39 protein-coding genes are annotated in these 41,935 nt (G+C 64.5%); 25 read left to right on the plus strand and 14 right to left on the minus strand.

Annotated features, from left to right (window positions below):
• The first annotated feature begins 97 nt into the window (after nt 1-97).
• Complete coding sequence (locus tag HWY45_RS28265; protein WP_059564184.1) at nt 98-430, plus strand: cupin domain-containing protein; 333 nt, start codon at nt 98-100, stop codon at nt 428-430.
• Between the two features lie 154 nt (nt 431-584).
• On the plus strand, nt 585-971 hold the full coding sequence (locus tag HWY45_RS28270; protein ID WP_059883517.1) for a GIY-YIG nuclease family protein: 387 nt from the start codon (nt 585-587) through the stop codon (nt 969-971).
• 33 nt (nt 972-1,004) lie between these two features.
• Here the strand turns inward: HWY45_RS28270 and HWY45_RS28275 are convergent, their stop codons facing one another.
• Nucleotides 1,005-2,060, minus strand: a complete 1,056-nt coding sequence (locus tag HWY45_RS28275) for an AraC family transcriptional regulator (protein ID WP_059883515.1) — start codon at nt 2,058-2,060, stop codon at nt 1,005-1,007.
• Between the two features lie 93 nt (nt 2,061-2,153).
• On the opposite strand from HWY45_RS28275, the gene HWY45_RS28280 reads away from it, so the two are divergent.
• The 11 genes from HWY45_RS28280 to HWY45_RS28330 all read left to right on the plus strand — a co-directional run bounded on the left by HWY45_RS28280 (nt 2,154) and on the right by HWY45_RS28330 (nt 12,917).
• Nucleotides 2,154-3,077: a sterol desaturase family protein gene (locus HWY45_RS28280; RefSeq protein WP_059807547.1), complete on the plus strand. Its 924-nt coding sequence runs from the start codon at nt 2,154-2,156 to the stop codon at nt 3,075-3,077.
• A 3-nt stretch (nt 3,078-3,080) separates the two neighbouring features.
• Nucleotides 3,081-3,221 (plus strand): hypothetical protein, encoded by a 141-nt coding sequence (locus tag HWY45_RS28285; RefSeq protein WP_155629812.1) that lies wholly within the window; start codon nt 3,081-3,083, stop codon nt 3,219-3,221.
• 367 nt (nt 3,222-3,588) lie between these two features.
• A complete protein-coding gene (locus HWY45_RS28290) occupies nt 3,589-4,572 on the plus strand; it encodes a pyridoxal-phosphate dependent enzyme (protein ID WP_059883639.1) in 984 nt (327 codons plus the stop codon).
• An 85-nt stretch (nt 4,573-4,657) separates the two neighbouring features.
• Nucleotides 4,658-5,674 (plus strand): iron-containing redox enzyme family protein, encoded by a 1,017-nt coding sequence (locus HWY45_RS28295; protein WP_059883513.1) that lies wholly within the window; start codon nt 4,658-4,660, stop codon nt 5,672-5,674.
• Between the two features lie 83 nt (nt 5,675-5,757).
• The gene (locus HWY45_RS28300) at nt 5,758-5,976 is read left to right on the plus strand and encodes a tautomerase family protein (RefSeq protein ID WP_059564179.1); all 219 of its coding nucleotides are present in this window, start codon (nt 5,758-5,760) and stop codon (nt 5,974-5,976) included.
• Nucleotides 5,966-7,042 (plus strand): fatty acid desaturase family protein, encoded by a 1,077-nt coding sequence (locus tag HWY45_RS28305; RefSeq protein ID WP_059883511.1) that lies wholly within the window; start codon nt 5,966-5,968, stop codon nt 7,040-7,042. The genes HWY45_RS28300 and HWY45_RS28305 overlap by 11 nt, the downstream gene beginning before the upstream one ends.
• Nucleotides 7,039-8,157 (plus strand): NAD(P)/FAD-dependent oxidoreductase, encoded by a 1,119-nt coding sequence (locus HWY45_RS28310; RefSeq protein ID WP_059883509.1) that lies wholly within the window; start codon nt 7,039-7,041, stop codon nt 8,155-8,157. Before HWY45_RS28305 ends, HWY45_RS28310 begins: the two co-directional genes overlap by 4 nt.
• A gap of 60 nt (nt 8,158-8,217) precedes the next feature.
• On the plus strand, nt 8,218-9,117 hold the full coding sequence (locus HWY45_RS28315) for an MBL fold metallo-hydrolase (RefSeq protein WP_059883507.1): 900 nt from the start codon (nt 8,218-8,220) through the stop codon (nt 9,115-9,117).
• 7 nt (nt 9,118-9,124) lie between these two features.
• A complete protein-coding gene (locus tag HWY45_RS28320) occupies nt 9,125-10,123 on the plus strand; it encodes a DUF3291 domain-containing protein (RefSeq protein WP_063895338.1) in 999 nt (332 codons plus the stop codon).
• Nucleotides 10,116-11,657, plus strand: coding sequence for a pyridoxal phosphate-dependent decarboxylase family protein (locus HWY45_RS28325; protein ID WP_196483064.1), 1,542 nt, complete (start codon nt 10,116-10,118; stop codon nt 11,655-11,657). Before HWY45_RS28320 ends, HWY45_RS28325 begins: the two co-directional genes overlap by 8 nt.
• A gap of 510 nt (nt 11,658-12,167) precedes the next feature.
• Nucleotides 12,168-12,917 carry a helix-turn-helix transcriptional regulator gene (locus tag HWY45_RS28330; RefSeq protein ID WP_150998789.1) on the plus strand — a complete coding sequence of 250 codons (750 nt, stop codon included), beginning with the start codon at nt 12,168-12,170 and terminating at the stop codon, nt 12,915-12,917.
• A 249-nt stretch (nt 12,918-13,166) separates the two neighbouring features.
• Here the strand turns inward: HWY45_RS28330 and glmS are convergent, their stop codons facing one another.
• Nucleotides 13,167-14,996 (minus strand): glutamine--fructose-6-phosphate transaminase (isomerizing), encoded by a 1,830-nt coding sequence (gene glmS / locus HWY45_RS28335; protein WP_059883500.1) that lies wholly within the window; start codon nt 14,994-14,996, stop codon nt 13,167-13,169.
• Between the two features lie 156 nt (nt 14,997-15,152).
• On the opposite strand from glmS, the gene HWY45_RS28340 reads away from it, so the two are divergent.
• Nucleotides 15,153-15,644, plus strand: a complete 492-nt coding sequence (locus tag HWY45_RS28340; RefSeq protein WP_059564173.1) for an Lrp/AsnC family transcriptional regulator — start codon at nt 15,153-15,155, stop codon at nt 15,642-15,644.
• Nucleotides 15,645-15,650: 6 nt separating this feature from the next.
• Here the strand turns inward: HWY45_RS28340 and panB are convergent, their stop codons facing one another.
• Nucleotides 15,651-16,517: a 3-methyl-2-oxobutanoate hydroxymethyltransferase gene (gene panB / locus HWY45_RS28345; protein WP_059883499.1), complete on the minus strand. Its 867-nt coding sequence runs from the start codon at nt 16,515-16,517 to the stop codon at nt 15,651-15,653.
• Nucleotides 16,518-16,594: 77 nt separating this feature from the next.
• On the opposite strand from panB, the gene HWY45_RS28350 reads away from it, so the two are divergent.
• On the plus strand, nt 16,595-17,422 hold the full coding sequence (locus HWY45_RS28350; RefSeq protein ID WP_059564171.1) for an AraC family transcriptional regulator: 828 nt from the start codon (nt 16,595-16,597) through the stop codon (nt 17,420-17,422).
• 16 nt (nt 17,423-17,438) lie between these two features.
• Here the strand turns inward: HWY45_RS28350 and HWY45_RS28355 are convergent, their stop codons facing one another.
• Nucleotides 17,439-17,963 (minus strand): methylated-DNA--[protein]-cysteine S-methyltransferase, encoded by a 525-nt coding sequence (locus tag HWY45_RS28355; RefSeq protein WP_059883497.1) that lies wholly within the window; start codon nt 17,961-17,963, stop codon nt 17,439-17,441.
• Between the two features lie 193 nt (nt 17,964-18,156).
• Nucleotides 18,157-18,321, minus strand: coding sequence for a hypothetical protein (locus tag HWY45_RS28360; RefSeq protein WP_155628620.1), 165 nt, complete (start codon nt 18,319-18,321; stop codon nt 18,157-18,159).
• Here HWY45_RS28360 and HWY45_RS28365 point away from each other — a divergent pair.
• Nucleotides 18,320-19,609 carry an MFS transporter gene (locus HWY45_RS28365; RefSeq protein ID WP_059564169.1) on the plus strand — a complete coding sequence of 430 codons (1,290 nt, stop codon included), beginning with the start codon at nt 18,320-18,322 and terminating at the stop codon, nt 19,607-19,609. The two genes, HWY45_RS28360 and HWY45_RS28365, sit on opposite strands and share 2 nt — an antisense overlap.
• A gap of 52 nt (nt 19,610-19,661) precedes the next feature.
• Here HWY45_RS28365 and HWY45_RS28370 read toward each other — a convergent pair whose 3' ends face one another.
• Nucleotides 19,662-20,654: a LacI family DNA-binding transcriptional regulator gene (locus HWY45_RS28370; protein WP_230942051.1), complete on the minus strand. Its 993-nt coding sequence runs from the start codon at nt 20,652-20,654 to the stop codon at nt 19,662-19,664.
• A 182-nt stretch (nt 20,655-20,836) separates the two neighbouring features.
• Between HWY45_RS28370 and HWY45_RS28375 the strand changes: the two genes are divergently transcribed.
• Nucleotides 20,837-21,670, plus strand: coding sequence for an NAD-dependent epimerase/dehydratase family protein (locus HWY45_RS28375; RefSeq protein ID WP_059883492.1), 834 nt, complete (start codon nt 20,837-20,839; stop codon nt 21,668-21,670).
• Between the two features lie 109 nt (nt 21,671-21,779).
• Here the strand turns inward: HWY45_RS28375 and HWY45_RS28380 are convergent, their stop codons facing one another.
• Nucleotides 21,780-22,691, minus strand: coding sequence for a LysR family transcriptional regulator (locus tag HWY45_RS28380; RefSeq protein ID WP_059883490.1), 912 nt, complete (start codon nt 22,689-22,691; stop codon nt 21,780-21,782).
• Nucleotides 22,692-22,794: 103 nt separating this feature from the next.
• Between HWY45_RS28380 and HWY45_RS28385 the strand changes: the two genes are divergently transcribed.
• Nucleotides 22,795-23,529, plus strand: a complete 735-nt coding sequence (locus HWY45_RS28385; RefSeq protein WP_059883488.1) for an SDR family oxidoreductase — start codon at nt 22,795-22,797, stop codon at nt 23,527-23,529.
• Nucleotides 23,530-23,560: 31 nt separating this feature from the next.
• Here the strand turns inward: HWY45_RS28385 and HWY45_RS28390 are convergent, their stop codons facing one another.
• A complete protein-coding gene (locus HWY45_RS28390; protein WP_059883485.1) occupies nt 23,561-24,235 on the minus strand; it encodes a pyridoxamine 5'-phosphate oxidase family protein in 675 nt (224 codons plus the stop codon).
• 730 nt (nt 24,236-24,965) lie between these two features.
• On the opposite strand from HWY45_RS28390, the gene HWY45_RS28395 reads away from it, so the two are divergent.
• Nucleotides 24,966-25,784, plus strand: a complete 819-nt coding sequence (locus HWY45_RS28395) for an endo alpha-1,4 polygalactosaminidase (RefSeq protein ID WP_060375216.1) — start codon at nt 24,966-24,968, stop codon at nt 25,782-25,784.
• A 39-nt stretch (nt 25,785-25,823) separates the two neighbouring features.
• Here HWY45_RS28395 and HWY45_RS28400 read toward each other — a convergent pair whose 3' ends face one another.
• A complete protein-coding gene (locus HWY45_RS28400) occupies nt 25,824-27,452 on the minus strand; it encodes an NADP-dependent glyceraldehyde-3-phosphate dehydrogenase (protein ID WP_059564162.1) in 1,629 nt (542 codons plus the stop codon).
• Between the two features lie 563 nt (nt 27,453-28,015).
• Nucleotides 28,016-28,969, minus strand: coding sequence for a LysR family transcriptional regulator (locus tag HWY45_RS28405; protein WP_059883481.1), 954 nt, complete (start codon nt 28,967-28,969; stop codon nt 28,016-28,018).
• Nucleotides 28,970-29,194: 225 nt separating this feature from the next.
• Between HWY45_RS28405 and HWY45_RS28410 the strand changes: the two genes are divergently transcribed.
• Together HWY45_RS28410 and HWY45_RS28415 are read left to right on the plus strand one after the other, a co-directional pair.
• Nucleotides 29,195-30,223, plus strand: coding sequence for a DUF1338 domain-containing protein (locus HWY45_RS28410; RefSeq protein WP_059564160.1), 1,029 nt, complete (start codon nt 29,195-29,197; stop codon nt 30,221-30,223).
• 2 nt (nt 30,224-30,225) lie between these two features.
• Nucleotides 30,226-33,144, plus strand: coding sequence for an FAD-binding and (Fe-S)-binding domain-containing protein (locus HWY45_RS28415; RefSeq protein ID WP_081069826.1), 2,919 nt, complete (start codon nt 30,226-30,228; stop codon nt 33,142-33,144).
• A 41-nt stretch (nt 33,145-33,185) separates the two neighbouring features.
• Here HWY45_RS28415 and HWY45_RS28420 read toward each other — a convergent pair whose 3' ends face one another.
• On the minus strand, nt 33,186-34,313 hold the full coding sequence (locus HWY45_RS28420; RefSeq protein ID WP_059807590.1) for a J domain-containing protein: 1,128 nt from the start codon (nt 34,311-34,313) through the stop codon (nt 33,186-33,188).
• A gap of 253 nt (nt 34,314-34,566) precedes the next feature.
• Between HWY45_RS28420 and HWY45_RS28425 the strand changes: the two genes are divergently transcribed.
• Both HWY45_RS28425 and HWY45_RS28430 read left to right on the plus strand, forming a co-directional pair.
• Nucleotides 34,567-35,718 carry a branched-chain amino acid ABC transporter substrate-binding protein gene (locus HWY45_RS28425; RefSeq protein ID WP_059883479.1) on the plus strand — a complete coding sequence of 384 codons (1,152 nt, stop codon included), beginning with the start codon at nt 34,567-34,569 and terminating at the stop codon, nt 35,716-35,718.
• 198 nt (nt 35,719-35,916) lie between these two features.
• Entirely contained in the window at nt 35,917-37,089 is a 1,173-nt protein-coding gene (locus HWY45_RS28430) for an NAD(P)/FAD-dependent oxidoreductase (protein ID WP_059883478.1), read from the plus strand.
• A 327-nt stretch (nt 37,090-37,416) separates the two neighbouring features.
• Here HWY45_RS28430 and HWY45_RS28435 read toward each other — a convergent pair whose 3' ends face one another.
• The 3 genes from HWY45_RS28435 to HWY45_RS28440 are packed head-to-tail and all read right to left on the minus strand — an operon-like array spanning nt 37,417 to nt 40,044.
• Nucleotides 37,417-38,418, minus strand: a complete 1,002-nt coding sequence (locus HWY45_RS28435; protein WP_059883476.1) for a CBASS cGAMP-activated phospholipase — start codon at nt 38,416-38,418, stop codon at nt 37,417-37,419.
• Nucleotides 38,415-38,855 carry a type II CBASS E2 protein gene (locus HWY45_RS37560; protein ID WP_481967614.1) on the minus strand — a complete coding sequence of 147 codons (441 nt, stop codon included), beginning with the start codon at nt 38,853-38,855 and terminating at the stop codon, nt 38,415-38,417. The genes HWY45_RS28435 and HWY45_RS37560 overlap by 4 nt, the downstream gene beginning before the upstream one ends.
• Nucleotides 38,845-40,044 carry a nucleotidyltransferase domain-containing protein gene (locus tag HWY45_RS28440; protein ID WP_059883474.1) on the minus strand — a complete coding sequence of 400 codons (1,200 nt, stop codon included), beginning with the start codon at nt 40,042-40,044 and terminating at the stop codon, nt 38,845-38,847. The genes HWY45_RS37560 and HWY45_RS28440 overlap by 11 nt, the downstream gene beginning before the upstream one ends.
• Nucleotides 40,045-40,164: 120 nt before the next feature.
• On the opposite strand from HWY45_RS28440, the gene HWY45_RS28445 reads away from it, so the two are divergent.
• Nucleotides 40,165-40,515: a helix-turn-helix domain-containing protein gene (locus HWY45_RS28445; protein ID WP_059655076.1), complete on the plus strand. Its 351-nt coding sequence runs from the start codon at nt 40,165-40,167 to the stop codon at nt 40,513-40,515.
• A complete protein-coding gene (locus tag HWY45_RS28450) occupies nt 40,515-41,384 on the plus strand; it encodes an ImmA/IrrE family metallo-endopeptidase (protein ID WP_059883472.1) in 870 nt (289 codons plus the stop codon). The genes HWY45_RS28445 and HWY45_RS28450 overlap by 1 nt, the downstream gene beginning before the upstream one ends.
• Nucleotides 41,385-41,935 lie beyond the last annotated feature (551 nt).

The following is a 41,935-nucleotide window of genomic DNA, read 5'->3' on the forward strand; positions in this document are numbered from 1 at the left end:
GTTTTGGCCTTGAAAATAAGTCCGCTGCGATCGCAGCGCCCGGACTACAGTGGATATTTTCCCGTCGTTCACACGAAGGTTGACGCGAGGTCGAGCCATGGAACTTCAAACCGGTAACGTGTTCAGCGTCGAAGCGAAGCGCGGCGGCGACGAGCGGATCGACATGCTCGTCACGGGGCAGCGCCTGAACGTGGAGCGGATCGTGTCGATGGGGCACGCGAGTCCGGAGGGGTTCTGGTACGACGACTCGCGCGCCGAATGGGTCGTGCTGTTGTCGGGGGCTGCCGTGCTGGAGTTCGAGGAGGATGCGACGCTGCACGACATGCGCCCCGGCGACTACGTGCTGATCGAGCCGCATTGCCGGCATCGCGTGGCGTGGACGCATGCGGAGGAGCCGACTGTCTGGCTGGCGATCTATTACGAGCGGTGAGTCGGGCGGCGATTCATATGCGGGACTTTCCGGTCATATGTGTTCGACCATTTCCAGTCGACGGGAAAACGCGAGTCGGGCATTCTTATGCGTGTTCATCCGGATGAACCGCTGATACATCCAATAGAAGCCTCACAACACGCGGAGGTCAACCATGGCATTGCAGCTTATCGCGCCTCAAGACAAATATATGCTGAAGGCGGGCGTCATTAGCCACGACGCCGTCATCGGGCATTTACATCAGGTGCTGAAGTCATTTGCCGCAAAACAGGAATACAGCAAGTTCTATATCGGCATCACCAGCAATTTGAACACCCGGCTGGCCTCTCACCGGGCCAACAAGCCCGATTTCAAATGGATGTGCCCGATTTACGAGGAGGCCGGCAACCTCGTCGAGAACGCCTTCGACCGTCTGGAGCGCAAGGCCATCATGAAATTCAATGCCGGCATCAAGGACCAATCCGGTCAACTGCTACTGCAATGCAGCAACGGTCCAGGCGGTGCGTTGCCGAAGAACCTGCTCTATATCCTGGTCGGCTGATTCGCGATCGCAGCCTGGAAGTTCGGCGCGATCTCAAGCCGACCGTCGTGACCGCCAGGCCTTCGGGCCCTGGCCCGTCCAGCGCCGGAACGAGCGCGTGAACGCGCTCTGCTCCGAGAAGCCGAGCAGGCCGGCGATTTCCGTCAGGGTCAGCTGGCGATCGCGTAGATACTCCTGCGCCAGATGCTGGCGCGTGCTTTCCCACAACGCCCGGAAGTTCGTGTCCGCCTCCTGCAGGCGCCGGTGCAGCGTGCGTTCGGACAGGTGCATGTCCTGTGCGATGTCCGCCAGCGTCACGCGCCCCTGACGCAGCCGCTGCGCCATCAGGCGACGGACCTGCTGCACGAAGTCATCTTCGTCCGGCAGTTGCTTCAGCAGTTCGTCGACCTGTTTCTCGAGGATGGCCAACAACTGCGGGTCGCGATGCTGCAACGGCAGTTGCAGCCAGTCCAGCGGGAAGCGGACGCAGGTCTGCGCCTGGTCGAAACGCACCGGACACTGAAAGAACCGCCGGTAGGGCTCGGGATCGGCCGGCGCCGGGTTGACGAAATCGATGCCGGCGGGCGCGTCCGTCCGGCCGGTGATTTCGCGGGTGATCTGCATCAGCGTGGCGACCGCGCACTCATCCACCAGCGGGCCGGGCCGGCCGCGCTCCACGCCCCAGGACAGCGCCACCTCGACGCCGTCGGCCCCCGACGCCTGTCGCCACTGCAGCCGGTTGATGTCGTTGACGAGGCGTTCGTAGTGCTGCAGTCGCTCCAGGGCCGCGCCGAGCGTCACGCAGGATTGCAGAAAATAGCCGAGCAGGCCGAGATGGGTCAGGCGCGCGGATCGCCCGAGCCGCAGGCCCAGATCCGGTTGTGACAGCTGCCGCGAGAAGTGGGTCAGCAGGGCCCGCCAGTCCTGCGCGGGTACGACGATGGCGCCGTCGTCCCGGCGGCGCAGTAGCGCGGCACCGAGCGGGACATCCGCCACGCGCAGGTCGTGCGGCCGCAGGTAATCCTCCAGCACGGCCAGATAGGCGGCGCTGATGCTGCCCTGGATGGCGCCATCCGGTGTCGTGGCCGGCATTTCCGTCGTCTTGGTCATGGCGACAAGTGTCAAAAAATTGGCCGCGGCCGTCAAGCCATTGGGTCGGACGGGCGCTAAGCTGGCCACCATCGACGCAACGAAGGATGGGCCATGCAAGACATCGTGATGCACCTGAATCGGCTGTTGGCATGGCTGGAGCAGTGGACCGGATTCCCGGTCGATTCCAAGCAGGTCATCCTGGTCGCGCTGACGCCGATTTTCCTCGGTACGTTCTTCATCGAGTGGCGGGTCATGGTGCGGCGCGGGCAGGACAAGTACTTCAAGGGCCAGCTCATGCCCATCCTGACCAATCTCAACCTGGGGGCAACCTATCAGGCCTTCGAGCTGGTCGTGCACGCGTTGATTTTCATGTACGCGATGCACTGGGTGTATGACCACCGTTTCCTGAATGTGCCGGTGAATGGGTGGACCATCGTGCCGCTCTTCATTCTGCTCGAGCTCTGCTACTACGTATTCCATCGCACCAGCCACCGCGTGCGCTGGTTCTGGTGCGCGCACGTGTTGCATCACAGCGGCGAGCACATGACGCTGAGCACGGCCATGCGCCAGAGCATGCTGTATTCGCTCACCGGCTACTGGCTGTTCTTCACGCCGCTGATGCTGATCGGCGTCAGCCCCGAGGTCACGCTGGCCATGTACGCCGTCAACCTGGCCTACCAGTTCTTCGTGCACACCGAGGCCGTGCGCAAGCTGCCGGCCTGGTATGAGTACATCTTCGTGACGCCGTCGCACCACCGCGTGCATCACGGCCGGAATCCGCAGTACATCGACAAGAATTACGGCGGGGTACTGATCGTTTTCGATCGCCTGTTCGGAACGTTCGCGCAGGAGGTCGAGCCGGTGGATTACGGGATCGTCCGCCAGGTCCACAGCAACAACATCATCACGCTGAACCTCCACGAGTTCGTGGACATGGTGAAGGACGTGATGAAGCCCGGGCCGCTGTCGCAGCGCGTCAAGCATCTGTGGGCGCCGCCGGAGTGGGAGCGGCCGGCGGCGGAGCAGAGGAGGTGAGGAATGGCGAGGCGGCCGGAAAGCGGTGGTGAGGACGGGGATGAGCCCGATCAAATTGATGTCGAATTGGTGCGTGCCGATCAATTACGCTACAAGGATTTGTGGTATGGCGAAGTGCCGGGATATGGCGCGGTTTTTAGGTGACGCGGCAAGGCGGTTTCGCGGTCTGCTGTAATAAAAAATACAGAGTAAAAATACAGCTGATTATTTCGGTTTGTCATTCATTGGCAGGCCACTCCCTCTGAAAGTACGACGTCCCCCGTCATCGTTTCATGTCGGATTGATGCATTGCGCAAATCAATAGCGCTACATGAGTTTGTAGTGTGAAGAAATGCAAGGATATGGCACAGTGCGACAGCCCAGTCAGGCGGTTTCACGGTCAGCGTACAATTAAAAAACACGGCGGAATTTTTCGGCTTGTCATTCATTGGCAGGCCGGCGGCTTCACGTCAATTGCGCGCTGCGTGTGCCGCTTTGGAGTGAAAATCATTGATAAATGGGGACTATGTCGATGCCATTCGATTCGATACTGCAATGCATCGGCAATACGCCGTTGGTTCGTCTGAACCGCATTACCGACGGAATTGCCGCGAATATTTATGCAAAGTGCGAATTCCTCAATCCCGGCGGCTCGGTCAAGGACCGCATCGGTCTGCACATGGTCGAGGCCGCCGAGCGGGAAGGGCGGATCAAGCCGGGCGACGTATTGATCGAGGCGAGCAGCGGAAATGCCGGGATCGGTATCGCGCTGGCGGGAGCGGTCAAGGGGTATCGCGTGATCATCACCATGCCGGTCAAGATGAGCGCGGAAAAGGAATCGATCCTGGCCGCGCTCGGCGCCGAAATCGTGCGCACCCCGTCGGTGGCATGGGACGACCCGGAAAGCCATATCGAGGTCGCCCGCAAGCTGCAACGCGAGATTCCCAATGCGCACATCCTCGATCAATACCGGAATCGATTCAATCCCGACGCCCACTATCGGTTCACGGCCCAGGAGATGCTCGACGAGCTCGGCGGCCAAATAGACATGGTGGTGATGGGCGTCGGCACGGGCGGCACGATCACGGGCGTCGCGCGGCGCATCAAGGAGTCCTGTCCGAACGTGCAGATCGTCGGTGCGGATCCCGTCGGATCCATTCTGGCCGGCGGCACGCATATCGCCCCCTATCTCGTCGAAGGCATCGGCTACGACTTCATTCCCGACGTCCTGGATCGAGGGCTGGTCGACCGCTGGATCAAGACTAACGATCAGGACGCGTTCGACATGACGCGGCGCCTGATTCGCGAAGAGGGGCTGATGTGCGGTGGTTCTTCGGGGTCCGCCGTCTGTGCCGCGCTGGAGGCCGCACGCACCCTCGGCGCCGGGAAAAATTGCGTCGTCGTGCTGCCCGATGGGCTGCGCAACTATATGAGCAAGTTTCTTTCCGACAAATGGCTTGCGGATCATGAGATGCAGCCGGCCGTGCCATCCGCCGGGCAGCACGTCGCCGCGTGATTTCCAGTTCCTCCTTTCTCATCCGGCAGGCGTCGCGAGGGCGTTCGGGCCAGCGCGCCTGCCATATCTTCCAAACGGATCAAGCATGCACAAGTTAGTTCGCGATTTCATTTATGCACCGGGCGTGAGCAATGTGTCGGTCGAGCAAGGCAATCTGATCGACGGCATGGACCGGCTGCTCGAGCAGGCCTTCGGCAACGGCGACCCGGCGGCGCGCCTCGAGGTGCAGCGCACCCTCTACGCGATCAATCTGGCGCATCTGGCCACGCCCTGGCAGGGTTCGCCGGTCAACGTGCACCATCCCCTCATCGCGACGCTCAAGTACCGGATCGAGCAGCGCTGGGAGGCGGCGGAACGCGCGACGTACCAGTCGACGCTTGCCGATCTTCCGTCGGTCGACGATTTTCCGGAGTGGGTCAGCCGCCTCGTCGCGTCGCATCACTCCAACGAACTGCATCCGATCTTCCAGTATCTGCGCGACGACGCTTCCCTCGCAGAGATGACGGAATTCTTCAGGCAGGAAACGCCGCTCGAAATGCTGTTCGGCGACATCCTCGCCTTCATGCTGCCCGGCGTGTACGGCTCGATCAAGATGGAGTGCGTGCAGAACTACTGGGACGAAGTGGGCCACGCGGAGGACGCGCGCGTGCATCGCAACATGCGCGCCGATCTCATGAAGGCCCTGGGCATGCGCGCGGACAACTATGTGGTCGACAGCGACCCCCTGGTGCTCGAGGAGCTCGAACTGGTCAACATGTACCTGAGCCTGGCGATGAACCGGCCGGCGCTCACGCAGCTGATCGGCATCATGCTGGCGACGGAGCTCATGATTCCGGGCCGCTTCGAGTATCAGATCGCGGGATGGAAGCGGCTCGGCATGTCCGACACGCAACTCGCCTATCACCTCGAACACGTCACGGTGGACGCCGAGCACGCATATGCATGGCTCCATCACGTCGTGATGCCGATCCTGCGCGAGGATGCGTCGGTGATGGCGGACATGGTGCTCGGCGTGAATCGTCGCCTCGACGCGGCCGCACGCGTGAGCGACCGTCTCTACGCGCACATCCGGACCGTGGCCGCCGACGCCCAGCCCGCCTGATCTTCCCAGCCGGCCGGATCGGCGCTCCACGCGCATCGCGAGCGCCGGGCCCGGCCGCGATCCACCAGAGGGGGTTTGCAACCATGCCTTATATCAACGTGAGATTGGCCGACGAAAACATGTCCGCCGAAAAGAAGGCCGAGGTGATTCGTCGGATTACCGACGTGATGGTGGATGTGCTCGGCAAGGATCCGCACAGCACGTTCGTCCTGATCGACGAAGTCCACCCGGACAACTGGGGCTTCGTGGGCGAAACCGTTACGGCTCGACGCAAGCGTCGCGAGGCCGCTCATGGCGAATGAAGTGGCGGGCGATGCCGTGCCGCTCCGGGAAAGCACACTGACGCCGCAGACGGTGCGCGCATTTCTGTCGGACGCGAACTGGAACCGGGTCACGCGTCTCGGGCAACCCCGGCCTTGGCGCAGCGTGGGCATGTATCTGCAGGTCTATGCCGCGATTCTGGGTGCGATGCTGCTCGAACACTGGGTCGATCATGTCGCGTTCACCGTGCTGGCGATCGTTTTCATTGCCGGGCGCCAGCACTCGCTCTACATCCTCAATCACGACGCGAGCCATTACGGGTTGTTCCGGTCGCCGAGGACGAACAAGGCCGTCGCGACGCTGCTCTCGAATCTCGTGATGTTTCATCATCCCGAGGCCTGGTCGTTCGTGCAGTGGCGGCGCGTGCATGTGTTTCACCATATCCATCTCTTTACCGACGACGATCCGAACTATGTGGGCCGTCGCATGCGCGGCGATCTGGAGCGCAGGTATACGCGCTGGATGTTGTGTCGTGCGTGCGTGAAAAGCGGCCTCACCTCCATCGTTCAACTGTTCGTGGGCAAGCAGGACTACGTGCCGTCAAAAGGGCGAGAGACCCGCAAGGGCCATCTCAATCATCTCCGTGCCCTGTTCTGCCGTTTTCACGGCGATGCCGAAACCGAGACCGAGCGACGCATCAAGCTGGTGTTCTTCGCGGTGGCGCTGGCATCGATTGCCTACTTCAATGCCTGGCGGCCCTTTCTCCTGTTGTGGCTGCTGCCGATGTACACGGTCTATCCGATGATCCTGACGCTGATGGATCTGACCGAGCATCGGTGGACCGAGAAGACCGATGACCTCAACGCCAATACGCGTTCGGTGATGCCGAGTGTCGCGCTCAGGCTGTGGATCAGTATGCTGCCGCGCGGGATGCACCGCGAACACCACCTCTACCCGCGCGTGGTGGCGGCGGATCTGCCCGAACTCGGCAGGATCCTGGGCAGCGCCCGTTTCTACCAACCGCCGACCAGTTTTCTCGGCATGCTCGGCGAGCTGGACGAGCAAGGCAAAGGGACGAAGCTCGCGGCCGGAGCGCGGCAGGCATGATGCGCTTCGAATACGGCGTGGTGGGGGCCGGCGTGGTCGGCTCGGCGATTGCCTACCATCTGGCCCGGCGCGGGCGCCGCGTGATGCTGGCCGAGCGTGGCCTGGCGGGCAGTCTCGGCGCGACTTCGTACCGCGGCGGCATCCTCCGGGGTTTCGATACGGACTTGTTCACCGCGCAATTGTGCACCGACGGGCTCGACCACTTCCTGAACTGGGAGGCCCTCGGCTATCCGGGGAGCCGGCCGAGCGATCACGTCGGATTGCTCTACTTGCTCGATCCAGCCAAGCAGTCTTCGGCGCAGCATGTGATCGAGAACCTCGGCGTGGCGTCGGGCATCCGGTTCCTGTCGAAGCGCGAGCTGCGCCGGTACGCGCCGTTCGTACCCGATGCGCATGCGGGCCTCGCGGTGCTCGATACGAAGGGCGGCCTGGCGGACCCGACCGGAACGACGCTGGCACTATGCGAGGGCCTGCGCCGGTTCGGCGCTACCGTGCTCGAGCGCGCTGCGCTCTCTGCCATATCGGCGGCCCCGGGGGGCGGATGGCGTCTAGGGTTCGGCGCAGGAAGCGTTCTGGTCGAGCGCCTGGTGCTCGCGACCGGCGCGTCCACCAGGACGTGGCTGCCGTCGCTGCCGATCGTGTCGCGGGCCGTGTCGCTCGTGTGCGTCGAATCGCCGGACCCGATTGCCTTGCCGATGTACGACGAGATATCGGGTGCGTATCTGCGTCCGGCCGGCCCCGGGATGATCCATTGCGGACGCGCCGCGCTCGAGCAGGTGATCGACGGCACATCGGCCGATGTGCCGAGTTCCGTCTATGAGCAGATTCATGCCCGTGCGCGCGTCACGATCGGCGACGGGGGCGCGTCGCGCATCGTCCACGGCATGACCGGATGCGACGCCTACACGCCGACGGGCTTGCCCTATCTCGATTTCGTTGACACCGATCGCACCTTCTACGTGGCAACGGGTTTCTCCGGGCGCGGCTTCAAGTACGCTCTGTGGGCGGGCGATGCCGTGGCGGTCGACCTGTGCGGCGAGCGCACGGGCGTGTCGGGCCGCTCGATCGATCTGTCCGCGTATCGGCTGCCGGATGATGTCCTGCTCGACCGGTAATCATGTCAACCTCCTGTCCCGAACGTCTCGCGGGATTTCGCTTAATGAGAGAGCCTTCAAATGACCGGTTTCAAGGAGCCTGAAATCAATGTGGTGACCTGCACCTCCGGTGCACGCACCTTTCTCACCAACGCGTTCCTCGTCGAACTGCCGAACGGTGTCGTGGCCATCGACGCCATGATGACCGTATCGGATGCGCGCCAGGTGCGTGACCGGCTCGATGCGCTGCGCAAACCCTTGCTCGCGGTGCTGATCACGCACGGGCATCCCGATCACTACAACGGTGTCGGCGAGCTGATCCGTGGTCTCGACGACGTGCCGATCATCGCCACGCAGGGCGTCGACGAGGCGATGCGCCGTACCGACGATGCCAAGGCCGTCAAGTGGCAGCCGGTGTTCGGCGACGATTGGCCGGCACGACGCACGTTCCCGAATCGCCTCGTGCACGACGGCGACGTGCTGCATTTCGATGGCGTGCCGTTCGAGGCCAGGGAGTTCGGCCCGGGCGAATCGAACTGGGATCTCGTCTGGATCGTGGGACGCCACCCGCGTGTCGCCTTCGTCGGCGACATGGTTTTCAACGACGTCCATTCCTTCATGAACGACGGCCATACGGCGGACTGGCTGCGCAGCCTCGACGCGCTCGAACGCCTGTCCGGCGACATCGCACTGTTCTACACGGGGCACGGGCAGGCGGGCAGGCCGCTCGACATGATTGCCGCGCAGCGTGCCTATATCGAGTGCTATCGCGCGGCGGTGGCCCGGCTCGCCAACGGCAATCGCAGCCTGGACGATGCAGGGAAGGCCGAGCTGGAGGCCATCATGAAGCGCTTCCTGCCCACGTCCGACCTCGACGTCTTCATCAAGGCCGGGGCTGATGCCGTCGCAGCCGAACTGGCGTTGCAGGTATCGGGCCAGGCCATTTCCGCCGGCCAGCAGGCTCACTTCGAAGCGAGATGAGGCAACCATGACAGATAACGCTTACCATTTGGCTCAACTGAGTATTTCGCACGCGCGCGCGCCGCTGGACACGCCGCTGATGCAGGGCTTCGTCACGCAATTGAAGGACATCAACGCACTGGCCGAGCGCTCGCCGGGCTTCGTCTGGCGGTTGCAGACATCCGAGGGCGATGCCACCGGAATTCGCGGGTTCGACGATCCGTTGATGCTGTTGAATATGTCGTTGTGGGAATCGGTCGACAGCCTGCGGCGTTTCGTTTACCAAAGCGGTCACGGCGTGCCGTTCAGGAACGCCGCCGAATGGTTTCATCGTCTTGACGGGCCCACGACGGCATTGTGGTGGGTTCCCAAGGGCTACATTCCGACGCTCGCGGACGGGCTGGCCCGCCTGCGGCATATTCAGCGTCATGGGCCGACGCCGGTGGCGTTCGGCTTCAGGGATCGTTTCGTTCCAGAGATCCTGCCGCTCGATGCCGACTACGATGCCGCCGTGCCGGATCAGTCCTCCGGGGCGGAGCGTTCGCCCCTGGTCGCGCGATGCGAGGGCGAGGTGGTCGGCTTCCATCGCGACCTCGAGCGCTGGCTGCGCGGGGACGTCGACGATGCCGCCGCGGCGGTGGCGCGGTTTCGATCGTCATTCGCCGCCGACAGCGTGCTCATTGCCCCGAGCGGCCGGGTCGAGACCGCAGCGAGCCTGAGCGAACGCTTGTCGCGGGCGCGCGGCGCGTTTCCCGACATTCGCGTCTGGACTGACCAATTCGCGACCGTGTGGGAAACCGAGGATGTGGCTCTGGTCAAGTATCGCGAGTGGCGCAGCTTTCTCGGCGAGACCACCGGGCGGATGTCGAGCGTGTTGTTTCGCAACGAACCCGCCGCGCCTGGCGGCGTCACATGGGATCACATGCACGAGACCTGGCTGGAGGGGCATGGGCCGTCCGAGCAGCCCATCGGTCCCAGTCGCGTGACGGCGGAGCTGTCGCGCTTGCAGGAGAAAGACCTTGCCTGATGCGCGCGAGGTGCAGCCCGTTGACGGAGTGCAATCTCCTGGTCTGCGTCGCGCTGCTGCGCGTATCGAGCCCGACGCATTCCGCGAACTGGGCCACACCCTCGTCGATCGTCTGGCCGACTTCATGGCGGGCTTGCCCGACCGGTCCGTCAAGCCGAAGCAGACGGCGCACGATATCCGGCAGTGGCTTTCCGGCGCAGCGTTTCCGGAGCAGGCCAGTCCGGCGGCGCAGGTGCTTTCGCAGGCGTGCGACATGTTGAGCGAGCATGCCGTATCGACGTCCCATCCGCGCTTCTGGGCCTATGTCATGGGTGCCGCGAGCCCGATGGGCGCGCTGGCCGATTTCTTGGCGTCGGCCGTCAGCGCACCGATGACGAGCTTCGGCACCTCGGGGCTCACCGTTGCGATGGAGGCGCAGACTATCGAGTGGATGGCGCGTCTGATCGGGTATCCGGCCGATTGCGGCGGGCTGTTCGTCAGCGGCGGATCAGTCGGTAACCTGGTTGCCCTGCGTCTGGCATTGCAGTCGGCGTTGGGGCCGAAGGCGCGTGCGGACGGGCTGAGCGGCGAGCATTCGGCATCGATTTGCCTCTACGCCACGGCGGATGCACACAGCAGCATCGACGCGGCCGCGCAGATGTGCGGGCTCGGCACGTCGCATATTCGTCGAATCGATGTCGACGAGCATGGCCGCATGAAGCCCGATCATCTGCAGCAAAGCATCGGCGCCGACCGGGCCGCCGGCAAGCGGCCCGTCATGGTTGTGGCCACGGCGGGAACGACGTCGCTCGGGGCGGTCGATCCGCTGATCGATATCGCGCGCATCTGTCGCGACGAAAACGTGTGGTTCCACGTCGATGGCGCTTATGGCGGATTGGCCGCCGTCTCGCCCGAGGCCCCCGACGATATTCATGGTTTGCGCGAGGCCGACTCGGTCACGATCGATCCGCACAAGTGGATGTACATGCCGGCCGATGTCGGTTGCGTGCTGACGCGCGATCCCGGATTGCTATACGACACTTTTCGCGAGGGCGCGCCGTATTACGCCGAAAACGACGAGCAGCGCTTGCTGGGCGGCCCGGAACGGCTGCAGTTCCGGGATCTCGGCCCGCAGACGACGCGTGCGTTTCGAGCGCTGAAGGTCCGTCTCGGCCTGCAACTGGTCGGGCGCAGCGGCTATCGGCAGATGATTACCGACGACATCCTGCTTGCTCGCGCCCTTTACGAGCGGGTCGACGGGCACGCGGAGCTCGACGCGCTGACGCTGCATCTGAGCATCGCGACCTTCCGTTTTCGGCCAGCCGGGATGGCGTCCGGTACGAAGGACGCTGAAGCGCGACTCGAGAAACTGAATCGGCATATCCTGCACGAGCTGCATGCGGACGGCATCGCCTATCCGTCTCATACGACGATCGCCGGAAAGTTCGCGTTGCGCGTTTGTATCGTCAACTTCAACACGACGCTGGCCGATATCGAGGAACTCGTCCGTCATGTCGTTCGAATCGGACGGGCCGCGGTGTTGTCGGGAGCATGACGCAGATACCGACCTTGCCCCTTTTTCACGAATCCCATAACCGAGGTAATCGGGCCGCTTGCCCCTGCCGAGCGGCGCCGCCGGTTCCGTGCGCCATGAGCATTTCCGCGCTTTTTCTGAAATAATGCGCATTAATAATTTTAAAAACGATTTTTGTATTTTCGAAATTACAATATATTAGTAATTTTTATTGCTATAACGTCGTGATGATCGTATAGTTGGCGTCCATAAGGACGTCGAGAGATCGGGAAGCGGCCCATGCCGGAGAAGCGCCGGCAACTGAGAGATGGGCTTATCCGCCATGTGGGCAAATGGCAGATATCGCTGAACGAAATAGAAGGGCCGGATAGCGAACTGGATGTCAGGTCGTGTGTGCTCGCGCACCCCCACGAAGCGCGAAGGCACGCCCGCCGGGCCTGTGTCAGTACACTGGAACTAGATTCCGGCTATCAACCGACGTTGGTATTTGGTAAAAATCGATAACAATTGTTGGAGTGGTGCGAGGTGATCATGCAACCGGACGGCCTTCGTGCAGATTATGATCTTCATCACGGCAATAAAATAATGAAAGCGGTGCTGGAGATGAGCTGCTGCAAGCGTGTCGAGGATCTTCACCGAATACTCGCTGATATTTGCGACCTCGCGGGATTCGCGTTTTTCTGTTACCAGGATTGCCGGATTGTCGACGGAAAACCGGTAGTCGGGTGCACGCTGTTGAATTACCCCGAATCCTGGCAGCACCGTTATCGAGAGCGCCAATATCTGGCAATCGATCCGGTCGTGCAGCATGCGATGTCGTCGCTTGCACCGTTGACCTGGGGCGATCAAATCTTCGTCACCGAGGCGGAACGCGAATTTCGCGAGGATCTCCGTGCGCATGGCATGGGGCTGGGCGTGTCTTTTCCCGCTCACTTCCGGCATACCGACGTGGCATGCGTGAGCTTCGTGCGCTCGGCAGCGGAGGCCGACGAGGACGTCGAACCGGTGCATGTGCCGTCGTGGGGCGCACTCGTGGCGAACCTGACGCTCGACACCTCGCGCAGATTGAACGTCGTGCCGTCGGGGGCGCCCTCTCTCAGTGCGCGTGAGCTCGAAATTCTGAAATGGGTTGCCGAAGGGAAATCCAGTTGGGACATCTCGCGCATCGTGTCCCTGACCGAGCACGGTGTCGTGCATCACATCCGCAATATCATGAAGAAATTCAATGTCACCTCACGGCGACGAGCGGTAGTGATGGCGTCGAAATTAGGAATGCTTTGAAAGCCGTCCGCTGACCTGCCGCGCGACGGCGCGGAGGAGTCGAGGCCTCTTCTTTAAGGAATCGAAAATGTCCTTGTTCTCCATTCAGGTCGGCGTCGTCTGAGAGGATCTGCTGGTGACTGCGGTCGTGAGGGAAAGCCATGGACGCCTTTCGCCTTTAAAACCCATTGCTGATGATGGCGGCCTCGACGTGCTGCTCTTCGCCAGGGAAGCGGGCAGCTCTGTCGCTAAGGCCCGTTGTAGCCCCCCTCACTCCACCGTCACCGACTTAGCCAGATTCCTCGGCTTATCAATATCCGTCCCCCTGGCCAACGCCGCGTGATATGCGAGCAACTGCATCGGCACCGTATGCAAAATCGGCGACAACGGTCCGTAGTACTCATTGAGCCGAATCACCTCGATCCCTTCGCTCGGCGACAACCCGCAATCCACATCGGCAAACACATACAGCCTGCCATTGCGCGCACTGACCTCATGCATGTTCGACCGCAGCTTCTCCAGCAGCACATCATTCGGCGCCACCGCAATCACCGGCATCTCGTTACTGACGAGCGCCAGCGGCCCATGCTTCAACTCCCCCGCCGGATACGCCTCCGCATGAATGTATGAAATCTCCTTCATCTTCAACGCGCCTTCCAGCGCGATCGGATAATGCATCCCGCGCCCGAGAAACAGCATGTTGTCCCGGCGCGTGAGCAGTTCCGCCCAGCCGATGATTTGCGGCTCGAGCGCGAGCACCTTCGACATCGCATCCGGCAGGTGACGCAGCGCGCGAAGATGCTGCTTCTCGTCGTCATCGCTCAACCGCCCGCGCACCTGCGCCAGCGACAGCGCCAGCAAAAACAGCGCGACGAGCTGCGTGGTGAACGCCTTGGTCGACGCGACGCCGATCTCGATGCCCGCGCGCGTCACGAACTGCAACGTGCATTCGCGCATCAGCGCGCTGGTGGCCACGTTGCAGATCGCGAGTGTGTGCAGCATGCCCATCTGCTTGGCCGCATGCACGGCGCCGAGCACGTCGGCCGTCTCGCCGCTTTGCGATACCGCGACGACGAGCGTGCGCGGGTTCGGCACGCTGTCGCGATAGCGGAACTCGCTGGCGATCTCGACGTTCGCCGGCACCTTCGCAAGACTCTCGATCCAGTACTTCGCAGTCAGCGCCGCGTGATAGCTGCCGCCGCACGCGAGCAGCAGCACCGAATCGACGTCGTTGAACACACGCCACGCGCCGTCGCCGAACAGCTCGGGCATGATCGACGTGACGTCGAGCAGCGTATCGGCCACCGCCTGCGGCTGCTCGAAGATTTCCTTCTGCATGTAGTAGCGGTAGGCCCCGAGATCCGCCGCGCCGCTATGCGCGGCGACGCGCTGCACGGGCCGCTCCACGCGCTGCCCGGCCGCATCGACGACCCAGTACCGATGCAGCTGCACGTCGGCGACGTCGCCATTTTCCAGGTACGCGATCCGGTCGGTGATGCCCGACAGCGCGATCGCGTCGGACGCGAGGAAGTTCTCGCCTTCGCCGGCGCCGACCACGAGCGGCATGCCGTTGCGCGCGCCGACGATGCGGTGCGGCTCGTCGCGGCACATCACGGCGATCGCGTAGCTGCCGCGCAGCCGCGTGACCGCGTGCCGCACCGCGTCGAACAGGTCGCCGTCGTACAGATGGTCGATCAGGTGGGCGATCGCCTCGCTGTCGGTCTGGCTCGCGAACACGTAGCCGTGCGCCTCGAGCTCCGCGCGCAGCGCGTCGCAGTTCTCGATGATGCCGTTGTGCGACAGCGCGATGCGCGCGCGGTCGTCGCCCGGCGAGAAGTGCGGATGCGCGTTCAACGTGACGGGCGCGCCGTGCGTCGCCCAGCGCGTATGCGCGATGCCGGTGTAGCCGGACAGCGCCTGCGCGGCGATCTCGCGCTGCAGGTTCGCGACGCGGTCGACGCTGCGCGCCCGCGCCAGCGCCCGGTCGCGGTACACGACCACACCGCACGAATCGTAGCCTCGGTATTCGAGCCGCTTCAGGCCATCGACGAGGTTCGGCAGGATGTCCCGCTGGGCAACCGCCCCGACAATTCCACACATATCGCGCTCCGCAGAAGGTGCTGTTTCGGTCAGTGAGAGCGATGGTAGGGGTGGTGAGATGGAATTAAATTTCAAAAATTACATGATGATGAAACACTCAGGTCATCGCGTATCATGTTGAAATTAAATTTCACCGAAACCCGGCAGGAGGCTGCATTGGCCAGCGTGACCCTCGACGATCTCGATCTCCGCATCCTCGCGATCCTGCAGGCCGATGCGTCGGTGTCGAACCTGGAACTGGCCGAGCGCGCGCTGTCGTCGCCGCCGACCTGCCTGCGCCGGGTGCGCCGGCTGCGGGAAGCCGGTGTCATCCAGCGGCAGATCGCGATCCTCGACCAGCAGATGATCGGCTCGGCCGTCACCGCGATCATCGAGATCAGCCTCGACCGGCAGACCGCGGAAGACTACGACGCGTTCGAGCGATACGTGTGCGCGGAACCGGCGGTCACGCAGTGCTATCGCGTGTCGCCGGGGCCGGATTTCGTCGTGATCGCCGATCTCGCGGACGTCGCCGACTACGACGCGTTCGCGCGGCGGCTCTTCACGGGCGCGTCGAACGTCCGCAACGTGCGGACGTTCTTCTCGACGCATCGCGCGAAGTTCGAGGCGAACGCGCCGGTCGCGCATGCGTTGCGGCGGCCGGCGTGATCGGGATCACGCCGCGCGCGCATCCTGCATCGCCGCCGACGACACCTGCAGCGGCTTGCCGGCCGCGAAGCAATGCTGCATGTCGGGGAACGCGTTGCTGCGGACGTCGTGCGCATAGCGCGCGATCGCTTCGCGCATCACCGCGTTGACGTCCGCGTAGCGCTTCACGAAGCGGGGCGTATAGGCGTCGAAGCCGCCGATCATGTCCTCGGTCACGAGCACCTGGCCGTCGCACGCGGGCGACGCGCCGATGCCGATCGTCGGAATCGCGAGCGTGGCCGTGATGTGGCGCGCGAGCGCTTCGGCGGTGCCCTCGACGACGACGCTGAATGCGCCGGCCTGCTCGACCGCGCACGCCGCGTCGAAGATGCGGTCGGCGGTGCGCGGGTCCATCCCCTGCGCCTTGAAGCCGCCGGTCGCGTTCGCCTGCTGCGGCATCAGCCCGATATGCGCCATCACCGGCACGCCGCGTTCGGACAGGAAGCGGATCGTGTCGGCCATTTCGGCGCCGCCTTCGAGCTTCACGCCCTGCGCGCCGGTTTCGGCGAGCAGGCGCGCGGCGGAGCGGAACGCCTGCGCGGGCGATTCCTGATACGTCGCGAACGGCAGGTCGACGACCACACACGCCTGCCGCGCGCCGCGCACGACGGCGGCGCCGTGCGCGATCATCATGTCCAGCGTGACGCCGAGCGTGCTGGGCATCCCGTACAGCACCATGCCGACGGAATCGCCGACGATGATCACGTCCGCGACGTCGTCGACGAGCCGGGCCATCGGCGTCGAATACGCGGTCAGCGACACGAGGCTGCCGGCGCCCTTGGTGGCGCGGATCGAGGTGACGGTCTTGCGATTGGTGGTAGTGTGCGCGCTCATACACATGCCCTGTGCGGATGAAGGAGCGTCAAGGTAGCACCGCGCCCGCCCGCGCAATGGCATCAGGAGGACGTCTTATGCTGCTCGCAGGACAATCGGCCCAACCCTATGCCGTCCCGGCGGTGCCGGCGATGGCGCGGCTGCCGAGGCCGCTGTTCGTCCGCGCGTTCGAGATTCCGGGCCACGTCAGCGTCGACGCGCACAGCCATCCGTGGGCGCAGCTGATGTATGCGACGGACGGCGTGTTCGAGGTCGACACGCCTCACGGGCGGCATCTGCTGCCGCCGCACTATGCGATGTGGATTCCGCCGCATGTGCCGCACGCGGTCGCGACCCGCGACTGCGTCGCGTTCCACAGCCTGTACCTGGACGATGCGAGCGTCGGCGACGGTTTCGGCGATGCGTGCCGGATTCTTCGCATGACGCCGCTGCTGCGGGAGCTGGTGGTCGCGACGGCGGAGCTGCCGGTGAACTACGACGAAGCCGGCCCGGACGGCGCGCTCGCGTGCCTGATCGTGGACCGCATCAAGCGCCTGCAGCCGGCGCCGCTGACCGTGCCGCTGCCGCGCGATGCGCGCCTGCTGAAAATCGCCCGCGCGCTGCACGCCGATCCCGGCGATACGCGCAGCCTCGAAGACTGGGGCGATCAGGTCGGCGCGACGCGTCGCACGCTGTCGCGCCTGTTCCGGCACGACACGGGGCTGTCGTTCACCGAATGGCGGCAGGCCGTTCGCCTGCTGGCGGCATTGCCGCTGCTGGAGGCCGGTGAGGCGGTCGGCACGGTGGCGGCGCGGCTCGGCTACGACTCGACGTCGTCGTTCATCGGGCTGTTCCAGGAGAAGTTCCGGCTGACGCCCGGCGCGTTCGCGAAACAGGCGTCGCGGCGGATCGCGATCGCCAGCTGACTGCGCGCGCCGCGCGTTACAGCGCGAGCGCGAACTGGGCCGGGTGCGCCTGCCCGGAAAGGCGGGCCGCGCCTTCGAGCGCGAGCAGCGCACGCTTGCGGTCGATCCCGCCCGCATACCCCGTGAGGCTCCCCGACGCGCCGACGATGCGATGGCACGGCACGATGATCGACACCGGATTGCGGCCGACCGCGCCGCCCACCGCGCGCGCGGAACCGGCGGGCAGCCCGACGCGCTGCGTCAGCTCGCCGTAGGACACCAGCACGCCGAACGGAATCGACAGCAGTTCCTTCCACACGCGCTGCTGGAACGCGGTGCCGTGCAGCTGCATCGGCACCGAGAACGTCGTGCGCGCGCCGGCGAAATACTCGGCGATTTCGTCCCTGACTTGTTGCGCGACCGGCGGCATCGGCTCGCCCGTCGCGATCGCCAGCGGCGGGAAATACTTCTGCCCGACGAAGAACAGGCCCGTCAGGCAGCCGCCTTCCACGCGCACGGCGATGTCGCCCAACGGGCTCGGAATCAGGTGGCCGGGTGTCATTGCGCAGAGGTTCTCCATGAAGGCACCGCCGCGGCGGCGCGGCAGGCGTCGTGTGACGAATTAAACCAGATCGCGCCCGGCTTCCGGCCGGAATCGGGCAGGGGCCGGATAAAAAACGATTAACCCATCGTCCCGCCCAGTCGTCTCTTTTGCTCGCCGCGTTTAGAGATGACTCATAGAAATCCCGCACTGGTCAGACGTCGGAATTCTCCCTATTCTTTGAAAAACGTTTTCCAAACCGATTGGCGCGGTCTGGTGCGGCGGGCGAGAACCCGCGGCGCGGCCCGCCCCGGCGCTCGTCGCCGGCAACGAACAGTGCGCGGCGCGACGAGCGATGCCGCGCATCGGAGACTTTCATGCAATCTGCTGTCGTCGGCGTTGCGCGCGCCGCCAGCCGCTACCGCTGGGCGGTCTGCGGGCTCCTGTTCTTCGCGACCGTGATCAACTACATGGACCGGCAGATCCTCGGCCTGCTGGCGCCGATGCTCCAGCACGACATCGGCTGGAACCAGATCCAGTACGGCCGCATCGTGATGGCGTTTTCCGCGTTCTATGCGATCGGCCTGCTGTGCTTCGGCCGCGTGGTGGACTGGCTCGGCACGCGCGTGTCGTATGCGATCGCGATGCTGTTCTGGAGCATCGCCGCGATGCTGCATGCAGTGGTCGGCTCGGTGACGGGCTTCGCGGTCGTGCGCGCGCTGCTCGGCATCGGCGAGGGCGGCAACTTCCCGGCGGCCATCAAGACGACGGCCGAGTGGTTCCCGCGCCGCGAGCGCGCGCTCGCCACCGGCATCTTCAACTCGGGCTCGAACATCGGCGCGGTGTTCGCGCCGGCGATCATTCCGGCGATCGCGGTCGCGTACGGCTGGCGCGCGGCATTCGTGATCATCGGCGCGATCGGCTTCGTCTGGCTCGCCGTGTGGCTCGTGTTCTACCGGAATGCCGACCCGCGCGCGCTGAGCCAGGAATTCGACGAGCCGCGCGACGAGGTCGAGGCGCTCGACGCCGCCCATGCGAACGCGGGCTCGCCCGGCTGGGGCGTGCTGATCCGCAAGCGCGAGACCTGGGCGTTCCTGATCGGCAAGTTCCTGACCGACCCCGTCTGGTGGTTCTACCTGTTCTGGCTGCCGAAATGGCTCAACGAATCGCGCGGGATGGACATGCAGCACATCGGCCTGCCGCTCGTCTGCATCTATGCGCTGACGACGGTCGGCAGCATCGGCGGCGGCTGGCTGTCGTCGACGATGCTGCGCTCCGGCTGGAGCGTGAACGCCGCGCGCAAGACCGCGATGCTGATCTGCGCGTGCTGCGTGCTGCCGATCGCGTTCGTGTCGCAGGTGCAGAGCCTGTGGGTCGCGGTGCTGATCGTCGGCCTTGCCGCCGCCGCGCACCAGGGCTGGTCGGCCAACCTGTTCACGACCGCGTCGGACATGTTCCCGCGCCGCGCGGTGGCGTCGGTGGTCGGCATCGGCGGCATGGCCGGCTCGATCGGCGGCGTGCTGTTCTCCGAGGTGATCGGCCAGGTGCTGCAGCGCACGGGCCACTACTGGGTGCTGTTCGCGATCGGCGCGCTCGCCTATCTGCTGGCGCTCGCGGTCATGCACGTGCTCACGCCGCGCATGGCGCCCGCGAAGCTCGATGCGTAATGCCGTGAACCCTGTTGCGACCCGTGCCGCCGGGGGCGGCGCACGGTGCTGCTCAGCGGGCCTCGGCCGTCGATGCGCGCACGATCAGCCGCGGCTCGAACATCGAGTAGCCGGCCTCCGCGTGGCCCGCGAGCGCGTCGATCAGCTTCTGCATCGCGAGCTCGCCCATCTTCTCGCTCTGGATGTCGACGGTGGTCAGCGCGGGCGCCGCGTATTCGCCGTACGGCACGTTGTCGATGCCCGCGACGGACACGTCCTGCGGCAGCTTGAAGCCGAGCGACGCGGCTTCCTTCATGAAGCCGAGCGCGATCAGGTCGTTGTAGCAGATCACGGCCTGCGGGCGCTGCGGCCCGAGCATCACGCGCGAGCACGCGCGTTCGCCGGCTTCGGCGGTGGGCGCATGCGCGTCGTGCACGTCGAGCGTGAGGCCTGCTTCCGCGAGGCAGTCGCGTGCGCCCTGGATGCGCTCGTCGTTGATGCGCGCCTGCCCGAAGCCGAGATAGGCGATGCGCCGATGGCCGAGGTTCAGCAGGTGGCGCGCGAGCATGTAGGTCGACAGCCGGCTGTCGATGCCGACGCCCGGGATCGGCAGGTCCGGGCTGCGCCGCAGCAGCACGAGCGGCTTGTGCAGATCGAGCATCCACTGCAGCTGCGCATCGGGCAGGCGGGAGCTGACGATCAGCCCGTCGACGCGCGGCGCGAGCGCCTCGATCAGCGCGCGCTCGCGCGCCTGGTTCTCCTCGGTGTCGACGAGCAGCAGCGTGTAGTCGTGCTGCAGCGCGACCCGGTTCGCGCCTTTCACGATGTTCGTGAAGTGCGGATTGCTGATGTCGAGGATCACGAGGCCGATGGTGCGCGTGCGCCCCGTGATCATCGAGCGCGCGAGCGGGTTCGAGCGATAGCCGAGCCTGTCGATCGCGGCCTTGAGCCGCGCCTCGACCGCCGGCGAGAAGCGCTGCGCGCCGTTCACGTACTTCGACACCGTCGCGACCGACACGCCCGCTTCGGCGGCCACGTCGCGAATCGTCGGGGAAACTTTTTTCATGCGGAGGGTAACGTTTTCTTCGCTGAGCACGGAATTGTGGCAGAAAAAGCCGGCACGCGGCCTGGTTCGAGCCGCCGTCGCCAACCACAAGCAGGGCGACGGCCTGGATCATTGACGTCGTGCCCGCATCAAACCTATAGTTGGAAAACGTTTTCCAAATCAGCCAGATTCAAGGAGACTCGATGAACGCCTCAACCACCGAAGCCGGCAAACCGTTCCGCCGCCTGCTGCTGACGGGCGCGGCCGGCAACCTCGGCTGCCAGCTGCGCGGCGCGCTCGCCGGCTGGGCCGACATCGTGCGCGTCAGCGACGTCGCGCCGCTGGGCGACGCGGCCGCGCACGAGGAAGTGCGCGGCGTCGACCTCGCGGACCGGCAAGCGGTGATGGCGCTCGTCGACGGCGTCGACGCCATCGTGCATTTCGGCGGCATTTCGGTCGACGCGCCGTTCGACGACCTGCTCGAAGCGAACATCCGCGGCACCTACAACCTGTACGAAGCGGCGCGCAGGCATGGCGTGAAGCGGATCGTGTTCGCGAGCTCGAACCACGCGATCGGGTTTCATCCGGTGACGGAGGTGCTCGACGCCGATTCGCCGCAGCGTCCGGACAGCCTGTACGGCGTGACGAAATGCTTCGGCGAGGCGCTGTCGCGCTACTACTTCGACCGCTTCGGCATCGAGACGGTGTGCGTGCGGATCGGCTCGTCGTTCGAGGCGCCGAAGAACCCGCGCATGCTCGTCACCTATCTCAGCTATCGCGACCTGATCGAGCTCGTGCGCTGCTCGCTGCTGACGAACCGTGTCGGGCACGTGGTCGTCTACGGCATGTCGGACAACCCGGTGAAGTGGTGGGACAACACCAAGGCGGGCTTCCTCGGCTTCCGCCCGCGCGACAGCTCCGAGCCGTTCGCCGGGCGCTTCCCGCTCACCGCGCCCACCGCGGACTACGACGATCCGGCGCAGCGCTACCAGGGCGGGGGCTTCGTGCTCGGCGAGCCGATGGAGCGGCGCGAATAAGTGCTTCGGAGAACGGAACGGCTTGGCGGTCCCACTCGCCGATCGCGGTTTCGATGATCGACATGCATCGTTTCACAGCCGCGGGCGGTCGACGGGGCGGCCGCTTGCTTCAAACCCCCGACGCATGAAACCCCGGCAGCTTCGGAATGCGCTCGGCCATGAACTGCAGGAACACGCGCGCCCTCAGCGGCGGGTAGCGGCGCGACGGCGTGATCAGGTGAACCGAATGCGGCGGGATCGTCCACTTGGGAAGCACCCTGATCAGCCGCCCCGCATCGATCAGGTCCTGCACGACCCACGCCGGCGCACTGCCCAGGCCGATGCCCGCGAGATAGCATTCGCGCAGCGCGACCGAGTTGTTGACGCGGTAGCGCCCGTTGGTCGGGACGACGATGGTCTCGGCGCCTTTGCTGAGTTCGAGCTGCGCGCCGACGGCGGCGCGCGCATAGCCGACGAACGGATGCCTGGGCAAGTCTTCCGGCCTGCGGATGCGCGGCGCGCGCTTCAGGTAGCCGGGCGTCGCGACCAGCACGCGCGGCGACCACGCGACATTGCGGGCCACGGCATCCGGGGGAAGGGCGTTGCCGATGCGGATCGCGGCGTCGATGCCTTCCTCGACGAGGTCGATGATGCGATCGGTCAGGTTCAGCTCGACCTCGATCTCCGGATACTGCGCCAGGAATTCGAGCACGAGCGCATTGAGGCACAGCTCGCCGAGCCCCGTCGGCGCGCTGACCGTCAGCTTGCCGACCGGCCGCTGCGCCTGGCCGCGCACGTCGGCGACGGCGTCGGCATAGGTTTCGAGCATCTGCTTGCAGCGCTCGTAAAAGCGCCGGCCCTCGTCGGTTGGCGTCAGGCTCGTGGTGGTCCGTTGCAGCAGCCGCACGCCGAGGTGCTTCTCCATCGCGGAGACGGCCTTGCTCATCGTCGGCTGACCGATCTTTTCTTCTCGGGCAACCGCCGAGAAGCTGCCCAGCTCGACGGCGCGCGTGTAGAGCCACATCGATTGAAGTGAATCCAAGTCATTCCCCAGTGGAATAGGCTGTATGCGATTTTCGCGCATTCCATCCAGGATTGGCATGACGTAACGTTGCCTCACCTTCACTTCTTTCGACGGGAACACCATGCAATCAGCCACGCAATCGCCGCTCGGCGGCGCACACGTCGTCGTGTTCGGCGGAAGCTCGGGAATCGGCCTGGCGGCAGCGGCGGCGGCAAAAGCGCGCGGCGCCGACCTCACGCTCGTCGGCCGGACCCCCGCGAAACTCGAAGCCGCCGCACGAGCGATCGGCGGCGCGCGCACGGCGGTGGCCGACATCGTCGACCGGCAAGCGGTCGCCGCAGTGTTCGCCGGGATGACCCGCGTCGATCATCTGGTCATTACCGCGGGCAGCTTCATTGCCGGCAAGCTGGCGGATACCGATGCCGATCAATTGCTGGCCGCGCTGCACGAGCGCATCGCCGGGCCGATCCATGCGATCAAGGCTGCGTTGCCGCTGATGCCGCCCACGGCGTCGATCGTGCTGACGAGCGGGCAGCTCGCCGATCGTCCGTCGGGGCACGGCACGTCGGTCATCGCGGCCGCGGTGCGCGGCGTCGAGGCATTCGCGCGATCGCTCGCGCTCGAACTCCGGCCGATCCGCGTCAACGTCGTGTCGCCGGGGCTCGTGGATACGCCGCTGTTCGACGCGTTCGGCGCGGACACGCGCGCCGCGCTCTTCGCCGACGCGGCGGCCACGCTGCCGGGCGGCCGGGTCGGGCACGCGGACGAAGTGGGCGAGGCGATCGCGTTCCTGCTCGGCAACCGCTATACGAATGCCGAGATCCTGCACGTCGACGGGGGCGGGCGCTTCGCCTGACGACGACGCACGCAGCGCGGCGCGGCGGACGTCATGCCGACGCCGTCGCGGCCTCCGCGCGCGCGTGCCACTGCCGCACGTAATCGGGCGTGCCGGCCGGCGCGGCGTCCGCGATCGGCGCCTGCGGTTGCAGCGCCAGCGGCAGCACGCCGGCCCAGACGGGCAACGCCAGGTCGGATTCGGCGTCCTCCGGGCCGCCGGTGCGGACCTTGCACGCGGCTTCCGCGAGCGCGATGCGCAGCACGGTGGTCGCCGCGAGTTCGTTGACGCTGCCGGCGCGCACTTCGCGCGAGCGCCCCGGCGCGAGGCGTTCCATGAACGTGTCGAGCGCCGCGGCCTTGGCGGGGCCCTCAACCGCTTCGAACGCGCCGTAGATCACCGCCGATCGATAGTTCATCGAATGTTCGAACGCCGAGCGCGCGAGCACGAGCCCGTCGAGGTGGGTGATCGCGACGCAGACCTGCGCGCCGGTGGCCGCCAGCTTCAGCATGCGGCTGCCGTTGGAGCCGTGGATGTACAGATGATCGCCTTCGCGCCAGCACGCGGTGGGGATGCAGTGCGCGCCGAGCTCGTCGGCGAAGGCAATGTGGCACAGGTAGGCCGCGTCGACGATCGAATCGAGCGTCGCGCGATCGTAGTGGCCGAGGTGCGCGACGCGGCGGATGCGGGTGCGCGCGGAGGGCGGGGGCGTGTCGACGGTGGTCATGGCGGGTTCCGGTGTGCTCGTTCGTGAAGCGGCACACGATAGGGCAGTCGTGGCACTATTTGTAGACCCAGGAATCATGTGAATGTTGGAGCCACGACGGACCTTGGCGTGGCCCGCTGATATCGCAGCGCGTGCCGTTAAGCGCTTCAGACACGTATCGCGGCGTGCCCGATCGCGGTGCCCGTGTTCAACGACGAAGCACTGTCGACATGCCGATGTTTCCGCGATGAAACGTCACTGAAAACGCGCCCGCGCATGCCGCGCAAATTTACCCGAAACCGGCTTGTAAATCGGAAAATCGCCGCCTAGGATACAGCGCACAAAATCCCCAAAAACGCGACGCCGCCGCCCATCGCGACCCGCTCGCGCATCGCCGCTCAAGCGTCACGACGAGACCTTGCTCGCGACGATCGATACCGACTTCGAGCACACGTTCCTGATGTGCGATCCGTCGCCGGGCCAGTGCGACGGACCTTTCATGCCGCTTCGCCTCGCGCCGGGCCGTGCCCGTCCGGTGCGCTTTGCGCGCGGCACGCTGTGGTACGGACGATCTCCGGGGGGGCGTCACCAACGATCCTGGTAGGGATACGCACGGGCTTCCGGTCTGAATCGGCAGCGCCGGGCTGGCGTGCGATCCGCGTCGAATCTCTCGCATAGAAACAGGTGGACCATGAACAGGAAACTGGCAATGGCGAAGGCCTATTCCGCAGCCATGCTGATCGGTGCTTGCATGGCTGTGGCGTCCCAGTCGGCATCGGCTGCCGACTGGCCGCCGACGCTCGATCCGAACCCGGCGGTGCAGCCGCCGAAATGGGACTGGCAGCTTGCCGTGCCCATCGTCGTGAATCCCGATACGACCATCCGGATCTACGACATCGACATGTTCGAGAACGAGCACAGCGGCGCTGTGCAGACGCTGCACGGCAAGGGGTACCACGTGATCTGCTACCTCGACGTCGGCTCCTGGGAGAACTGGCGCGACGATGCCGCGCAGTTCCCCACCAGCATTCTCGGCAACACCTACTCGGGCTTCCATGACGAAAGGTGGCTCGACGTCCGCGGCGTCAATCCGGCGAAATCGACCACCGGCACGGCGCTCGCGACGATCCTCGGCGCCCGTTTCGACCGCGCGAAGAACATGGGATGCGACGCGATCGAGCCCGACAACATCGACGGCTACGACACGACCGCGCACGGCTCGACCGGCTTCCCGCTCACGTATGCGGACCAGATCTACTTCAACCTGTGGGTGGCGGCGCAGGTGCACGGCCGCGGGATGCTGGTCGGGCTCAAGAACGACATCAACCAGGCGCACGACGCGCAGATCTACAACGCGTTCGATTTCGTGGTGAGCGAGCAGTGCGTCCAGTACAACGAATGCGGCTTCTTCTCGAACTTCCTCGCGCTGAACAAGCCGGTGTTCGAAGCCGAGTACAAGCTCGCGCTCGCGAAGATGTGCCCGGTGGCCAAGGCGAACCGGCTCAGCTCGATCAAGAAGCGTCCGGCGCTCAATTCGAGCCGGGAGGATTGCAGCGCGTACTACCCGTGACGTACCGGCGGCGGGCCGCGCCCGCCGCCCCATCCCGCCTCAGAAAATGAAGCCGGTGTTCACGAACTTCGAATGATGATCCGACACGATCGCATCGAGCAGCTGCTTGCTGCCGTCGGTCTGCTTCGCTGCGACCATCGAGCGGATCGAGAACGCGCGCAGCGCATCACTCACCGACAGCGTGCCTTCCGCCGAATCCTTGCGGCCCGCGAACGGGAACACGTCGGGCCCGCGCTGGCACTGGCAGTTGATGTTCACGCGGCACACCTGGTTCACGAGCGGATCGACGAGCGCGCCGATCTGCGCCGGGTCGGAACCGAAGATGCTGACCTGCTGGCCGTGGTCCGACGTCGTCACGTAGTCGAGCGCGGTGTCGATGTCGTCGAACGGCGCGACCGGAATGATCGGCCCGAACTGCTCCTCGCGGTACAGCTTCATCCCCTCCGACACCGGATACACGACGGCCGGATAGAACAGCGTCTTGCTGAACACGCCGCCGGAGTCGTTCACGACCTGTGCGCCCAGCGCCTTCGCATCGTCGATCGCGTCGGTCATGTAAGCGGTGCGGTGCATGCCCGGCAGCGGCGTGATGCCGACGCCCTTCTCCCACGGCATGCCGATCTTCATCTGCGCGAGCGCGGCCGTGAAGCGCTTCAGGAATTCGTCGACGATCGAGCGGTGCACGAGCAGCATCTTCAGCGCGGTGCAGCGCTGCCCGTTGAACGACAGCGCGCCGAGCAGGCATTCCTTGACGGTCAGGTCGAGATCCGCGTCGGGCAGCACGATCGCCGCATTCTTCGCGTCGAGCCCGAGGATCGCGCGCAGCCGGTGCGACTTCGGGTGCTGCTTCTTCAGGTGATCGGCCACCTTGCTCGACCCGATCAGCGCGAGCACGTTGATCTTGCCCGATGCGAGCATGTGCGGCACGACCACCGCGCCCGGCGCGTAGATCGTGTTGATCACGCCCTTCGGGAACGCGTCGCGGAACGCCTCGAGCAGCGGCTCGAACAGCAGCGTGCCGTACTGGGGCGGCTTGAACACGACGGTGTTGCCCATCAGCAGCGCGGGGATCAGCGTCGCGAAGGTCTCGTTCAGCGGGTAGTTGTACGGCCCCATGCACAGCACGACGCCGAGCGGCGTGCGGCGGATCTGCCCGATCGTGCCCTCGGCGATCACGAAGCGCGAGTTCGCGTTGTCGAGCTCCTTCAGCGCGTCGATCGTCTGCAGCATGTACGTGACGGTGCGGTCGAACTCCTTCTGCGAATCGGCGAGGCTCTTGCCGATCTCCCACATGATCAGGTTCACGACCAGCTCGCGCTGCGCGACCATCCGCTTGATGAAATCCTGCATGCACGCGATGCGCTGCTCGACCTTCATCGTCGGCCACTCGCCGCGGCCGGCGTCGTACGCGCGCACGGCGGCGTCGAGCGCCGCGTCGCTCTCCGGCTCGCCCATCACCGGGTAGCTGCCGATCTCGAGCTGCTCGACGCTGCCGTCGGGCCGGCGCACGCACACCGGCGACAGCACGGTCTTGCTCGCGCCGTCCCACGGTTTCAGTTCGCCGTCCACGAGCGACACGCGCTGGTGGATCGGGGCGTTCAGCCGAACGTCGGCGGGGATGTCTTCGAGGGCGGGAAACAGCTGCTGCAGGGAGGCGGAATCGGGCATGACGGTCTCGCTTGACTGGGTGTCCGTGATGGACGGGCGATGCGGAATCCTAGGCTGGACGATCCTCGATCCTGAATCGCCATCATGACGCGCGCGCGACCAGGCGTCACGCGCAGTGCCGGCGAAACCGGAATGGAACCAGTTCCATTAAACCGGAACGCCGGACCGAATGCAATCGCCGGAACGGGTGGCCCGACTCCGGGCAGTCACGCAGCTGTGCTCCTGAAGGCACGTGCGGCCATCCGGGACTTTCGATCCATCGTGCAGCCGGAGCCCGGCTCAAGGCGGTCTTGACGAGGGGGATCGCACGACGTGGCGGAATCGGACCGGGTCGGGTGCGCCGATGCCTGTCGCAAACGTTTTACTTTGCGCGGATTAGGCAGATAATCGACACGCGCGACAGCGCCAACAATAACGACGCGGACCTGAGAGCTTACGAGGATCAAGCATAAAAACATCCGCCACGATGCCCGTACCGGGTCTGGCGGGCCGGTGCGCCGGGCCGGAGCGATCCGGTCCGGCGCGTGCCGGACGCGCGGCGGTGGCGGCGGCCTGCCCGCCTGTCACTCGACGTCGTCGTCGTCGATGTATCCGTTCCCGTCTTCCAACCCGTCCGGCCCCGGCGCCGCATACGCGCTCGCCTGCTCCAACAGCCACGCCCTGAACAGCTCCAGCGGCTTGCTGTGGCTGAATTCCGTCGGATACACGAGGTAGTACGCGGAATCCTCGGCCGTCGCCGCGTCGAACGGCACCACCAGGCCGAGCTGCTGCAACTGCCCCTCGACGAAGAATTTCGGCACGAGCGCGATGCCGAGCCCGGCCGTGGCGGCGCTGATCAGCATCGTATGCAGCTCGTAGCGCACGCCCTGCATCGTGCGGGTGTCCTCCACGCCGAGCGTCTCGAACCATTGCGCCCACGCGCCCGGGCGCGTCGTCGAGTGCAGCAGCGGATACGCGAGCAGATCCTGCACGTGCTTCACGGGCCCGTCGAGCAGCGCCGGCGAGCAGATCGGCACGACTTCCTCGCCGAACAGGTAATCGGACGACGTGCCGGGCCAGGTCGGCTTGCCGTAGTGGATTGCCGCCTCGAAGTGGGTGTCCTCGAACGAGAACTGGTCGGTGCGGCTGCCCATGTTGACGCGCACGTCGGGCGTGCGGTCGTAGAAGCTCTTGATGCGCGGGATCAGCCAGTGCGACGCGAAGGTCGGCAGCACCGCGAGCTCCAGGTAACCGCCGCCGCTGCCGTGCGCGATGATCGACAGCGTGTCGCGGTCGAGCGTTTCGAGCGCGCGCCGCACCTGCGTGCCGTACAGCTTGCCGGCGCGCGTCAGCACCACGCGCTGCTTCACGCGCGCGAACAGCCGCACGCCGAGGCTCGCTTCGAGCGTCGCGATCTGCCGCGACACCGCGCTTTCGGTCAGGAACAGCTCCTTGGCCGCGTGCGTGAAGCTCTCGTGGCGCGCGGCGGCTTCGAAGGCCACGAGCGCGCCCATGTTCGGGATCTTGAATTTGCGCATGAAGGTCGATTCGTCTGACGAACGGGCCGGCGCCGCACGGGGCAGGGCGCCCGGCACATCACCGTCGATAGTTCCAAAAACTCATTACGTGTCAATTTAATCTCGCTTTACGCCGGTCTGCAACCCTTTGAATAATGCATCCCACGCAAGGCCGGCGCCCTTCGGGCGGCCGGCCGACGAGTTTGCCGGCACCGTTGCCGGCCGGTCCCCCGACGAGAATCCATGATGCGCAACCCGAATATCGAGAGCTTGCTGACGAAGCTGCTGGGACAGGCGAAAACCGACGCCCTGTTCGCGACCCTGAACATGCCGGCCATTCTCGACGAGTGGGAAGACGGCGTCGTGACCCGCGCGGAAATCGCGCAGGCGATGAACATGGCGCTGTTCGAGGGGCTGCTCGAGCGTTCGGCGAACGGCCGCGCCTATACGGCCGACGCGATCCGCGACGGCGGCTCGGTGTATTTCGACCACGGCGCGCTGCGCACCGTGCGCTGGCCGCACAACGGCGCGCTGCCGCCCGGCGAGGCGGCGTTCACGCGCATCCTGCGCCCGCTCGGCTTCCGCCTGAACGGCCGCTATCCGCTCGACAAGCTCGGCATGACGGGCCGCGCATACGCGCACGAGGACGCGCCCGACGAGATCGCGCAATTCTTCGTCAGCGAGCTGCATCCGGAACGCTTCTCGAAGGAATTCCAGCAGGCGGTGACCAACGTGATCGGCACGTCGCGCGACCCGCTGACGCCGGCCGCCGTCGCGCTGCTGTGGGAAGTCGAGCGCGAAGGCTGGCTGCCGCTCGACGCCGCGCATGAACTGCTGCCGGTGATCGTCGGCGCGTTCGCGCGCCAGCACGACGTGCCGAACGAACTCGACTACGAGACGCTGCTGCTCGAATCCGCCGAGATGGCGTGGATCGCGACCGAAGGCAACGCGTTCAACCACGCGACCGACCGCGTCGAGGACGTGTTCAAGCTGTCCGACGACGAGAAGGCGAAGGGCCGGCCGATGAAGCCGGACGTCGAGCGCTCGCGCTCGGGCCGCGTGTTCCAGACCGCATACCGCGCGGACGTGGTCGCGCGCGAATTCCGCACCCGCGACGGCGGCCTCGTGAAGCGCGACGTGCCCGGTTCGTTCTACGAGTTCATCACGCGCAAGCGCACGTTCGACCAGGCGCAGCGCCGCTGGGTGACCGACCTGCGCTTCGATGCCGGCAACGCGCAGGGCATCTTCAAGATGACCGCGAACGCCGCGAAGTAATCGTGAAGCGCGCGACTCCGATCGAAGTCGGGCAGGAACTGCTCGACACGCTGGCGGCCGACCTGCGCACCGCGGTGCGCGGCGAGGTGCGCTTCGATGCCGGCTCGAAGGCGCTCTATGCGTCCGACGCGTCGAACTACCGGCAGGTGCCGCTCGGCGTCGTCGTGCCGGCCGACGCGGAGGATCTCGTCGCGGCGCTCGGCGTGTGCCGGCGCTTCGACGTGCCGTTCCTCACGCGCGGCGGCGGCACGTCGCAGAACGGGCAGTGCGTGAACGTCGCGGTGGTTGCCGACACGAGCAAGTATTTCAATCGCGTCGTGTCGGTCGATCCGGACGCGAAGACGGCCGTGGTCGAGCCGGGCGTCGTCTGCGACGTGCTGCGCGACGCGGCCGAAGCGCACGGCCTCACGTTCGCGCCGGACCCGGCCACGCACAGCCGCTGCACGCTCGGCGGGATGATCGCGAACAACTCGTGCGGCGCGCATTCGGTGATGGCCGGCAAGACGGTCGAGAACGTCGAGGCGCTCGAAATTCTCACGTACGACGGCGCGCGCTTCTGGGTCGGCCCGACGCCGGAGCCCGAGCTCGACGCGATCATCGCGGCGGGCGGCCGGCGCGGCGAGATCTATCGCCGGCTGCGCGATTTGCGCGATCGCTATGCGGATCGCATCCGCAACGAGTTTCCGCAGATCAAGCGGCGCGTGTCGGGCTTCAACCTCGACCAGCTGCTGCCGGAGAACGGCTTCAACGTCGCGCGTGCGCTGGTCGGCACCGAAGGCACCTGCGCGGTCACGCTGCAGGCGAAGGTGCGGCTCGTGCACAGCCCGTCGTGCCGCGTGCTGCTCGTGCTCGGCTTTACCGACATCTTCACCGCGGCGGACGCGGTGCCGCACTACAACCGCTTCGCGCCGATCGCGATCGAGGGCCTCGACCGCGCGATCATCCGCGGGTTGCAGGCGCGCGGGCTGAAGGCCGACGAGATCGCGCTGCTGCCGCCGGGCGATGCATGGGTCGTGCTGGAGTTCGGCGCGGATACCGTCGACGCGGCGCTCGCGCAGGCGCGCGAAGCGGAAGCGTATTTCAACGGCGGCGGCGCGGGGCCGGACGTCAGCGGCTTCGTCGTCGCGGAGAAGGCGAAGCAGCAGAAGATCTGGTCGATCCGCGAAACCGGCGCGTCGGCTGTCGCGCTGTCGGTCGACCCGTCGAAGCCCGACCCGATCGCCGGCTGGGAGGACGCGGCCGTCGATCCGCTGCGGCTCGGCGATTACCTGCGCGCGTTCCAGGCGCTCGTCGACCGCTACGGCTACGAAACCTGCCTGTACGGCCATTTCGGCGACGGCTGCGTGCATGCGCGAATCACGTTCGACCTGCGCAGCGTGGAAGGCGTGCAGGTGTGGCGCGGCTTCCTGCGCGAAGCGGCGCAGCTCGTGGTCGACTTCGGCGGCTCGCTGTCCGGCGAGCATGGCGACGGCCAGGCGAAGGCCGAGTTCCTGCCGATCATGTACGGCCCGGAACTGATGCAGGCGATGGCCGAGTTCAAGGCGATCTGGGATCCGGCGAACCGGCTGAACCCCGGCAAGGTGATCAACGCGTATCGCGCCGACGAGAACCTGCGGCTCGGGCCCGCGTACAAGCCCGTGACGCTGCAGACGAAGCTGACGTTCGCCAGCCCCGAGGGCGACGGGATGCAGCGTGCGATCGAGCGCTGCATCGGCATGGGCAAGTGCCGCTCGCTCGACGGCGGCACGATGTGCCCGAGCTATCGCGCGACGCGCGAGGAGAAGTTCTCGACGCGCGGCCGCGCGCATCTGTTCTGGGAGATGCTGCAGGGCGACGTGATCAAGGACGGCTGGAACAGCCTGGAGGTGAAGGAAGCGCTCGACGCGTGCCTCGGCTGCAAGGGCTGCAAATCCGATTGCCCGACGCATACCGACATGGCGTCGTACAAGGCGGAATTCCTGTCGCACTACTACGAAACCCATCGCCGGCCGCGGCAGGCGATGTTCATGGGGAGGATCGGACAATGGGCGCCGCTGGCGAGCCGTTTTCCTCGGCTTATGAATTTTATGACCTCGACCCCGCCCTTGGCGCGTATCGGCAAGTGGATCGCCGGCATCGCGCCGCAGCGGGCGCTGCCGGCATTCGCGCCGCGCCCGTTCCGCGCGATCGCGAAGCGGCAGGGGATCGGGCAGCGCACGGACGCGACGCCGGCCCGCAACAAGGTCATTCTGTGGGTTGACACCTTCAACGAGCACTTCTCGCCGGACATCGCCGCGGCGGCGGCCGACGTGCTGACGCGGCTCGGCTTCGACGTCACGCTGCCGAGAAAGCGCCTGTGCTGCGGCCGGCCGCTGTACGACTACGGGCTGCTCGACGAGGCGCGTGCGCTGCTGCGCACCGCGGTCGACGAGCTCGCCGACGAGATCGGCGCGGGCGTGCCGGTCGTCGGGCTCGAGCCCGGCTGCCTGTCGGTGTTCAAGGACGAGCTGCTGAAGCAGTTGCCCGACGAGCCGCTGGCGAAACGCCTCGCCGCGCAGACGTTCCTGTTCTCCGATTTCGTCGCGCAGGCGGAGTTCGCGTGGCCGCAGCTCGACGCGGACGTGATCGTCCACGGGCACTGCCACCAGAAATCGCTGTTCGGGATGAAGGGCGAGACGGCGCTGCTCGACAAGCTCGGCGTGCGCTGGACGTTGCTCGACACCGGCTGCTGCGGGATGTCCGGATCGTTCGGCTTCAACGACGCGCATTACGACCTGTCGATGAAGATCGGCGAAGGCAAGCTGCTGCCGCTCGTGCGGCAGGCGAGCGACGATGCGATCGTCGTGACCAACGGCTTCAGCTGCCGCGAGCAGATCGAGCAGGGCGCGGGGCGCACGCCGCTGCATATCGCGCAGCTTGCGCAGCGGGCGCTCGGGGTGTGACGGAGGGCGTCGACGCCGCGCAAAGCGTCGACGCCCGCTCGTCAGAACGGCATCTCGTCGACCGGGAAGGCCGACTGCTGACGTTTCAGCTCCTTCAGCCAACGCTTCAGGCTCCCGAGGTCGTCGAACAGCGGCATCTCTTCCTTCAGACCGCGAATGTCCTGCTCGCGCCTGATGATTTCACGCGCGAGATTGAGCAACACCGTATCGGGAGAGACTTCGACGTACGGAGAAAGGCCGTAGGCGAACCTGAGGTGGGACTCCACATGCCGGATCTCCTGGTCGAGTTCGGCGACTTGTTCCTTGAGTATCTTGTTGTAGTGCTTCAAGCGATCTTCGCTGATTTGGTTGATCGCGTGCTGGTCGATGTGCTCGAGTTCGAGCTGCAATTCCAGCAGTTTCAGCAGATCGTTCCTGTCGTAGGCCTGGTTCACGCGTTGCATCAGCGAAGTCTTGCGCTCGCGCTCCAGCGGGTCGGGCTCCCGATCGGGATGCAGCGCGCTCGCGAGCTTGCGATAGACGTCACGGATCGACTGGCTCAGTTCGACCTGTTCGGCTTGCTGTTGCGACTCCTTCGCAAGCTGCTTCGCCGATTTTTGCCGTTCGGCCCGCCGCGCTTCCCGCGCCCGCTTGTTGGCCTCGTCCCGGGCCCGCTCTTGTTCCAGCTTCGCCCGAACGTGTTGCAGGACTTCGTCATGCGCGCTCATGTCGAGGTCGTCGTCGAGTTCGATGCCGAGCATCGCTTCCAGCTCGGCTTTCATCGTCGCGAATTCGGCGGCCATTTCGACGTCGTAGTCGGTGCCGCCATGCCGGTTGTAGATGGCCTTCAACCGCGCATCGGCGTTTGCGTCGAGCAAGTCGCCGGCGAGGTTGGCAATCAGCGTCGAGATCGTGCGTTGCTCGGCCTTGGTCAAGCCTTTCCGCTCGCTTGCCTCGTCGAGCCGGAAAGTCATCGTGGTGCGCAGCTCCGTCCACGCGCGTTCGAGCGGCAACAGCTCGTCGACATATCGCTTCTGGAACGCGGGCATGACGTGCTCCCATGCCGACAGGCGCTTGCGGCGCTTCTCGATTTGCTTGATCAGCGCGTTGAATGCCTTCTGCCCCTTGGACAGGACGGTCTTGCCGGAGTCCGACGCGATGCTGACGGACCGGCTGTTTGTGCGGGGCATGACGGTTCCTCTTGGTGGCTGCGGCGCATGAAACAAACGGCCATTCTAGCGCCTGAACAGCCGACGCCTGCCGCCTGCCGGATCGCGCGTTCGCCGCGACTTGATGACTATTGCTCACAACATAGTTCCGATATTTCGTTTGCTGCGCGGGTATTGGCTACCCACAATCGGCTCACCACTTTCGCGGTGAAAGGCGCCCGGAGACGGCGCCGCGCTGCGCATCCGCTTCCCCCCAGAACGAAGGAATGCCCCGATGAAGTTCCGAATTCGCTCCCTGTCCGGCGTGGCGCTTGCCGCGGCGATTCTCGCGCTCCCCACGGGCGCGGCCCTTGCGCAGGAAACGGTCGTCAAGGTCGGCGTGGCCGGCCCGCTGACCGGCGGCGGCGCCGCATACGGCAAGGACATCGAGAACGGCGTGCGCATGGCCGTCGACGAAGCGAACGCGACGCGCCCGACGATCGGCGGCAAGCCGGTGAAATTCGTCGTTGCGTCGCAGGACGATCAGAGCGACCCGCGCGCCGGCGTGCAGGCCGCGCAGCAGCTGGCCGATGCGCAGGTGGCGGTGGTGATCGGCCACTTCAACTCGGGCACGACGCTGCCGGCTTCGAAGATCTACGCGAAGGCCGGCATTCCGATGATCACGCCGTCGGCGACCAATCCGGAGATCACGCGCGCGGGCCTCGGCACCGTGTATCGCGTGATCGCGACCGACACGCAGAACGCCGGCAACGCGGGCACGTATGCGGCGACGGTGACGAAGGCGAAGCGGATCGCGATCATCGACGATCGCACCGCGTTCGGCCAGGGCGAAGCCGACGAGTTCGAGAAGGCCGTGAAGGCGAACGGCGGGACGATCGTCGCGCGCGAGTTCACCAACGACAAGGCCGTGGATTTCAGCGCGCAGCTCACGAAGGTCAAGAGCGTGAACGCGGACCTCGTGTTCTTCGGCGGCCTCGACGCGCAGGCGGCGATGCTCGTGAAGCGGATGCGCCAGCTCGGCATCAAGGCGCAGTTCCTCGCGGGCGGCGGCGTGATGAACGCGAACTTCATCCGGCTTGCCGGCGGCGCGGCGGAAGGCGCGTCGGTGTGGGAGTACGGGCAGCCGCTGTCGCGCCTCGAGAAGGGCAAGCTGTTCGAGACGAAGTTCAAGCAGAAGTACGGCGTCGACATGCTCGCGTATGCGCCGTTCGCGTACGACGCGACGTGGGTTGCGATCAAGGCGATGCAGAAGTCCAATTCGGCGAGGCCCGCGGATTTCAACGGCGCGCTGAAGGGGACGACCTACGACGGCATTACCGGCACGATCGCGTTCACGGAGACGGGCGACCTGAAGAGCCCGAGCTCGACGCTGTATGAAGTGAAGAACGCCGCGTGGCAGCCGGTTACGACGAAGTCGTCGAATTGAACTGAACGCGTGTGCGCGGAGACTTTCGCGGTGAGGCCGGACGTGCTGAAATACCGTGAGCGATCGGGTGCGATCGCGGTGCACGCCGGGCAGGCCGCGATGGTTTTCCGCCGGCGCTGTGCCGCGCGCGATGCGGCATGAACAACCTTCGGGCGTGGCCGGTTTGGCCGCGCCCTTTACGCGTAACTGGAGTCAGTCGTGAGTTCTCAAGTCGTCATCGTCGGCGGTGGTGTGATCGGCAGCTCGATCGCCTATTTCCTGCGCGCCACCGATCCGACGGTTTCCGTGACCGTCATCGAACGCGATCCCACCTATGCGAAATCGTCGTCGGCGCTGTCGGCCGCGTCGATCCGCCAGCAGTTCTCGACGCCGCTGTCGATCGAGATGTCGCTGTTCGGTATTGAGTTTCTGCGCACGATCGGGGAGCGGCTCGAAGTCGACGGCAATCGGCCGTCGATCGATCTGCATGAAGGCGGGTATCTGTTTCTTGCGACGCCGGCCGGCGATGCAACGTTGCGTGAGAATCACGCGCTGCAGACGAGGCTGGGGGCGGATATCCGGTTGATGGACGCGGGTGCGCTGCGGGCGAAGTTTCCTTGGTTGAATGTCGATGATCTCGTGTCGGGCGCGTATGGCGTGAGCGGCGAGGGGTGGTTCGACGGGTATGGGCTCGTGCAGGCGCTGCGCAAGAAGGCGCAGGCGCTGGGGGTGCGGTATGTGGCGTCGGATGTGACGGATGTCGTGCGTGATGGGCGGAAGGTTACGCATGTTGTCACGAGCGATGGTGAGCGCTATGCGTGCGATTCGATGGTCAATGCGGCGGGGGCTTGGGCACGGACGCTGTCGGCGATGATGGGGATTGATATTCCCGTTTATGCGCGGCGTCGCAGTATTTTCAATGTTTCGTCGCCGGCGAAGCTTGCGGATTGCCCGTTGTTGATCGATCCGACAGGGGTTTATTTTCGGCCGGAAGGGCGGACGTATATCTGTGGGACTTCGCCGAGTCCGGATAGGGATCCTGATGACTTGCCGCTCGATGAGGTCGATCATGATCTGTTCGATGAAGTGATCTGGCCGACGCTCGCGCATCGCGTGCCGGAGTTCGAAGCGCTAAGGGTGGAGAACTGCTGGTCAGGGTACTACGAGTACAACGTGTTCGATCACAACGCGATCATCGGGTATCACCCGGAACTCGATAACGTCGTGTTCGCGAATGGGTATAGCGGGCATGGGCTGCAGCAAGGGCCGGCGACAGGGCGGGGGGTGAGTGAGCTGATTCTTGGTGGGCGGTATGGAACGCTTGATTTGTCGTCGCTTGGCTGGGAACGGGTGTTGGAGAACCGGCCTATTGTCGAAAAGAACGTCGTGTAGTGCGAGCGGCGTGGCCGTCCTGTGTGGTGGACGGCACTCTCCTTGTGTCTCACTGATTGGCCCGACTGTGTCGGGCCTTTTTTTGTTTGCGGAGGGGTGATGCCGAATGGGGTAGGTGTCGTCTGCATTCGGCCACAACCCGCCGTTCACATGTATCGCCGATCGGACGTTCAGGCGTCGGCAGTGTCCCGTAACCGGCCGTCCGATTGTCAACGACGAGCGCTCCTTCACGGCCTTTTGCCGACATTGAGGAGGGCCGGGTTCTACGTCAGCAATGCGGCAGGTTGCTGACGGTGGCGGCATCGAGCAGCCGGACGGCCGTCCGCGCTATCCGTGCAGGAATGGAGTAAACGGATCAGTGGGTGCGTTCAGGAAATTCTGCATCAGCATAGGCAGCGCGTCGCGCGCGCATGCGGAGCCAAGACCGCGGAGCCGGTCGATCATCGATGTCTTGTCGAGGGAAAATTTGCCGTTGGCAACCTTCGGCTGATATCGGAAAACGCGCGGCGAAACCTCCGAATGGTTAGAGAGCAGGTACGCGGTGCCCATGGATCCGCGTGATTGGCCTTGCATGAAAAGCGCGGTTGACTTGAAAAGGAGATCCTTGTATCCCGAGTTCAGGGGGATGTCGATCAGCTCTTCGGTACATCCGAGGCTTAGGACAAAAAGCTCGTCGTCGCGCCAGTTGAGGACTGTGCGCGCTTCAACGGCGGCGACGCCGGTTGGATTGTTTGCCCAGATTCCTCCGTCAATGATCGGCGAGCCACTCGGTAACGCGTGTGCGCGGAAGTAGGTGGGGGCGGCTGCAGTTGCCAGCGCGACGTCCACCATCGTTTCTTTCCAGTCGACACGTAATCGTTCATGGTGCCGGGTTTTGAATACGTAAAGATCTTCCTTGTCTGCGTGATAGGCGGGGATGACCAGTCGTAGACGGCTGTCGCCCAGGACTCGCTGTCCGATCACGCTCTCGAGGGCGCCGCGCAGTTTTGCGGGGTCGTACTTGGGCCAGAACACTTGCTGCATGTTTCGTGCTGCGCCAGTGGATCGCATGGCGAACCTGCTCAGCCAGCTTCCAGCTTTCTCTTCGCGGAGCTGTTCGAAGATCGATGGCCCATGATCGACGTAGAAATTCACAATTTCTCGCGCGGTCATCCCCAGCCCCAGTCCAATCGCGATAATTCCGCCCGTTGACGTGCCGGCAACCAGGTCGAAGTGATCGGCGATACGGCGATTGGTAGCCTCTTCGACAGTCGCAAGAAACTCTGCGGCGAGGACGCCCTTGATACCACCACCGTCGATAGAGAGGATGCGTTTTTTCGAGTTCGTCATAGGTCGCCAGGGTGCTTTCCGCCCCCTTTCCAGTCATTGGTCAGAAGCCAGTCTTCGAAGTACATGAGCCAAAGTGCAGTCCACGGGACGATCGTGTCCGTCAACGAATGAACGGCGGACCACTCGCCCGAGCCAGGAAGGTAAAGGCATAACGAAAGAGGGGAGTTTGCGTAATAGACGTGCGGGAGCCGTCGCCCCGGGGCGAGGCTCTGGATATCCGGACTGAGCACGACGACGCGAGGAACATCCCCCTTTCTGTAGACAAGCCGAATATGGTAGCGACGTGAAATCGGTGACGGGCGAATGTAGAACTCCCAGGTCAGTGTCCCGTTACGGACCTGTCCTTTCCCACCGTCGAGACCGGCAGCGCGCAAGCGGAACCACTGCTGCGCGGGGGTAAGTCTCGTGGTAGGTGCGCGTCTCAAGTCAATCTCCAAAGAATGTGTTCGAGCGCACGGGAGTTGTCTTTCCGATTGCCTGAGTTGTCAGGCCAACCGAGGGGGCGAAGACGAGGGAGCCACTCGCACGCGCGACGTTCAGCGACCGGACATGCCCGCCCAGTGCTGCAATAGCCTGGTCCCGTGTAGCACCATAGGCCTTGGTCAAACGCTCGGCGATAACGTCCTGCCCCTCGAGCTTGATCAGCTCCGACAGATCCTCGAGCGCCTTCGCGTGCCAGGAAAAAAACGCCGTGGGCAGTCGTGGATCGTGATTCCATTTTTCGGCGAAGTTCTCACCCAGCGTGGCATCGTTGTCGATCCGATACTCGATGCGTTCGCCGCGATTGATGCGCTGGATAAAATCGGGCATGCGCGTGATGACGTCAACGATCAGTTCGTACATGTCGGCATATACGCTGTGCGTGATGCAGCGTTCGTACGAGTACGCAGCCAGCGTCGTGATAATCACGGAGATGGGTGCGAGCTCACGCGCAGCCGGCGCGGAGAATGCTTCATCCCGATGGCGCTTCAGGAGTTGAACGATGCGTTTGAGCGGCGGCTTCGACATCTGCTGCTCGGGGAAGCCTTGCACGGAGTCCGCCTTTGCGATTGCGCGGTCAAATGCGTACATGCGAGGACGCATCGCAGCGCGGCGTTCGAAGTTGGCGCAATACCCACGAGGGTTGGTGGCCTTCCAGGTCGCCAGCTTCCTGTCAGGAACAAGTTCGCCCCCATGGGCGCACATCTCGTTTGTGATCGCAGGCGTGATGTCGAGGTGAAACTCGTTGGCGTAGTTAATGCGCCAGCACCGTTGTTTCTCTTCCAGCTTGCCGTCGTACTTCCCATGTTCCTTGAGCCGATTTCCGACCAATGCCTTCACCGCTGCTGGCGAAGACTTTTCCGCGATGGTCGGTAGGAAGCACACGAGATCGACATCGAACTCGGCCTGGTTCAACGGCTTGACCGTCGTGCCCAATGCGATCGATCCTTGCGGGTAGATCAGGGCGCTGGAAAGAAAACTGTCCTCAGAACCGGCAAGCCAGTCGCCCACTGCTTCATAACGCTCCTGGGCTTGCTGATACCGGGACGTGGAGAGTTCAAGTTCATCGCACAGGCGGTCGAGCGTCTGAACGAGCAAACTACGTTTGTACGGCGAAAGCTCATGAATCTGACGATCGTTGTTCATACCCGTCCTTTGCCAGAAATGGGGACCGTGCTAAACTGAACTTGTCGAAATCGACAAGTTTCACATTCAGGCTAACCGTACTTGTCGACTTTGTCAAGTCCAAGTAGCTTTTATCGACAAATGGAAGATACTGCACGAAACATCTTCGCCGAGCGGCTGCGGCACGCTCGCGAAAGCCTTCGCCAGCTCACGCAGAGCGAACTCGCCGAGCGGGCTGGCTTGCCATCGACCTCCATCTCGCATTTTGAGAATCCGAACGGGACGCGAAAGCCGTCCTTCGACAATCTACGGCGGCTTTCCAAGGCGCTGGATGTCACTACTGACTATCTACTTGGAAGGACCGAGGATCCAGTCGGGGCGAGCGTTAACGACTCGCTGTACCGGGACGTCCAGATGCTTAATGAAGCAGATAAAGAATTTGCGAACCAGATGATCCGGCAATTGGCCGAACGACGAAAACGGGAGGAGTGATGGGGGATGCCTCGTTGCGCGACGCAGAGCAGTTAGCCGAAAAGGTAGTCAGCGATTTTGGTTTAACCTTGCCGGTCGACGTGGTCGAACTGGCGCGAAATCACGATATTCTGGTGGAGGCAAAGCCTTCGATTGCAGCTGGGGTATCGGGCATGTTGATCCGGCACGTCAATGACTTCGCCATCGGCTATGCGACTCATGTGCGCAATGAGGGATTCCAACGTTTCAGCATCGCTCACGAGCTAGGCCATTTTTTTCTGCCCGGTCACCCCGAGCATATTTTTAGTGAAGGCAGGACCTTGCACGAATCGCGTGCGGGTTTCGCCTCCGGCGATCCGATAGAACTTCAGGCAGATCACTTTGCCGCAGGTCTGCTGATGCCATCGTCGCTTTTTGCGAAGGAGGCCGGTAAATACTCGGACGGCTTGGGCGCGATCGAGAAGCTGGCGGAAGTCTGTAAGACCTCTCTCACCGCGTCAGCAATCCGCTATGCGGAAGTAACTGACGCCGCAATCGCTGTTGTTGTAAGTTCGCGCTCGTCGGTTGATTACAGCTTTCTTTCCCCGGCGATGTTGAAGATCAAGGGGCTTACCTATCTCAAGAAAGGGGCCGTGCTACCTCGCGATTCGCTGACTCGTGATTTCAATCAAACGGCGGACAACATAGGTTCTACCAGGCGCGTCGATGGCGAAACCGATCTGCAGTCGTGGTTTCGAAGCGACGGCGAATTTGATGCATGGGAAGAAGTGGTTGGTCTCGGGATGTACGGAAAAACGCTAACGGTTATTACCGCTGAAGTCCCAGGCGACAATGAGAACGAGGATGGTGGACGGGGATGGGACGAGCCGAAGTTTAGCTACAGGAGATAACAGAGATGATTGCCGACTCGTGGAAGACGGACGAGCGCACTCTTGGATGAGGCCGCCTGGGTCTCCTGAAACTGCATTCATCCCGTGCGCCGACAGTTCCTGTGGCCGCTCGTATTTGGAACCGGTGATGCTGCTAGCGCACCCACATATGAGCTGAATGGGTTCGGTAGTGTGAGTCCGCCGATGTCGGAAGCTGCCGTTCGGCGGTTCGATGCCGCCACTGTCAGCAATCCGCGACACTGGTGACGTACAGCCCAGTTCGAACTAACGGCAGCTTTGGCCGATGATCCGACGGCAGATGTGCCCGGGCGAGTGGCCGTTGCAGCCAACTAGCTGCCGTCGAAGCGTCACTGGGCTGAGTGTCGGTTGAGGGTCGATTGCGGCCGGCCGTGTGCGACTGCAGTCGGCCAGTTTGAGCAATTCGGTGAGCCTATCCGAATGTTTGTGTGTGAGGCATAAACTGATGGCCAAGGAGCCACGTTATGCCACGCAAACGCAAGGAAGAAGTGACGATTGAACCGGGCAAGGGCTTGAACCTGGACCCGGAACTG

Origin of the sequence: Burkholderia stagnalis (assembly GCF_902830275.1) — a bacterium.
Lineage (GTDB): Bacteria > Pseudomonadota > Gammaproteobacteria > Burkholderiales > Burkholderiaceae > Burkholderia > Burkholderia stagnalis.

Excerpts from the sequence above, each read along its gene's own strand:
- HWY45_RS28265 (WP_059564184.1), top strand. The coding sequence starts at position 98 with ATGGAACTTCAAACCGGTAACGTGTTCAGCGTCGAAGCGAAGCGCGGC.
- HWY45_RS28270 (WP_059883517.1), top strand. The coding sequence starts at position 585 with ATGGCATTGCAGCTTATCGCGCCTCAAGACAAATATATGCTGAAGGCG.
- HWY45_RS28275 (WP_059883515.1), bottom strand. The coding sequence starts at position 2,060 with ATGACCAAGACGACGGAAATGCCGGCCACGACACCGGATGGCGCCATC.
- HWY45_RS28280 (WP_059807547.1), top strand. The coding sequence starts at position 2,154 with ATGCAAGACATCGTGATGCACCTGAATCGGCTGTTGGCATGGCTGGAG.
- HWY45_RS28285 (WP_155629812.1), top strand. The coding sequence starts at position 3,081 with ATGGCGAGGCGGCCGGAAAGCGGTGGTGAGGACGGGGATGAGCCCGAT.
- HWY45_RS28290 (WP_059883639.1), top strand. The coding sequence starts at position 3,589 with ATGCCATTCGATTCGATACTGCAATGCATCGGCAATACGCCGTTGGTT.
- HWY45_RS28295 (WP_059883513.1), top strand. The coding sequence starts at position 4,658 with ATGCACAAGTTAGTTCGCGATTTCATTTATGCACCGGGCGTGAGCAAT.
- HWY45_RS28300 (WP_059564179.1), top strand. The coding sequence starts at position 5,758 with ATGCCTTATATCAACGTGAGATTGGCCGACGAAAACATGTCCGCCGAA.
- HWY45_RS28305 (WP_059883511.1), top strand. The coding sequence starts at position 5,966 with ATGGCGAATGAAGTGGCGGGCGATGCCGTGCCGCTCCGGGAAAGCACA.
- HWY45_RS28310 (WP_059883509.1), top strand. The coding sequence starts at position 7,039 with ATGATGCGCTTCGAATACGGCGTGGTGGGGGCCGGCGTGGTCGGCTCG.
- HWY45_RS28315 (WP_059883507.1), top strand. The coding sequence starts at position 8,218 with ATGACCGGTTTCAAGGAGCCTGAAATCAATGTGGTGACCTGCACCTCC.
- HWY45_RS28320 (WP_063895338.1), top strand. The coding sequence starts at position 9,125 with ATGACAGATAACGCTTACCATTTGGCTCAACTGAGTATTTCGCACGCG.
- HWY45_RS28330 (WP_150998789.1), top strand. The coding sequence starts at position 12,168 with ATGCAACCGGACGGCCTTCGTGCAGATTATGATCTTCATCACGGCAAT.
- glmS (WP_059883500.1), bottom strand. The coding sequence starts at position 14,996 with ATGTGTGGAATTGTCGGGGCGGTTGCCCAGCGGGACATCCTGCCGAAC.
- panB (WP_059883499.1), bottom strand. The coding sequence starts at position 16,517 with ATGAGCGCGCACACTACCACCAATCGCAAGACCGTCACCTCGATCCGC.
- HWY45_RS28350 (WP_059564171.1), top strand. The coding sequence starts at position 16,595 with ATGCTGCTCGCAGGACAATCGGCCCAACCCTATGCCGTCCCGGCGGTG.
- HWY45_RS28355 (WP_059883497.1), bottom strand. The coding sequence starts at position 17,963 with ATGACACCCGGCCACCTGATTCCGAGCCCGTTGGGCGACATCGCCGTG.
- HWY45_RS28365 (WP_059564169.1), top strand. The coding sequence starts at position 18,320 with ATGCAATCTGCTGTCGTCGGCGTTGCGCGCGCCGCCAGCCGCTACCGC.
- HWY45_RS28360 (WP_155628620.1), bottom strand. The coding sequence starts at position 18,321 with ATGAAAGTCTCCGATGCGCGGCATCGCTCGTCGCGCCGCGCACTGTTC.
- HWY45_RS28370 (WP_230942051.1), bottom strand. The coding sequence starts at position 20,654 with ATGAAAAAAGTTTCCCCGACGATTCGCGACGTGGCCGCCGAAGCGGGC.
- HWY45_RS28375 (WP_059883492.1), top strand. The coding sequence starts at position 20,837 with ATGAACGCCTCAACCACCGAAGCCGGCAAACCGTTCCGCCGCCTGCTG.
- HWY45_RS28385 (WP_059883488.1), top strand. The coding sequence starts at position 22,795 with ATGCAATCAGCCACGCAATCGCCGCTCGGCGGCGCACACGTCGTCGTG.
- HWY45_RS28390 (WP_059883485.1), bottom strand. The coding sequence starts at position 24,235 with ATGACCACCGTCGACACGCCCCCGCCCTCCGCGCGCACCCGCATCCGC.
- HWY45_RS28395 (WP_060375216.1), top strand. The coding sequence starts at position 24,966 with ATGGCTGTGGCGTCCCAGTCGGCATCGGCTGCCGACTGGCCGCCGACG.
- HWY45_RS28400 (WP_059564162.1), bottom strand. The coding sequence starts at position 27,452 with ATGCCCGATTCCGCCTCCCTGCAGCAGCTGTTTCCCGCCCTCGAAGAC.
- HWY45_RS28405 (WP_059883481.1), bottom strand. The coding sequence starts at position 28,969 with ATGCGCAAATTCAAGATCCCGAACATGGGCGCGCTCGTGGCCTTCGAA.
- HWY45_RS28410 (WP_059564160.1), top strand. The coding sequence starts at position 29,195 with ATGCGCAACCCGAATATCGAGAGCTTGCTGACGAAGCTGCTGGGACAG.
- HWY45_RS28420 (WP_059807590.1), bottom strand. The coding sequence starts at position 34,313 with ATGCCCCGCACAAACAGCCGGTCCGTCAGCATCGCGTCGGACTCCGGC.
- HWY45_RS28425 (WP_059883479.1), top strand. The coding sequence starts at position 34,567 with ATGAAGTTCCGAATTCGCTCCCTGTCCGGCGTGGCGCTTGCCGCGGCG.
- HWY45_RS28435 (WP_059883476.1), bottom strand. The coding sequence starts at position 38,418 with ATGACGAACTCGAAAAAACGCATCCTCTCTATCGACGGTGGTGGTATC.
- HWY45_RS28440 (WP_059883474.1), bottom strand. The coding sequence starts at position 40,044 with ATGAACAACGATCGTCAGATTCATGAGCTTTCGCCGTACAAACGTAGT.
- HWY45_RS28445 (WP_059655076.1), top strand. The coding sequence starts at position 40,165 with ATGGAAGATACTGCACGAAACATCTTCGCCGAGCGGCTGCGGCACGCT.
- HWY45_RS28450 (WP_059883472.1), top strand. The coding sequence starts at position 40,515 with ATGGGGGATGCCTCGTTGCGCGACGCAGAGCAGTTAGCCGAAAAGGTA.